50 protein-coding genes (3 of these 50 cut by a window edge) are annotated in these 57,671 nt (G+C 73.9%); 15 read left to right on the top strand and 35 right to left on the bottom strand.

What is annotated here, in order from left to right; translation table 11 throughout:
• Together IF651_RS06045 and IF651_RS06040 are read left to right on the top strand one after the other, a co-directional pair.
• A protein-coding gene (locus IF651_RS06045; protein ID WP_241744141.1) for an asparaginase crosses the window boundary here: on the top strand, window positions 1–931 show its 3' portion. 683 nt of this gene lie to the left of the window's left edge; 931 of the gene's 1,614 nt are visible here — the last part of the coding sequence; its start codon lies beyond the left edge, outside the window; it ends in the stop codon at window positions 929–931.
• Window positions 932–1,052: 121 nt separating this feature from the next.
• Window positions 1,053–1,487, top strand: coding sequence for a YchJ family protein (locus IF651_RS06040; protein ID WP_191828184.1), 435 nt, complete (start codon window positions 1,053–1,055; stop codon window positions 1,485–1,487).
• Between the two features lie 25 nt (window positions 1,488–1,512).
• On the opposite strand, the gene IF651_RS06035 is transcribed toward IF651_RS06040, so the two are convergent.
• From IF651_RS06035 to IF651_RS05950, 18 genes are all read right to left on the bottom strand, one after another.
• Window positions 1,513–3,990, bottom strand: coding sequence for an alpha/beta hydrolase-fold protein (locus IF651_RS06035; protein WP_206715172.1), 2,478 nt, complete (start codon window positions 3,988–3,990; stop codon window positions 1,513–1,515).
• A gap of 76 nt (window positions 3,991–4,066) precedes the next feature.
• Window positions 4,067–4,957: an HpcH/HpaI aldolase/citrate lyase family protein gene (locus tag IF651_RS06030; protein ID WP_191828183.1), complete on the bottom strand. Its 891-nt coding sequence runs from the start codon at window positions 4,955–4,957 to the stop codon at window positions 4,067–4,069.
• Window positions 4,954–6,162 (bottom strand): CaiB/BaiF CoA transferase family protein, encoded by a 1,209-nt coding sequence (locus IF651_RS06025; RefSeq protein WP_191828182.1) that lies wholly within the window; start codon window positions 6,160–6,162, stop codon window positions 4,954–4,956. The genes IF651_RS06030 and IF651_RS06025 overlap by 4 nt, the downstream gene beginning before the upstream one ends.
• Window positions 6,159–8,234, bottom strand: coding sequence for an SUMF1/EgtB/PvdO family nonheme iron enzyme (locus tag IF651_RS06020; protein ID WP_191828181.1), 2,076 nt, complete (start codon window positions 8,232–8,234; stop codon window positions 6,159–6,161). Before IF651_RS06020 ends, IF651_RS06025 begins: the two co-directional genes overlap by 4 nt.
• On the bottom strand, window positions 8,231–9,187 hold the full coding sequence (locus IF651_RS06015) for a ribokinase (protein ID WP_191828180.1): 957 nt from the start codon (window positions 9,185–9,187) through the stop codon (window positions 8,231–8,233). Before IF651_RS06015 ends, IF651_RS06020 begins: the two co-directional genes overlap by 4 nt.
• Window positions 9,184–10,623, bottom strand: coding sequence for an ADP-ribosylglycohydrolase family protein (locus IF651_RS06010; protein ID WP_191828179.1), 1,440 nt, complete (start codon window positions 10,621–10,623; stop codon window positions 9,184–9,186). The genes IF651_RS06015 and IF651_RS06010 overlap by 4 nt, the downstream gene beginning before the upstream one ends.
• Complete coding sequence (locus IF651_RS06005; protein ID WP_338403800.1) at window positions 10,620–11,813, bottom strand: ADP-ribosylglycohydrolase family protein; 1,194 nt, start codon at window positions 11,811–11,813, stop codon at window positions 10,620–10,622. Before IF651_RS06005 ends, IF651_RS06010 begins: the two co-directional genes overlap by 4 nt.
• Before the next feature lie 145 nt (window positions 11,814–11,958).
• Complete coding sequence (locus tag IF651_RS06000) at window positions 11,959–13,233, bottom strand: ABC transporter substrate-binding protein (RefSeq protein ID WP_191828177.1); 1,275 nt, start codon at window positions 13,231–13,233, stop codon at window positions 11,959–11,961.
• A 52-nt stretch (window positions 13,234–13,285) separates the two neighbouring features.
• Window positions 13,286–14,113 (bottom strand): carbohydrate ABC transporter permease, encoded by an 828-nt coding sequence (locus IF651_RS05995; RefSeq protein WP_191828176.1) that lies wholly within the window; start codon window positions 14,111–14,113, stop codon window positions 13,286–13,288.
• A 4-nt stretch (window positions 14,114–14,117) separates the two neighbouring features.
• Window positions 14,118–15,014 carry a carbohydrate ABC transporter permease gene (locus IF651_RS05990; protein ID WP_191828175.1) on the bottom strand — a complete coding sequence of 299 codons (897 nt, stop codon included), beginning with the start codon at window positions 15,012–15,014 and terminating at the stop codon, window positions 14,118–14,120.
• Between the two features lie 59 nt (window positions 15,015–15,073).
• Window positions 15,074–16,114: a substrate-binding domain-containing protein gene (locus IF651_RS05985; RefSeq protein WP_191828174.1), complete on the bottom strand. Its 1,041-nt coding sequence runs from the start codon at window positions 16,112–16,114 to the stop codon at window positions 15,074–15,076.
• A 175-nt stretch (window positions 16,115–16,289) separates the two neighbouring features.
• The gene (locus IF651_RS17395) at window positions 16,290–20,786 is read right to left on the bottom strand and encodes a GDSL-type esterase/lipase family protein (protein ID WP_206715170.1); all 4,497 of its coding nucleotides are present in this window, start codon (window positions 20,784–20,786) and stop codon (window positions 16,290–16,292) included.
• 51 nt (window positions 20,787–20,837) lie between these two features.
• Window positions 20,838–21,695, bottom strand: a complete 858-nt coding sequence (locus IF651_RS05975; protein ID WP_191828172.1) for a dihydrodipicolinate synthase family protein — start codon at window positions 21,693–21,695, stop codon at window positions 20,838–20,840.
• Between the two features lie 81 nt (window positions 21,696–21,776).
• Window positions 21,777–22,889: an exo-alpha-sialidase gene (locus tag IF651_RS05970; protein ID WP_191828171.1), complete on the bottom strand. Its 1,113-nt coding sequence runs from the start codon at window positions 22,887–22,889 to the stop codon at window positions 21,777–21,779.
• Window positions 22,886–24,412 carry a tripartite tricarboxylate transporter permease gene (locus tag IF651_RS05965; RefSeq protein ID WP_191828170.1) on the bottom strand — a complete coding sequence of 509 codons (1,527 nt, stop codon included), beginning with the start codon at window positions 24,410–24,412 and terminating at the stop codon, window positions 22,886–22,888. Before IF651_RS05965 ends, IF651_RS05970 begins: the two co-directional genes overlap by 4 nt.
• Entirely contained in the window at window positions 24,409–25,017 is a 609-nt protein-coding gene (locus tag IF651_RS05960) for a tripartite tricarboxylate transporter TctB family protein (protein ID WP_191828169.1), read from the bottom strand. The genes IF651_RS05965 and IF651_RS05960 overlap by 4 nt, the downstream gene beginning before the upstream one ends.
• On the bottom strand, window positions 25,017–25,997 hold the full coding sequence (locus tag IF651_RS05955; protein WP_191828168.1) for a Bug family tripartite tricarboxylate transporter substrate binding protein: 981 nt from the start codon (window positions 25,995–25,997) through the stop codon (window positions 25,017–25,019). The genes IF651_RS05960 and IF651_RS05955 overlap by 1 nt, the downstream gene beginning before the upstream one ends.
• Window positions 25,998–26,076: 79 nt before the next feature.
• Window positions 26,077–26,784 (bottom strand): FCD domain-containing protein, encoded by a 708-nt coding sequence (locus IF651_RS05950; RefSeq protein WP_206715167.1) that lies wholly within the window; start codon window positions 26,782–26,784, stop codon window positions 26,077–26,079.
• Window positions 26,785–27,001: 217 nt separating this feature from the next.
• Here IF651_RS05950 and IF651_RS05945 point away from each other — a divergent pair, with 217 nt between their 5' ends.
• On the top strand, window positions 27,002–28,018 hold the full coding sequence (locus tag IF651_RS05945) for a substrate-binding domain-containing protein (RefSeq protein ID WP_191828166.1): 1,017 nt from the start codon (window positions 27,002–27,004) through the stop codon (window positions 28,016–28,018).
• 107 nt (window positions 28,019–28,125) lie between these two features.
• Entirely contained in the window at window positions 28,126–29,775 is a 1,650-nt protein-coding gene (locus tag IF651_RS05940; protein WP_191828165.1) for a fucose isomerase, read from the top strand.
• Window positions 29,776–29,790: 15 nt separating this feature from the next.
• On the opposite strand, the gene IF651_RS05935 is transcribed toward IF651_RS05940, so the two are convergent.
• Together IF651_RS05935 and IF651_RS05930 are read right to left on the bottom strand one after the other, a co-directional pair.
• Complete coding sequence (locus tag IF651_RS05935; RefSeq protein WP_191828164.1) at window positions 29,791–30,099, bottom strand: hypothetical protein; 309 nt, start codon at window positions 30,097–30,099, stop codon at window positions 29,791–29,793.
• Between the two features lie 8 nt (window positions 30,100–30,107).
• Window positions 30,108–31,190: a C2 family cysteine protease gene (locus IF651_RS05930; RefSeq protein WP_191828163.1), complete on the bottom strand. Its 1,083-nt coding sequence runs from the start codon at window positions 31,188–31,190 to the stop codon at window positions 30,108–30,110.
• Window positions 31,191–31,367: 177 nt separating this feature from the next.
• Here IF651_RS05930 and IF651_RS05925 point away from each other — a divergent pair, with 177 nt between their 5' ends.
• A complete protein-coding gene (locus IF651_RS05925; protein WP_191828162.1) occupies window positions 31,368–31,889 on the top strand; it encodes a hypothetical protein in 522 nt (173 codons plus the stop codon).
• Here the strand turns inward: IF651_RS05925 and IF651_RS05920 are convergent.
• Entirely contained in the window at window positions 31,837–32,304 is a 468-nt protein-coding gene (locus IF651_RS05920; RefSeq protein WP_191828161.1) for a VanZ family protein, read from the bottom strand. The genes IF651_RS05925 and IF651_RS05920 overlap by 53 nt on opposite strands.
• A 130-nt stretch (window positions 32,305–32,434) precedes the next feature.
• On the opposite strand from IF651_RS05920, the gene IF651_RS05915 reads away from it, so the two are divergent.
• Together IF651_RS05915 and IF651_RS05910 are read left to right on the top strand one after the other, a co-directional pair.
• Entirely contained in the window at window positions 32,435–33,454 is a 1,020-nt protein-coding gene (locus tag IF651_RS05915) for a TIGR03885 family FMN-dependent LLM class oxidoreductase (RefSeq protein ID WP_191828160.1), read from the top strand.
• Window positions 33,451–35,154: an alpha-amylase family protein gene (locus tag IF651_RS05910; protein WP_191828159.1), complete on the top strand. Its 1,704-nt coding sequence runs from the start codon at window positions 33,451–33,453 to the stop codon at window positions 35,152–35,154. The genes IF651_RS05915 and IF651_RS05910 overlap by 4 nt, the downstream gene beginning before the upstream one ends.
• 34 nt (window positions 35,155–35,188) lie before the next feature.
• Here the strand turns inward: IF651_RS05910 and IF651_RS05905 are convergent, their stop codons facing one another.
• Entirely contained in the window at window positions 35,189–35,485 is a 297-nt protein-coding gene (locus IF651_RS05905) for a hypothetical protein (RefSeq protein ID WP_191828158.1), read from the bottom strand.
• An 89-nt stretch (window positions 35,486–35,574) separates the two neighbouring features.
• Between IF651_RS05905 and IF651_RS05900 the strand changes: the two genes are divergently transcribed.
• On the top strand, window positions 35,575–36,732 hold the full coding sequence (locus IF651_RS05900) for a threonine aldolase family protein (protein ID WP_338403799.1): 1,158 nt from the start codon (window positions 35,575–35,577) through the stop codon (window positions 36,730–36,732).
• On the opposite strand, the gene IF651_RS05895 is transcribed toward IF651_RS05900, so the two are convergent.
• Entirely contained in the window at window positions 36,729–37,754 is a 1,026-nt protein-coding gene (locus IF651_RS05895; protein ID WP_191828157.1) for a hypothetical protein, read from the bottom strand. The genes IF651_RS05900 and IF651_RS05895 overlap by 4 nt on opposite strands.
• A gap of 124 nt (window positions 37,755–37,878) precedes the next feature.
• Between IF651_RS05895 and IF651_RS05890 the strand changes: the two genes are divergently transcribed.
• From IF651_RS05890 to IF651_RS05880, 3 genes are all read left to right on the top strand, one after another.
• Window positions 37,879–38,301 carry an SRPBCC family protein gene (locus tag IF651_RS05890; protein ID WP_191828156.1) on the top strand — a complete coding sequence of 141 codons (423 nt, stop codon included), beginning with the start codon at window positions 37,879–37,881 and terminating at the stop codon, window positions 38,299–38,301.
• Window positions 38,302–38,332: 31 nt separating this feature from the next.
• Entirely contained in the window at window positions 38,333–39,568 is a 1,236-nt protein-coding gene (locus IF651_RS05885) for a glycoside hydrolase family 3 N-terminal domain-containing protein (protein ID WP_422110450.1), read from the top strand.
• Between the two features lie 78 nt (window positions 39,569–39,646).
• The gene (locus IF651_RS05880; RefSeq protein ID WP_191828154.1) at window positions 39,647–39,829 is read left to right on the top strand and encodes a hypothetical protein; all 183 of its coding nucleotides are present in this window, start codon (window positions 39,647–39,649) and stop codon (window positions 39,827–39,829) included.
• Window positions 39,830–39,939: 110 nt separating this feature from the next.
• Here the strand turns inward: IF651_RS05880 and IF651_RS05875 are convergent, their stop codons facing one another.
• The 7 genes from IF651_RS05875 to IF651_RS05845 are packed head-to-tail and all read right to left on the bottom strand — an operon-like array spanning window position 39,940 to window position 47,923.
• Complete coding sequence (locus IF651_RS05875) at window positions 39,940–42,714, bottom strand: ABC transporter permease (RefSeq protein WP_191828153.1); 2,775 nt, start codon at window positions 42,712–42,714, stop codon at window positions 39,940–39,942.
• Between the two features lie 8 nt (window positions 42,715–42,722).
• Window positions 42,723–43,217, bottom strand: coding sequence for a S26 family signal peptidase (locus IF651_RS05870; RefSeq protein WP_191828152.1), 495 nt, complete (start codon window positions 43,215–43,217; stop codon window positions 42,723–42,725).
• Complete coding sequence (locus IF651_RS05865; RefSeq protein ID WP_191828151.1) at window positions 43,214–43,975, bottom strand: ABC transporter ATP-binding protein; 762 nt, start codon at window positions 43,973–43,975, stop codon at window positions 43,214–43,216. Before IF651_RS05865 ends, IF651_RS05870 begins: the two co-directional genes overlap by 4 nt.
• 16 nt (window positions 43,976–43,991) lie before the next feature.
• Entirely contained in the window at window positions 43,992–44,759 is a 768-nt protein-coding gene (locus IF651_RS05860) for a BTAD domain-containing putative transcriptional regulator (protein ID WP_191828150.1), read from the bottom strand.
• Window positions 44,756–46,720: an ABC transporter ATP-binding protein gene (locus tag IF651_RS05855; protein ID WP_191828149.1), complete on the bottom strand. Its 1,965-nt coding sequence runs from the start codon at window positions 46,718–46,720 to the stop codon at window positions 44,756–44,758. The genes IF651_RS05860 and IF651_RS05855 overlap by 4 nt, the downstream gene beginning before the upstream one ends.
• Window positions 46,720–47,259 carry a TlpA disulfide reductase family protein gene (locus tag IF651_RS05850; RefSeq protein WP_191828148.1) on the bottom strand — a complete coding sequence of 180 codons (540 nt, stop codon included), beginning with the start codon at window positions 47,257–47,259 and terminating at the stop codon, window positions 46,720–46,722. Before IF651_RS05850 ends, IF651_RS05855 begins: the two co-directional genes overlap by 1 nt.
• A 46-nt stretch (window positions 47,260–47,305) precedes the next feature.
• Window positions 47,306–47,923, bottom strand: coding sequence for a MauE/DoxX family redox-associated membrane protein (locus IF651_RS05845; protein ID WP_191828147.1), 618 nt, complete (start codon window positions 47,921–47,923; stop codon window positions 47,306–47,308).
• A 269-nt stretch (window positions 47,924–48,192) separates the two neighbouring features.
• Between IF651_RS05845 and IF651_RS05840 the strand changes: the two genes are divergently transcribed.
• Window positions 48,193–49,962: a discoidin domain-containing protein gene (locus IF651_RS05840; RefSeq protein WP_191828146.1), complete on the top strand. Its 1,770-nt coding sequence runs from the start codon at window positions 48,193–48,195 to the stop codon at window positions 49,960–49,962.
• A gap of 139 nt (window positions 49,963–50,101) precedes the next feature.
• A complete protein-coding gene (locus IF651_RS05835) occupies window positions 50,102–51,148 on the top strand; it encodes a LacI family DNA-binding transcriptional regulator (protein WP_191828145.1) in 1,047 nt (348 codons plus the stop codon).
• 83 nt (window positions 51,149–51,231) lie between these two features.
• Here the strand turns inward: IF651_RS05835 and IF651_RS05830 are convergent, their stop codons facing one another.
• The 4 genes from IF651_RS05830 to IF651_RS05815 form a co-directional block, all read right to left on the bottom strand.
• Window positions 51,232–51,513 carry a hypothetical protein gene (locus IF651_RS05830; RefSeq protein WP_191828144.1) on the bottom strand — a complete coding sequence of 94 codons (282 nt, stop codon included), beginning with the start codon at window positions 51,511–51,513 and terminating at the stop codon, window positions 51,232–51,234.
• 24 nt (window positions 51,514–51,537) lie between these two features.
• A complete protein-coding gene (locus IF651_RS05825; protein WP_191828143.1) occupies window positions 51,538–52,839 on the bottom strand; it encodes an inorganic phosphate transporter in 1,302 nt (433 codons plus the stop codon).
• Between the two features lie 98 nt (window positions 52,840–52,937).
• Window positions 52,938–54,026 carry a hypothetical protein gene (locus IF651_RS05820; RefSeq protein WP_191828142.1) on the bottom strand — a complete coding sequence of 363 codons (1,089 nt, stop codon included), beginning with the start codon at window positions 54,024–54,026 and terminating at the stop codon, window positions 52,938–52,940.
• Window positions 54,027–54,691: 665 nt separating this feature from the next.
• Window positions 54,692–55,531 (bottom strand): NUDIX hydrolase, encoded by an 840-nt coding sequence (locus IF651_RS05815; RefSeq protein WP_338403797.1) that lies wholly within the window; start codon window positions 55,529–55,531, stop codon window positions 54,692–54,694.
• A gap of 87 nt (window positions 55,532–55,618) precedes the next feature.
• On the opposite strand from IF651_RS05815, the gene IF651_RS05810 reads away from it, so the two are divergent.
• Together IF651_RS05810 and IF651_RS05805 are read left to right on the top strand one after the other, a co-directional pair.
• The gene (locus IF651_RS05810; protein WP_191828141.1) at window positions 55,619–56,674 is read left to right on the top strand and encodes an SPFH domain-containing protein; all 1,056 of its coding nucleotides are present in this window, start codon (window positions 55,619–55,621) and stop codon (window positions 56,672–56,674) included.
• 2 nt (window positions 56,675–56,676) lie between these two features.
• Window positions 56,677–57,671: the 5' portion of a diacylglycerol kinase catalytic domain-containing protein gene (locus IF651_RS05805; RefSeq protein WP_241744139.1), read on the top strand. 37 nt of this gene lie beyond the right edge of the window; 995 of the gene's 1,032 nt are visible here — the first part of the coding sequence; it begins with the start codon at window positions 56,677–56,679; the stop codon falls past the right edge of the window.
• Window positions 57,624–57,671, bottom strand: the final stretch of a protein-coding gene (locus IF651_RS05800) for a S9 family peptidase (protein WP_191828140.1). Its footprint extends 2,319 nt past the window's final position; only the last 48 of its 2,367 coding nucleotides appear in the window; its start codon lies beyond the right edge, outside the window; the stop codon is at window positions 57,624–57,626. The two genes, IF651_RS05805 and IF651_RS05800, sit on opposite strands and share 85 nt — an antisense overlap.

Genomic DNA, 57,671 nt, shown 5'->3' with positions numbered 1-57,671 from the left:
CGCGGCGTCCCAGCAGACCTACTGCTTCGGCACCGTCCTCATGCTGAACGACGAGATCCAGGCCGCGCGCGAGGTGACCAAGACCAACTCGTACCGCATCGACACGTTCCAGACGCGCGAGTACGGCGTCCTGGGCTGGATCGACGGCGAGAACATCACGCTCGGGCGGGCTCCGGCTCGCGTCCTGGCGTGCGACGGCGAGGAGTGGTTCACGCCGTTCGACCTGTCCGACGTCGCCCCGGCCGACCTGCCGCGCACCGAGATCGTCACGTCCTACCAGCAGGCGGGTGGCGAGTCCATCACGGCGTTCGCCGACGCCGGGGTGAAGGGCATCGTGACGGCCGGCACCGGCGCGGGCGGCATCTCGTCCGCGATGAGCCAGGCACGCTCGGCCGCGATCCGGGACAAGGGCATGTGGTTCGTCTCGACCACACGGACCGGCTCCGGGTCGTCCTACGGCTCGGGCAACGGCATCATCGCCGGCGGCGACCTCACCGCGATCAAGGCCCGGCTCCTGCTGCTCCTGACGCGTGCGTTCACCGACGACCTCGACACCGCGAAGACCTGGTTCGCGTCGTTCGGCTCACCGAGCTTCGACCAGTCGGCGACCGCCGCCGCGGTGGGTGCCGAGCCGGGCGCGACCGCCGTCCTCTTCTCCGGCACCGCGACCCCGGCGTGCAAGGCCGACAAGGCCGAGCTCACGGTGTCGATCACCAACAAGGACACGGTCTCGGTCGACGTGCGCGTCGACAGCCCGGCCGGCGGGTACAAGTTCTCGAAGATCCCCGCCGGCAAGACCGTGAAGCACACGATCCCGACGTCCTCGGCGGACCTCGCCGCCGGCGACGCCAAGCTCACGGCCTACAAGAACGTGGACGGCAAGGGCGTCCAGACCATCTCGACCGCGGCCTACCCGGCCACCACCTGCTGACCCCTCGAGTCCGCCGGTAGCCGGACCCGTGGTCCCCCCTCACGCGCGCGTCGTCGTGGGGAGGGACCACGGGTTCGGCTTCTCCGTTCGCCCGGCGTTCTGGGCCCGTAGGGTCGTCCTCATGTCCGACCACGCGGCCCCGCTGCCCGACGACGCGCGCTGCCCGTGCCTGTCCGGCGACACCTACGGCGCGTGCTGCGGCCGCTACCACTCCGACCGGCTCGTCGAGGGTGGCGCCGGAGCGCCGACCGCGGAGACGCTCATGCGCTCGCGGTACAGCGCCTTCGCCGTCGGGGACGACCGGTACCTGCTCGCGACGTGGCACCCGTCGACCCGCCCGGCCGGGCTGGACCTGGACGACGACGTCGAGTGGCGCCGCCTCGACGTCGTGCGCACCGAGGGCGGTGGCCCGTTCGACGCGACCGGGGTGGTGGAGTTCGTCGCGCACCACCGCGCGCGCTCGGACCGGTCTTCGCGGGGCCGGCTGCACGAGACAAGCCGGTTCGTCCGCGAGGACGCGCGCTGGTACTACGTCGACGGCGACGTCGCGCCGTAGCCGGGCGGCACCAGACCGTGCACCGTCAGCCGCACTCGCGCTCCGGATAGCTCGCCATCACCGTGCCCGACGGCGCCCCACCCGCGCGGGCGACCGACACCGACACATCGCCGGCAGGGATCGAGACCGCCCGGGAGGAGAACGACTGATAGGCGTTCGCGCCGGGCTGCACGCCGGGTGCCGAGTGCTCGCCGAGGTCGGTCCGGATCATCAGGTCGACGGGGATCGTCCCTGTGCTCTCCGCCCGCACGGCGACGACGACCCGCCCGGCCAGGCACCGCGACTGCGCGGTGACCGTGACGAGGTCCGCGATCTCCCCGTCGCCGCCAGGCCCGCCCGGTGCGGCCTCCCACGGCACCCGGCTCACGAACACGTCACCCGCGCCGGCGCCGGACGCCAGGTCCGGCGACCCGTAGGTCAGGCCGCTGAGCAGCGCGAACGACGCACCATCACCACCCGACGGCGAAGCACCGACGGCGAAGAGGTTCGCGTCGTCCCACTCGTCGGCGCCGTCACGCTCGCGCGAGCCGAGCTGCGTGACGGCCCCGGCGGAACCGTCCTTGCCGAGCGGGAGCGTGACGACGTCCACGCCTCCGCGCGCGATGCCCATCGCCCCGTACGTGGTCCCGACGAGCAGGACCTGGTCGTCGACGCCGAGGACGCCCGCGACGCCGCGGTCGTCGGTCGCGGTGCCCGTCTGGGTCGTCCACAGCACGTCGCCCGCGCGGTCGAACGCCCGCGCGACGACGTCGTTGTCCCCGGCCGCCTCGACGCCGAGCGTCCCCCGTGTGTGCCCGATCGCGACGGCCGAGCCGTCGGAGCGCGCGACGAGGCCGCTCACCTGGTCGCTCTCGGAGGTCGCGAGGGCCCGTAGCCACTCCCGCTCGCCGCCCGAGGTGTACCGCGCGACCCAGCCGTCGTTCGCGCCCCTGTGCTCGGTGCCGGGCATACCTGCCCCCGAGACCCCGCCGACGTACACCGCGCCGTCCGGCGCGACGGCGACCGCCAGCGCCTTGTCCTCGCCGGCTCCCCCGAGCTGACGCAGCCACCGGAGCGTGCCGTCGGCCGCCACCCTGCCCAGGACGGCGTCCTTGTCCCCGGCGCTCGGCGTGTCTCCGATCGCACCGCTCGTGTAACCGGCGACGTACGCGCCACCCTCGCCGTCCGACGCGACGGCGTAGAAGCGGTCAGCAGCGGCCGGATCGCCCGTCTGCACGGTCCACGCCCGGTCACCGTCCGCCGTCAGCCCGACGACGTACCCGTCGTCGTGCGTCGTGCCACCGTGCTGACCGTCCAGGTCGCCCCGCGTGTAGCCGGCCGCGATCGTGCCTCCGTCAGGACCTGGTACGACGCCGTACGCGCGGTCGTCGGCCGTGGTCGCCACCGCATGCCGCCAGATCTCGTCGCCGTCCGCGTCCCGCCGCACGACCAGGGTGTCCGTCGCCCCCGCGGGCTCGTACCCCTCCCATGCCGCGGCGAGATTCACCGCGAGGGCGGTGCCGCCGTCGGGCAGCGCGGCGATGCCACCGGCCCGGTCGTCCCCGGCGGACCCGACGAGGTCGGCCTCCCACGGCTCGACCGGCTCGGTCCGCAGCCGCCCCGCTACGTCCACGATCGCCTCGCGGAACGCCGGCTGCCACACCTCCCAGTCGTGCCCGCCGTCGAGGACCCGCAGCTCCGCCGTCACACCCGGTACGCGGCGTGCGGTGTTGTAGAGCCGGGCGGACTCGAAGTCGATGTCGTGCGTCGCGTCCGCCGGGTCGGGGTTGGCCCACTCGTCGTCACCGACGACGATGAAGAGGTGCACGGGCAGAGCGGGGTCGAGGTCCGCGAGCGCTGTCGGGTAGGAGAGCTCCGTGTAGCGGTCGGCGTCGAAGAGCGCATCGCCGACGCCGTAGGCGCCGTGGTCGCGGACCGACGAGTCCGCCGGCGGCTGCGGCACGTAGGCGGCAGGGCTCAGCACGATCCCGGCCGAGAACGTGTCCTGGTGCGCGAGCGTGAACCGCAGGGCGCCGGCGCCGCCCATCGAGTAACCGCCGACGGCTCGCGCCGCCCGGTCCGGGACCGTGCGGTACGTGGCGTCGACGTGCGCCACGAGGTCCTGCGTCAAGGCGGTCTCGACCGGCACCCCCGTGCCCGGCGCGTCGTCCCCGGTGTAGAGCGAGTCGGTGTACCAGCTGCCCCGGTCGTTCCAGGGCGCGTCGGGCATGACGACGACGAGCGGCTGGATGTCGCCCGCCACGATGAGCTCGTCGAGGTCGCCCTTCACCTGCTGCCACGCAGCCTGCGTGTCGCCGCGGCCGTGCAGGAGGTAGACGGTCGGGTACGCGCGGTCCGGCTCGTCGTCGTAGCCGGGCGGGAGGTAGACCGTGTAGTCGATCGGACCGGCGGCCGAGTCGGAGACCTGCCCCGCCTCCAGGCTCCCCTGCTCGGCGGCGAGCGCAGGCTGTGCCAGCGCGGCTCCGGCCACGCCCAGCCCCGCCACGAGGGCGGTGGTGGACACCGCAGCGATCATTCGTCGGGGTCGTGCAGCGGTCATGGCTTCTCCTCGTCGAGAATCTTCGGCTGTCGCGCAATGGTCAGAGGCGGTGGGCGGGCTCGTCCGGGGGCGGCTGACGACGTCGGGCGAGCGCGAGCACGGCGCGTGCGTGCTCGACCATCGCGACGTCGAGGAACGTGCCGTCGGCGAGCGTGACGACCCCTGACCCGGACGCCGCGGCGTCCTCGATCCGGCCCACGACCTCGTGCGCCCGCTCGACCTCGGCGTCCGTCGGGGCGAACGCGGCCACGATGGTGTCGAGCTGCGCGGGGTGGATCGCGGTCCGCCCGCAGAACCCGAGGGCTCGGCCGGCACGGCAGGACGCGGCGAGCCCGTCGAGGTCGCGCACGTTCGTGTAGGCGGACATCACCGGTGACGGCAGCCCCGCGGCCCGGGCCGCGACGACGACGCGGCTGCGGGCCCACAGCAGGCCGGCCTCGTCGTCCACGCGCAGGTCGGAGCGCAGGTCGGCCTCGCCGAGGCCGATCGCTGCGACCTGCCACGAGGCCGTGGCGATCTCGAAGGCGCGCTCGATCCCGAGCGCCGACTCGAGGAGCAGGTGCAGCGCGCGACCCGGCAGCGCGGCGGCGAGCGCCGTCACGTCCGCCGCCGACTCGACCTTCGGTACGCGCACCCCGACGGCGAGGGGCAGCCCGGCGAGCGCCGCGACGTCGGCGGCGTGCCACGGCGTGGCTGGGTGGTTGACCCGGACCTGCACGGCCCGCGGAACGGCGGCGACCTCCGGGTCGGACGGAGCGGAGAGCAGCCGGACCGTCGACGCCCGCGCCTCGTCCTTGTGCGCGGGTGCGACGGCATCCTCGAGGTCGACGATCACCGCGTCCGCCGCCGACGCGAGCGCTCTGACGACCCGGTCCGGCCGGTCCCCCGGCACGTACAGGAGCGTGAGCGGCGGCGCGGTCGTCGCGCTCATACCGCGCCGTCCTCGCGGAGAGCGGCGATGCGCTCGGGTGTGAACCCGAGCTCGCCGAGCACCTCGTCGGTGTCCGCGCCGTGGGCACGGCCGGTGAACCGGATGACACCGTCGTTGTCGGAGAGCCGGAAGAGCGGGCCCTGCATGAGCATCGGGCCGAGATCCGGGTCGTCGATCTCGTGGACGGTGCCCAGGGCGCGGAACTGCGGGTCGTCGACGATGTCCTGCGCGTCGTAGATCGGCGCGACGGCGGCTTGCGCCGCCTCGAACGCGACCACGACCTCCTCGCGCGTGCGCTGCGCGATCCAGCCGCCGACGACGGCGTCGAGCTCGTCGGCGTGCCGGGCCCGCTCGACCCCGCTCGCGAACCACGGCTCGTCGATCAGGTCCGGCCGCCCGACGAGACGCATGACGCGTTCGGCGATGGACTGGGCGGACGTCGAGACCGCGACCCACTGCTCGTCGCTCGTGCGGTAGGTGTTGCGCGGCGCGTTGTTCGACGACCGGTTGCCCGTGCGCGGCTGCGTCGTGCGCAGCTGGTCCCAGCGCGTGATCTGCGGCCCGAGCATCGCGAGGATCGGCTCGATGATCGCCGTGTCGACGACCTGGCCGTGCCCGGTCCGTTCTCGCGTCGACAGAGCGACCATGACGGCGAACGCGGTCGCGAGGGACGCGACGCCGTCGGCGAGGCCGAACGGTGGGAGCGTCGGCGGCCCGTCGGGCTCGCCCGTCATCGCCGCGAACCCGCTCATCGCCTCGGCGAGGGTGCCGAAGCCGGGACGGGTGCGGTACGGGCCGAGCTGACCGAACCCGCTGACGCGCGCGAGCACGAGCCGCGGGTTGCGGGCCGAGAGCTCGTCGTACCCGAGACCCCAGCGCTCGAGCGTCCCTGGCCGGAAGTTCTCGATCACGACGTCGGCGTGCTCGACCAGCCCGAGGAACACCTCGCGCCCGCCGTCGCTGCCGAGGTTCACCGCGACGGTGCGCTTGTTGCGGCCGAGCGTCTTCCACCACAGGTTCGTCCCGTCCCTCGCCGCGCCGTGCGTGCGCGAGGGGTCCGGCTTGGTCGGGTGCTCGACCTTGACCACGTCGGCGCCCATGTCCCCGAGGTGCATGGCCGCCATGGGGCCGGCGAAGAGGGTCGAGGCGTCGACGACGCGCAGACCGGAGAGTGCGCCGACGGACGGGTCGCGGGAGACGGTCATGCCGTCACCTCCCCGCCCGTGGACGACGGGGCGCTGCCCGTCAGGTCCCACGCGCAGCGGAAGCCGACGGTCGCGCCGCGGGCGAGCCCGAGCCCGGGGAGCAGGAGCTTCACGGAGTGGTCGGGCGCGTGCCGACCGCCCTCGACGTACCAGTCCGAACCGTCGGCTCGGTAGTCGCTGCCGCCCTTGAGCATCACGTACCGCGTCCGTCCGTCGGAGTGCTCGCTCTCGGTCCAGCTCCACACCGCGGGCGAACGACGCCGCAGCCCGCCCGACTCTCCGGCGAGCTGCCACTCGTCCTCGGTCGGGAGCCGTCCGCCACGCCACGCGCACCACGCGCGCGCGTCGTCGAGGTCCACGAAGGTCACCGGCTCGTCCTCGGTACCGGTGGCCGGGCGCCCGTCGACCCAGTGCGAGAGGAACCGGTGGGGCTGCCTGGGCGTGTAGCCCGTCGCGTCGAGGAAAGCGGCGAACTCGGCGTTCGACACCTCCGAGGCCGCCACCGCCACGGGCGTCGGGAGCTCGCCGTCCCGCTGGAGGGTCCTGGCGTCGTGCAGGCGCGGCGGGAGCGGCTTCCACTCGTCGACGTAGGGCGCGCCCTGGTACATCCCGGTCTCCCGCGCGCGGTACCGGACCGTCAGCGCGTACGGCCCGGCGGGCACGACGACGGCGCCGGGCTCGGGTTCGAGGTCGGCGGCCACGCTCGGGGGCATCGTCGACGACCTGCTGGCTGGCTGCGCGGGGACGGCGCCCACGGCAGGGACCACGCGCCTCGCGACGCGGTGCGGGAACCGCGCGTCGGCGTCGTGCGGCGCGCGCTCGTCGAGCGAGCCCACCGCGTCGCGAAGGCCCGGCAGCCACACGGGCTCCGGGACGTCGTCGTTCACGTGGAGCAGGACAGCGACACCGCGCGCCGGGACCGTACCGGCGTCACCGGACCGGGCCGCCTCGGTCTGCGGGAGCAGCGGGCCGTCGTAGTCCTGCTCGCCACGGTTGACGAGCGTCCAGAGCGTCACGCCGCCGAGCTCCCAGCGTGACGCGTACACGCCTGCGGTCTCCGCCTCGGGCGAGACGTCGGCGAGCGGCGTCCACTCCCCGTCCAGCAGCAGCGGTCGCGCGGCCCGTTGGACCGTGACGAGCCGTCGCAGGGTCGCGGCGTCGCGTCGCGACCACCCGACCCAGACGCCGAACACGACCTCCCACACCATGACGCCCACGCCGTTGAGCCACGCGGACTGCAGCTCCTCGGAGTGGTCGCGGTGCCAGCGCCGCACGTGGTGCTGCATGTGGCGGCGCTCGTACCAGTGCGCGCGCAGCACGCCGGGCACGGGCGAGTCGGCGAAGAACTGCGCCCACGACGACGAGTGGTCCTCGATGCGCTCGACCGCCAGCTTGGACTCGCCCTCGAGGACGATCCCCGGGCGTGCGGCCTCGAGCCGCTCGACGAGCTCGGGCTCGGCCTTCTTCAGCGTGTCGAGGAAGACGCCGTCGGCGCCGAGGTCGCGCACGAGCGCGGCGAGCTCGGTGAGGTCGTCGCCGCCGCGCCGTGTGCCGACGTCCCACGGGTTGTAGTCGACGAAGACGTGGAGCCCGGCGTCGTGGAACGTGCGGACGAGGTCGGCGATCCCGGGGACGTCACGGTAGAAGTCCCACTGGTTGCGGTCGTCGATCCCGATGACCGGGTACGCGTGCCACAGCACGACGGCGTCGAGGCCGCCGAACCGGTCGCGCGCGTCGGCAAGGAACTTCTCGGGCGTGAACCGGTGCTCGTCGAACGAGTAGAGCAGCTCGTCCCACAGCCACACCTGCGCCACGGTCGAGCAGGCGGCGGCCCACGCGGCCTCCGGCCGCTCGTAGGCAGCGCCGCCGTACCCGTGCCGCCGTCGGGCGTCGTCGCGCCACGCCGCGAGCCGCTCGCGCCAGGCCGGGCGGTCCGCCGGGTCGGACGGGCCGACGAAGATCTTCGCCTCGTCGAGCGCGACGAGCTGCTCCGACGTGAGCGCCCCGTCGAGCGGGACCTGCGTCGGGAGGTCGATGGGTCGCGGGACGAGCGGGTCGAACGTGTAGGTCATGGCGCCTTTCCCTCGGAGAGTGCGACGACCTCCGCCGCGGACGGCACGGCGTCCTGAGCGCCAGGGCGGGTGACGGCGAGCGCACCGGCCGCGGAGGCGAGGCGTGCGGCGTCGGGCAGCGTCGCGCCCCGGGACAGCGCGGCGGCGAGCACGCCGCAGAACGTGTCGCCGGCCCCGGTCGTGTCGACGGCGTCGACACGGACCGGCTGGACACGTACGAGAGCCGGCCCGCAGTCCTGCGTGCCGCGCTCCGCGACGAGACACCCGTCGCCGCCCAGCGTGACGACGACGGCAGGGACGCGCGCGAGCAGCGCACCCGCGAGCATCTCGGCGTCCGCACCCGCGCCAGCGAGGTCCGCGGCCTCGTGCTCGTTGACGACGAGCACGTCGATCTCGGTCCACAGCTCGGCCGGCAGGTCGCGCGACGGCGCGGCGTTCAGGATCATCGGCACGCCCCGCGTGCGTGCCCGCGCCGCGGCGAGGACGACGTCGAGCGGGACCTCGAGCTGCGCGAGCACGGCGTCGGCGGCGGCGATGCGCTCGCGCTGCGCCGCGCCGATCGCGACGTCCGAGTTCGCCCCGGGCGCCACGACGATCGCGTTCTCGCCGTCGGGCGAGACCGTGATGAGCGCGGTGCCGGTCGGGGCCGCGGACCGTGCCACGAGGTCGGTCCGCACCCCGCCCCGCTCGAGCGACGCGAGCAGGAGGTCGGCGGAGTCGTCGTGCCCGACCGCGCCGACGAACGTCGTCTCGGCGCCCCCCGCGCGCGCCGCGCCGACGGCCTGGTTCGCGCCCTTGCCGCCGGGCGAGCGACGCAGGTCGCCCCCGAGGATGGTCTCGCCACCACCGGGGTGGCGCGGCACGTCGACGACGAGGTCGACGTTCGCCGACCCGACGACGACCACTCGGCCCTCGGCCGGACGGGCACCGCTGACTGACGCGTTCTCGTTCATCCCTGTGCCTCCTCGTCGGCCCGCACGCCGGCCAGCGCGACCGTGCGCGCCGTGAGGTCGGCGATCTGCTGCTCGCCGCCCGGCAGTGTCGTCGCGATCCGGCCGTCGACAGGGCTCGTCCATCGCGCACCGATGCCGTCGACGCCCTGCAGTGCGCCCACGACCCCGCCGACCGTCGCTCCCGCCGAGTCGGTGTCCCAGCCGGCGGTGACGGCGATCGAGACGCTCGCGCCGAAGTCGCCGCGACCGGTTCCGCCGCGGCCCGCGGTCAGCGCGTAGGCGATGACCGCGGCGTTGTTCAGCACGTGCACCCAGTGCAGGTCGCCGTACGCGGCGTGGATCCGGTCGAGGCCGACGCGGACGCCCGCCTCGGAGGTGTCGCCGGCGCTACCAGCTTCACGCCCGAGTCGGATCGCCTCGGCGAGCCTGCTGCGTGGCGGCACGACGGTCGAGGCGGCGTCGAGCACCTCCTCGACCGTGTCGCACACCGTGGCCGCCGACGCGAGCGCCGCCGCCCACATGGCCCCGTACAGGCCGTTGCGCGTGTGGCTCAGCCGTGCGTCCGTCCACGCGAGCCGCGCCGCCCCGCGGACGTCGCCCGGAGAGACCCAGCCGAGCACGTCGGTGCGGATGAGCGCCCCGATCCACTCGCGGAACGGGTTGCGGTAGGTGGCGGTCTCCGGCACCGGGCGTGCGTCGAGGACGTTCCGGTACGCGGCACGCTCGGCGGTGAAGACACGTCCTGCGGGCATGGCATCGAGCCAGAGCTGCGCCACGTCGTCCGTCGTGAACCCGCGGCCGTGCCGCTCCAGGAGCGCCAGCGCGAGGATCGGGTAGTTGAGATCGTCGTCCTCCGGCATCCCGTCGATGTTCTCCTCGAGCGAAGTGGGCGCGCTGCGACGGTTCCACGGCCACCGTGCCGCGACGTCGGCGGGCAGGTCGACGGCGGTGAACCAGCGGTCGAGCGGCCAGCGGCCGGTCGCCCGCAGGATCTCCTCGATGCCCTGACGCGGAATCTTCTCCACGGGCTTCCCCAGCAGGCAGCCCGCCGCCCGCCCGGTCCAGGCGCCCTCCACACGAGCGGAGTACGCACGATCCTCTCCGCCGCCAGGGACGTGCCCGACGCCGCCCGGCCGGGCGGGCAGATCTGGCTCGGGCGGCAGAAGACGCACGATCTCCTCCCACGCGTCGGGTTCGTCCGGCGCTGCCGCCGCGGGCAGCAGGTCGAGCTCGTCGAGGAGCTCACGCGCGAGCGCGCGCAGCTCGGCCGTGGCGGGAACCGGACCGGCACCGCTCACCGCCGGCACGGGATCGCCGCCGGCCGCGACCCAGCGCTCGGCCACGACGGCGAGCGCGCGGGCGTCGACACCCTCGGCCGCGGCCTGCACGAGCTCGTGCGCGAGCAGGTCCTCGGGCTGGGCCCAGGTCAGTCTCACGCCGAACCCCCGGTCCGTGCGGCGACAGGAGCGCCGGACGAGGTGCCGTCGAGCGACGCACCACCCAGCACGTCGAGCGAGCGCAGCCGCTCGGCCGCGCGCTCTCGGTCGTCGCGCAGGATGTCCGCGGCAGCGGAGGCCATCAGCCGCCCCGTCTCACGGACGTCCATGCGGCTCGCCGTCTCGATCTCGTCGAGCCACGCGTCCGGCACGACCTCGGTACCGCCGATCCCGGCGCAGACCGCACCGGCCATGACGGCGATCGAGTCGGCGTCGCGTCCATAGTTCACCGCCCCGAGGACCGCTCCGCGGAAGTCGCCGCGATGGCCGAGGACGAAGCCCAGCGCCGCCGGCAGCTCCTCGATCGACTTCGTGCGTGACGGGCGACGCGCGTCCATCGACATCTGGCGGTACGCCGGCCCGACCGAGTCGAACGGCGCGACCGTCTCACGGATCAGGCGTCCGAGAGCCCGCTCTTCCTCGTCGGTCGTGGGCACGGTCGTCCAGCCGTCGAACGCCTCGACCACGGCACCCAGCGCAGCGGCGGTGCCGTCGTGGGCGACGTCGAGGGCGGCGTCCACCACGTCGTCGACGGTCGCTCCGGGTGCGACGGACGCCGCCACCATGGCGGCGAAGACACCCGCGGCCTCGCGTCCGTAGCTCGCCTGGTGCGCCCCCGTGAGGTCGATCGCCTCCGCGTACGCCCCGCGCGGGTCACCCGCGTTGGCAAGCCCCACCGGCGCGACGTACATCGCGGCACCGCAGTTCACGACGTTGCCGACGCCCGCCTCGCGCGGGTCGACGTGCCCGTAGTGCAGGCGCGCGACGATCCACTTCTCCGCGAGGAACACGCGCTGCAGCAGCAGCGCGGTGGACTCGAGCTCCGGGATCCAGCGCGGCTCGCCGATCATGAGCGGGACGAGGTCCTCCGCCATCGCGTACGCGTCGAGGTGCTCACGCCGCTTGGCGTAGACCTCGACGAGCGCGCGCGTCATGAGGGTGTCGTCCGTGATGTGCCCGTCACCCTTGTGGTAGGGCGCGATCGGACGCGCGTCCTGCCAGTTCGGGTACCACGGGGCGACGATGCCGGTCACGCGACCGCCGTGGCGCTCCTCGATCTGCTCGGGCGTCCAGCCCTCGGTCGCGCCTCCCAGCGCGTCCCCCACTGCAGCACCGGTGATCACTGCCACCGCTCGATCGTCCAGCCAGGTCACGTCTCTCACTCCTGTCGTTCTCCGAGCGGCACCAGGGGCCGCTCGGCGCGACCCGTCCGTCGGGCCGCGGGGTACCGGTGCGGGGCCGCCGTGGTCCTCGGCCGCCCCGCACCGTTCGCTGCTACTTGGTGATCTCGTCCCAGCCGTTCTCCAGCTCGGTCGCGAGCTGGTCGGCGTCTGTCTCCTGCGCGAGGAACTTCTGGTACGCGGGCGTGGCCACCGTGTCCTTCCACTGCGCGTACGCGTCGACGAACAGGTACGGGGCCGAGGTGAGGTACTGCCCGGACGAGAGGATCGTCGACCAGCCGTTCTCGTCACCGAGCGACGCGGTCATCTCCTCCTGCGCCGAGGTGGTGGCCGGGATGAGCGCGTCGGCCTCGTTCAGCGCGGCGAGGTTGTCGGTGTCCGTGAAGAAGTCGATGAACTCCGCCGACTCCTCCACGTGCTCGGAGTCGATGTTGACCGACAGCGTCTGAGGGTTCGCGGCCTGCTCGGCTCCGTCAGGACCTGCCAGCGGGGGCAGGACCACCCAGTCGAAGCCTTCCGGTGCGTCCTTCGCGATGTTGGCGGCCTGGTAGGAGCCCTGGACCGTCATGGCCACGTCGCCCGCGTAGAACGACGCGAGGGTCTCGGAACCGGACTGCGTCATCGTGACCGGCAGGATCGTCTCGTCCTCGTAGGCCATCGTGTTGACGAGCTCGGGCAGCGCCATCTCGCCCTCCCCGACCGTCAGGCTCGCGTCGGCGCCCGTGCCCTCGAAGTAGGTCCCGCCGAAGCCCGGTGCCATCGACATGAACGTGGCCGTCGGGCTGGCGAGTCCCCAGCCGAGCCCATACGTGCCACCTGTCGTGGTGGCCTGCGCGATCTCCCGCAGCTCGTCCCAGGACATGGTGTCCCCGGTCGGGACCTCGACACCGGCGTCCTCGAGCTGGGTCTTGTTGGCGAACACCATGTAGGACTGCAGCTCGGTCGGGTAGGCGATGATCTGGTCGTCGACGGTGACCGAGTCGAGGATGCCCTCGGGGATGTCCGCCTTCTTCTCGTCGGGCATGTACTCGGACAGGTCGGCGAGGTAGCCGTCCACCGCGAACGGGACGATGCTCGCCGCCTCGTAGTGGACGATGTCGGGTGCCGCCCCGCCGTTGAACTGGGTGATCAGCTTGTCGTAGACGCCGTCCCAGCCGGTGGGGACGATCTCGACCTGGACGTCGGGGTGGTCCTCGTTCCACTCGGCGACGATCGACTCGGTCGCCTCGATGGCTGCCGGCTGGTCCGACAGCGACTGGAACGTGAGGGTCACGGGGCCGTCGTCGTCTCCGCTGCCCGCGCCGCACGAGGCGACGAGGAGAGTGGTGATCGTGAGGCATGCAGCGATGGACGCGCCACGAGTCTTCATGGGTCTGACCTTTCGATGGTGGTGGGGAAGAGGGTTGGTCGAGCCACGCCGATCAGCCCTTCACGGCGCCGGAGAGGAGCCCGCCGGTGAGCTTCTTCTGCATGATCGAGAAGAAGACGATGCTGGGGATGGCGGCCAGGACGGAACCTGCCGCGAGAGGCCCCAGGGCGACCTTGCCCTCACCGCCGATGAACATCGTCAAGGTGATGGGCAACGTGTAGTTCTCCGGGGACTGGAGCAGGACGAGAGCGAAGAAGAACTCGTTCCACGAGGAGACGAAGCTGAACATCGCGGTCGCGACGACCCCAGGGGCCAGCAGCGGCACGACGATCCTGCGGAGCACGGTGAACCGGGTCGCCCCGTCCATCGACCCGGCCTCCTCGAGGTCGAGGGGGATCGCCGCGACGTAGCCCTGGAGCATCCAGAGCGCGAAGGGCAGCGTGTATGTCGTGTGGACGAGGGTGAGCCCGACGAGGCTGTCCGTGAGGCCGATGGTCCGCAGGATGAGGAACAGCGGGAGGATGACCAGGATCACCGGGAACACCTGGCTCACCAGGATCCAGCCGACTCCGGCGGCACGGATCTTGCCCTTGAGCCTGGCCAGGACGTACGCCGCGGGCAGCGCGATGAGGATGACCAGCGCGGTCGACGCGAGGGCGACGACGAGGCTGTTCCAGGCCGAGTGCACGAGTCCCTGGCGAGCGAGGGACTGCGCGTAGTTCTCCCAGTGCCAGGCCTGGGGGATCAGGCTGACGGTGAGCGAGTTGAGCTCGGCCGACGACTTCACCGAGGCGGAGATGAGCCAGAGCAGCGGGAAGCCGAGGAAGACGATGTAGAGGGCCAGGGCCGCGTACTGGGCCGGGCGGACGAGTGTGCGCATCGGTTCAGCCCTTCTTCTCGTCGCGGAACTGCGAGCGCAGGTAGAGGGTCAGCAGCAGCACGACGACGACGACCAGGACGACGCCCATCGCGGCGGCGTAGCCGATGTTGCGGTTCTTGAAGGCCTCGAGATAGGTGAAGAGCATCGGCAGCATGGTCCGACCGCCCGGTCCGCCCTCGGTGAGGATGTAGACCAGGGAGAACGAGTTGAAGTTCCAGATGAAGTTCAGCGACGTGATCGACGTGATGATCGGCCGCAGGCTGGGGAGCGTGACGGCGCGGAACCGTCGCCACGCGCCGGCGCCGTCCATGGCCGCGGCCTCGTGCAGCTCGCCCGGGATCTGCTGGAGACCGGCAAGCAGGGTGACCGTGGTCTGCGGCATGCCGATCCAGACGCCGACGACGATCACCGCGGGCAGGGCGGTCGAGAAGTCCGCGAGCCAGTTGGTGTCGTCAGGCAGCCCGAGGGCACCGAGGAATGCGTTCAGCGGCCCCGCGTTCGGCGAGTAGATCATCTTCCACATGATCGCCACGACGACGGGTGGCATGGCCCACGGGATGAGGGCGAGGACACGCGTGAGTCCCTGCAGTCGCAGGCCCGAGTTGAGCAGGAGCGCCAGGCCCATCCCGGCGGCGAGCTGGAGCAGGGTCACGGAGACCGCCCAGATCATGCCGATGCGGAACGAGTCCCAGAAGAAGCTGTTGTCGGCGAGCCGCACGAAGTTGTCGACGCCCACGAAGTCGTAGTCGGGGTTCCGCACGAGGCGCGCGTCGGTGAAGGCCAGGGCGACGCCCATCACGAGGGGCGCGACGCTCAGCACGAGGATCGGCAGGAGCGAGGGCATCACGAGACCGATCGCCTCGCGGCGCTTGGCCCGCTCCATCCCCCCGAGGCGGGGCATGGGGCTCCTCCCCTTCTTCGGTGCCGGCGGCTGCACGCTCGTAGCCAGCGTCGGTGTCGTCATCGTGCACCTCCCGTTCCCTCGACCGCGGCGGTCGACTCACGCACGCGGAGCGACGGTCCGACGAGCGACTGCGCGGCGCCCGGTTCGGCACCGTCCATGAGGTCCAGGACGATCTGGGCGGCAACCCGACCTCGTTGTGCCGATCCGAGCGAGACGCTGGTGATGCTGGGCTCGAAGAACTGCCCGAACTCGGTGTCGTCCATCCCCGTCACGGCCACGTCGCCCGGCACGGTCAGCCCGAGCTCGCGCACGGCGCGGATCGCTCCGATCGCGAGCAGGTCGTTGGCGGCGACGATCGCGTCCAGTCGCGTCCCGTCGGCGGGGACGCGCGCCAGGAGGGTGCGCGCCGCCGCCGTGCCGGCGGCCACCGTGAAGTCCTCGGCGACCTCGGCGTCGGCCCTGTCACCGTCGAACGCGGCGGCCGTGGCGTCGTCGAAACCACGCTGGCGCGCCTCGCCGGGGGTGGTGTCGAGCGGGCCGTTGAGGAACCCGATCCGGCGCCGCCCGGTCTCGAGCAGGTGGGCCACGGCGGAGCCGATCCCTCCGGCGGAATCGGTCGAGACCGAGTCGATCCCGTACGCCGCGAGCGAGCGGCCGATCACGACGACCGGGACCGGGGAGTCCTGGATCGCTCGAACCAGCTCGTCGTCGGTCCGCAGCGGGCTCACGACGAGCGCGTCGACGAATCCGCTGCTCAGGCTGCGCACCAGGTCGGCCGTCGAGCGCGGCGTGTCCCCCGTCGTCATGACGACGACCCGGTACCCGTGGGGGTCCAGCACCTCGTGGATCGCGGCCATCATCTCGACGTAGACAGGGTTGCCGATGTCGGCCACCGCGAACGCGACCTGGAAGGTCTTCTTCATGCGGAGCGAACGCCCGATGACGTCCGGGCTGTAGCCGAGCTCGGTCGCTGCCGCGCGGACGCGCTCGACCATCGCGGCACTTGCTCCGCTTCCGTGCAGCGCGCGCGAGGTCGACGCGAGAGAGACCCCTGCCCGCTCGGCCACCTGGTTCAGCGTGGCGCGTGATGACGTCACTGTCGCTCCACCTCGTCGTCGGTTCGGAAACGTTTCCAAGACGTCGTCGACGATCAACTGGAAACGTTTCCGATTTCTGGACACTCTGGCACCGCGCGATGCGTCCGTCAAGTCACACCTCGCCGGGAGCGCGTGGCCGGTGGTGTCGGACCCCGACCGACCACGCGCAACCGACCTAGTCGCAGCTCACCGCCGCGAGCTCCACCTCGACCGGCTCCCCTCCGGGGACCACCGCCGAGACCGTACCTGTCGGGACGGACGCCGCCCGAGCGCTGAACGACTGGTATGCCGACGCACCCGGCTCCACCGACTCGACCACGTGCGTGCCGAACTCGGTCCGCAGCGCCACGTCGACCGGCTCGTCACCGTCGTTGACGGCGCGCACGGCGACGTACGCGGTGCCCGCGAGACAGCGTGCCTCCGCCTCGACGCTCAACGCGCCGGGCTCGCCGAGGAGCACGTCGAGGTCGAACGCCTCGCTCATCGCCCGGTGACCGGCATCGTTGAGGTGCAGGCCCTCGCCGAGGTCGTAGCGGCGGTCGATGCGCCGCGGTGCGTCCGCGTCCCGCACGGCCGCGTCCAGGTCCACCACGGCGTCGAACGCGCCGCTCGACCGGATCCACTCGTTGGCCTCCTGTCGGACCGCCTCGCCGGCCTCCGTGAAGTTGCGCGACCCTCCGTAGGGCGTGAGCGTCGCCCCGACGACCCGCACCCCGCGCGCGTGCGCCTCTTCGACATACTCCTCGTACCCGGCGACGAGATCGTCCGCGCTCACCGGGTCCTCCCCCTGCTGCCCCTGGATGATGTCGTTGATCCCGATGAGCAGCACGGCCGTCGACGCGTCGTCGAGGTCACGGTCCAGCCGTGAGATCGCACCCGGGAGCGACGCGGGGTCGCTCTCCGAGCCGGCGGCGTCGCGCAGGAGCCGCCCGGCGGACATGCCGCGGTTGACCACCGACGCGGCTCCCGACTGCTCGACGAGGAACCTGTCGCCGAGCTGGTCCGGCCAGGTCTTCTCCGCCCCGAGGGACGTGCCGAGCCCGTCCGTGAGCGAGTCGCCCACGGCCACGACCGTCGGCGTCGGGTCTGCCCGCACGACGTCGATCCCCGAGAGGAACATCCACGACGTCGTCGCGGGCAGGAACCCGTCGCCGCCGGCGTCGTCGGCGTGGTCGCCCGGAGCGACGAACCCGGTCTCACGCGCGAGGTTGTGCGTGGTCGCCGGTCCGGTCGCGCCGGACGTGTAGGCGGACACGGCCAGCTCCGCACGATCGCCGACCGGGAGGTCGACGACGTCCGAGACCGCCTCCTCCCCCGGCGGGATGGTGATGGTCCGCCCGGAGTCGAAGGTCACCGGCACCAGCGTGTCCTGGTCGACGAGCGGCCCGTCGGACCGCTCGCCGACCGACACCTTGTCGAACGTGACGGGCTCGGTGCCGAACTCGTTCGACAGTCGCACCCGCACGCCGCACCCACCGACGTCGGCCCGGGCGACCATGCGGATCGTCTCGTCCGCGAACCCCTGCTGCGCGACCTCGTTCGCGTCGCGCGGGGCGGCAGGCGCCGAGCGCCACGTGGGGACGGGCTCGCCGTCCGCCGTCGAGCACTGCGCCGACGGCGGGTCGGCGCGCAGCAGGTACTCGTCCGCCGACGCGACGAGCGCAGCGACGGGTGCCGTGACGCCCGCGGCGTCGGGACCCGCGGCGAGCTCGTCCCGCAGCTGCGCGACACGTTCCCGCGCCGCCGCATCGTCGCCCGCCGCCAGCGACGCACGCGCGTCGCCGGTGGCCGCCACCACCTGGTCGCCGAGATCCTGCGGGAGGTCGCCGGTCGCGACCCACCGGGACGACTCGTCGGCGACCAGGTCGAGCAGCACGTCGCGCTGGTCCCGTGCGACGCGGTAGACCTGCACGTCGTCGACGGTCCCCCGCAGGTAGCTCGACCCGTCGGGGCTGCGCCCGATGGTGTCGGGCTGGCTCGGGGTCCCGAGGTCGTAGGCGTCGGCACCGAAGACGGCCTGCGGGTCCGAGGACGCCGAGACCTCGACGCCGTCGACGTAGAGGCGGACGAGGTCCTTCTCGAAGTCGGCGACGGCGGTCACCTGGTGCCACTCGCCCGCGTGGATGCTCGGCGTGTCGAACCGGAGCTTGCGGTAGGAGTCGCCGCTCTCGCTCCGTGCGGCCACCGCGATCCGCGCGCGGGCGTTCGCGTTCTCGAACGTGACCTCGAACCCGGCCCTGCCCCCGTCGATCCGAGACCCGAAGATGCGCTGGGCACCGCTGTCCAAGGAGTCCGGACGCACCCACGCCGACGCGGTGATCCCCGGCGCGTCCGCGAGGAACGGGGCGACGGTGTGGCTGAGGTCCACGTAGTCGTTGAAGGCGTCGAGCCGGAGCCCCGTGCCGGTGTGCCCCTCGACCCACGTGGCACCGTCGACGACGCCGTGGTTGCCGTTGCCGGAGCCGTCCTGGGCGACATGGCCCTCCCCCTCGTCGAACGACCAGCTGCCGACGAGGTCGGCGGGGTCGTCGGACGGGGTGCCCCAGCGGTCGTCCGGACGATCTCCGCCGTTCCAGGGCTGGAGGTAGAGCACGCCGTCCTCGGCGCCCAGCAGCAGGTCGTCGGGCCCCTCACCGTCCCAGTTCACGAGCGCGGGCGACGTGGTGTGACCCGCCAGGGTCCCGTTCGAGATGTCCCCGGCGAGGCGGAAGAGCCAGGGCTCGTCGTCGTCGCCGACGTTCTCCAGGAGCTGGGCGTTGGTGCCGTTGATGATGAGGTCCGTACGCCCGTCGCCGGTCCAGTCGCCCATCGCGATCTTGCGCCGGCCCGACGCCCCGTCCTCGCTCTGGTTCATCCGGATCGGGCCCTCGGGTGCGTCGACCGCGTCGCCGCGACCCTCCTCGAACACCGACGAGCCCTCCTCGCCGATGAAGATCCGCTCACCCGGTCTCAGCGCGAGGCCGTCGTCGGTCTCGACGCGCTCGTAGAACGCGAGGTACCCCTCGTGGTCGGTCATGACGAGGTCGGTCAGACCGTCGCCGTCGATGTCCCGCACCACCGGTGTGGTCCGCCACTGCACGACGAGCTCGTCGCCCTGCGGGTCCCACCAGTTCCACGCCGGCTTCGGCGTCGCACCGTCCCACTGCACCGTGACCGGCTGCGCCGCGGCGAGCTCGGGCTCGGTCCTCGTGCCGACGTTCTCGTACCAGACGACGCGGCCCCAGATGTCGTTGACGATCACGTCGGGCAGTCCGTCGCCGTTCCAGTCGGCCGCGGTGGGTGACGTGTAGCCCCACTTCTCCTCGGCGGGCCCCTGGACGGAGCCGTTCGGACCGGCCTGGTGGTGGATCACGGTGCCGTCCGCCTCCAGGCGCACGGGTGCGGCCCAGCTCGGCGTCGCGTCGTCCCCGCCGAGGTTCTCGACGTAGCTGACGAACCCGGCCGAGTCCCCGACCAGGAGGTCCTGGCGGCCGTCGCCGTTCCAGTCGACGCCGCTCGGCGTCGAGAGCGCCCCGACCTTGACGTGCGTCGCCTCCTGCTGGAAGTAGACCGGGGGCTCGAACACGGGCGCCCCGTCGTCCAGGTCGCCGGTGTTCTCGACGAGCGACACGCGACCGTCCTCCTCGCCGATCACGAGATCGGTGTCGCCGTCGCCGTCCCAGTCGATCGCCGAGACCACGATCATCTCGAGCTCGAGCGCGAGCGTGCCGCCGTCGGTGAGCTGCACCGGCTTCCCGGCCGCGTACTGCGGGTCGGCCCGCGTCCCGACGTTCTCGAAGAACGTGGGCTCGTCCCGGAACTCGCCCGTGACGAGGTCGAGGTCGCCGTCACCGGTGAAGTCGGCGACGACCGGGCTCGGCGTCCCGTAGACGTCGACGGCGTCCCCGGCGGCCTCGATCTTCACCGGGTCCTCGTAGCGCGGGACGTCCGTCGTGCCGGCATTGCGCAGGAGGTAGACGTACCCGTGCAGGGGCCCGTTGGTCCAGTTCCCCTCGTCGTCGAAGGCGGCGTCCCAGCCGTACTCGCTCCAGTCGCCGACGCCGACGACGACGTCGAGCGCGCCGTCGTCGTCGTAGTCGACCATGTACCACTGGTCGCCGCGCAGCCGCCCGTCCGGCAGGTCCGGCTCGTGCACGGTCCCGTCGAAACCGATCGCCTCTCCGGCGAGGAAGCCGGTCTCCGCGACGTCGGGGTAGACCCGGTTCGGCGTCGTCACGACCGGCTCACCGTCGACGTACGAGATGTGGCTGTCGGCACGACCCGCACTGAGACGATCCGGCGCCTCGAACAGCGGTTCCTCGTTCGTACCGACGTTGCGGTACGACCACAGCCCGTTCGAGGGCTTGCCCGTGGAGTTGACCAGGAGGTCGTTCACCCCGTCCCCGTCGATGTCCATCGGCAGCGGCGCGCCCCACAGGCCGGGGGCCAGGTCCACCGTCAGACCGGGGTTGTCGTAGTCGAGGGGCGCCAACGGCGGTGAGGGCTCCGGCAGGTCCGGTGTCGGCGAGTCCTGTGCTGCCGGCGTCGGGCCGGCCAGGTCGGTGTGCCCGGACCGCCCCGCCGGGTCGGCCGATGCGGGTGCCGCCAGAGGGGCGGCGAGGACGCCTGCGAGCAGCAGGGCGAGTGAGGTGCGGCTGGTGCGGTGATTCGTACGGCTCGTGCGGTCAGACATGCGGACTCCTTGCTCGTCGTCGAGTGAGTCGTCGGCTCGGGACCTTCCGGGTCATCGGTGGGCGGCGACCACCTCCGTGATCCGGGTGCGCGTCGCGGCATCGACGGCCGGCAAGGACATGCGCGACGCCCAGGGCGCACCGTCCCGTGCGGCCATCGCGGCCTTCAGCCTCGGAACGGTCGGCCCGACCAGGGGGACGATCTCCTGGACCGTGCGCTGCAGGGAATCCGCCGCCGGGTCCTCGGCGTCGAGAGCGCGCGCGAGCGCGGCGAAGGTCTGCGGGAACGCGCTCGACACACCGGAGACGACGCCGGTGCCACCGGCCGCCAGGACGGCGGGCAAGGTCGCGTCGTCTCCCGAGTAGAGCTCCTGGCCGGGCTGCAGCACGGCCGCGTACTCGCTCAGCCGCGCCGCGGCACCGCCCGACAGCTTGACCCCGACCATCCCCGGCAGCGCGAGGACCCGGGCGAGGACGGCGGGCGAGACCTCGGACCCCGTCCGCTCCGGGAAGAGGTAGGCGTAGACGTCCGCCTGCGGGTGGGCCTCGGTGAGCGCACGGAAGAAGTCGACGACGCCGTCGTCGTCCGTCGGCAGGTAGTACGGCGTGAGCAGCGCGAACCGGGAGATGCCCAGCTCCGCCGTCGCGGCGGCGAGCCGCAGGACCTGGTGCGCGCTGCCGTGCCCGAGGTGCGCGATCACACGGTCGGTGCCGAGCACGCGCGCGGCGCGGCGGAACAGCTCGACGCGTTCGGCGTCGTCGAGCGCGGGGAACTCCCCGGTCGTGCCCGCGACCAGGGCACCACCGACGTGGGCGGAGATCGCGACGAGCGACTTCTCGAACGTCTCGGGGTCCAGCGTCCCGTCCGTGGTGAACGGGACGGGGACGGCGCTGACGATGCGTGCGGTCATGGAGGGTCCTTCCGGAGTGGCGCCCGGGTCTCGCCGGGTGCGGTCGTGTGCGGTCGTGTCGGTGGGGTGGAGGTGGGTGGTTCAGCGAGCGCGCAGCAGGTCGACCGGCACGTGCGCCTCGACGATGCCGCGGCGCTGCCAGGTGTAGGTGACGAGGAGCGCGTCCTGCGTGAGAGCGGCCGCGGGATAGGAGTACTCGCCGACGCCGCTGGTCATGACGCCGTCGTCCGCGGGTGCGAAGCCGCCTCCGGTCGGGAGCGGGGACGACGGCGTGAGGCCCGGCCGGTCGTCGACCGCCGTCCGGCCGTCCTCGACCGTGACGGCGTACCGCCACGTGGCCCCGTCGTCCTCCGAGACCGAGACGACCAACGGGCAGCGGGCACCCCAGTCGGCGGACACCGGGTTGTGGACGCACGCGACGCGGCCGTCGCCGAGGGCGACGACCGTGAGCCCCGAGTTGTTGTTGGGCAGGTCGACCGGCTCGGCCACCGACCACGTGCGCCCGGCATCGGACGACGAGGACCGCAACGCGTGGCCCTCGGTGCTGCGCAGCAGCGCGTGCACCGCGCCGTCGCGCCCCTCCCAGAGCGCCGGCTGGATCGCCCCGGCACCGCGCAGGCGCGACCGGTCGAGCGGGATCGGTGCCGCCTGCCAGGTCGCACCACCGTCCACGGAACGGTCCACGAACGGCGACCATCGGGGGTCCTCCCCCCAGGCCTCCGTGGAGCCGGGGGCCAGCCACGCGCCGTCGGGCAGCAGGAGCGGCGGGTTCTTCACGGGGCCGCGTCCGCCGACGTCGCCCGGGACGAGCTCCACGGCGACGGACCACGTGCGGCCGGCGTCGACCGACCGGGACACCCACGTCGACCACGTGGAGATGCGGGGACCGCGCCGGACGAAGAGCCGGACCGCCCCGTCCGGCCCGGTCGCCAGCACGGGGTTCCAGTGCGCGACGGGCGCCGGCAGCACGATCTCGGGCTCGTGCCAGGCGCGGCCGTCCGGGCCGCGGCCACGGCGCGCGAGCCAGACGCGGTTGTCGTCCGAGCCCTCCCGGGTGCCGGCGAACCAGGCGACGAGCACCTCGTCGCCGACCACGAGCACGCTCGACGCGTGCGCCTGGACCCAGCCCGGGTGGTCGACGGCGACGAACGACCGTCGGACCCCCGCGGTCACGGCCAGGGCGGTCCCGGTCACCGGACGCTCCCGCTCGACTCCTTCTCGCGCGCCTCCGCCTCACCGGAACCCTGCCGGCGGGACGCGCGGGCACGAGCGATGATGGGCGTGCCGAGCCCGATCAGGGCGAGCACGAGCAGCACCGCGGAGATCGGCTGCGTGACGAGCGAGGACGGCCCGTCGATGAGCAGCGCCCGGCGCAGGTTGGCCTCCGCGAGCGGGCCGAGGAGCAGCCCGAGCACGACCGGCCCGGCAGGGAAGCCGGTGCGCTTCATGAGGACGCCGAGGACCCCGGACCCGAGCATGACCCAGACCGTGTACATGTTGTTGGTCGTCGTGTAGGTGCCGACGACGCAGAAGATGAGGATGCCGGCCCACAGGTAGTGCCGCGGGAGGTCGAGCAGCCTCACCATGCCGCGCATGCGCACGAGGCTGATCCCGAGGGACAGGACGGTCGCGAGGATCATGATCGTCGCGATGGTCACGACGAGGTCGGGGTTGTCGGTGAAGAGCGACGGTCCGGGCTGCAGGCCCCAGATCACCATCGAGCCGACCATCACGGCCATGACCGAGTCGCCCGGGATGCCGAGCGCCATGGTCGTCGTGAGGGACCCGCCGAGCGTCGCGCTCGACGACGTGTCCGCGGCGGCGAGACCCTCCAGGGATCCCTTGCCGAACTTCTCCGGCTGCTTGGACAGCCGCTTGGCACGGTCCCACCCGATGAGTCCCGCGATGTCGCCACCGGCCGCGGGGACCACGCCGACCACCGTCCCGATGACCGAGCCGAGCGCGAACGGCTTGCGCATCTGCTTGAGCTCGCCGCGGGTCGGCCACCACCGGCCGAGCGCCGAGATCGGCCGTACCGACTGCTCGCGGTGCGTGAGCAGCTGGTCGAACAGCTCGGCGATCCCGAACAGGCCGATGATGACGGCGATGAACGGCAGGCCCGAGTTCAGGTCGTTGACCCCGTAGACGAAGCGCTCGTCCCCCGTGATCGGGTCCCGGCCCACGGTCGCGATCGCGAGGCCGACGATCCCGGCGATGACGCCCTTGAGGATCGACTTCGAGGAGATCGAGATCATGACGGTGAGGCCGAACACGACGAGCGCGAACATCTCCGCGGGCCCGAACTCGAGCGCGATCTGCGCGATCGGTCGTGCGGCGACGAGGAACACCGCCATCGACACGAGGATGCCGCCCGTCGTCACGAACGACGACGCGACCAGCGCGAGGCCCGCCTTGCCCTGCTTCGCGAGCGGATAGCCGTCGAGGGTCGTCGCGATCGCGGCCGGCGTGCCGGGGGTGTTGACGAGGATCGAGGGGATGCGGTCGCCGTAGTTGGCACCGACGTAGATCGTCAGCAGCACCGCCAGGCCCTGCACCGGCTCGAGCGTGAGCGTGAACCCGGAGGCCAGGGCGACGGCCATCGAGCCCGTCACACCCGGGAAGGCACCGACGAGCGTGCCCACCAGCAGACCGGCGAGGAGGCAGACCAGCACCGTCGGGTCGAGCAGCGGGGAGAGTCCGTCGACGAGGACGTTCACAGCGGCACCTCGAGAAGCGTGTGGAAGAGGAGGTAGATGAAGGCGGTCGTCAGGACCGGGAAGCCGATCAGCGTGCGCCAGCCGCGTCCCCCGAACAGGAGGATCAGGGCGAGCAGGTAGATCGGCGTGGCGACCAGGAAGCCGACGAGCGGCCAGAGCAGGAGGTACCCCACCGTGAGGGCGACCGACGCGCCCAGACGGACGTAGCCGGTGCGGGTCGTCGCCTCGAGATCACCGCGGTCCGACGGACGGACGAGGGCGACGACGAGGAGCGCGACCGCGAGCACGGCGCCGACGGTGCCGAGCAGCTCGGGCCACCAGCGCGGGTCGATGCCGCCCGTCTCGGTCCGCAGCTCGATGCGCCGGGCCAGGAACGCCAGCCCTGCCAGCAGGACGAGCGAGACCAGGGCGGAGGCGACCTCGAGCCGGCGCGACGGCGGCGCCGGCGGTGCGGGGTCCGGGTCGGTGGGCGCGCCTGCCCCGAGATCGGGCCGGGCGGTCGCGTCGGACGCGGGGCCCGCGGTGGGCTCCGGGTCGGCGAGGGGCACCGCCCCGTCCTGCTCGGACGGGGCGGCACCGCCGTGTGCGCTGCGTGCGGAGGTCATCAGCCGTTACCGAGCAGCGTCCCGAACCGGTCGTACTCCGAGTTCACGAAGTCGGTGAACTCGTCGGCGGACTTGTAGACGACGAGGTTGCCCGACTTGGTGACGGTGTCCTCGAAGCCCTCGGACGTCGCCGCCTCCTCGATGCCGGACTCGAGCGTCGAGCGCACGTCGTCCGGCAGACCGGCCGGCGCGTAGATGCCGCCCCAGCCGCCGAACTCGAGGTCCTCGTACCCTGCGTCCGCCGCGGTCGGGACGTCGGGCAGGTCCGGGTACGGCTCGTCGTGGAAGACGGCCAGAGCCTTCACCTGGCCGTCGTCCACCGCGGCGGACACCTCGCCGGCGCCGGCGACGGCCGCGTCGACCTGACCACCCACGGCCGCGGCGAGCGCCGGGGCGCCGCCGTCGAAGGGCACGGGGTCGAGCTGGGCGCCCGTCGCGTCCGCGAGCCCGAACGCCGCGATCTCCCAGATGGAGCCGGCGCCCGAGTTCGCGACCGAGAGGGACTGGTCCTGGCCCGCCTCGACGAAGTCCTCGAGGGTGTCGTACGGGCTGTCGGCGGGGACGACCAGCACGCCCGGGGCGAGCATGATCTGACCCAGGAAGTCGTAGTCGGCCGGGTCCACGTCGTAGCCCTCGTGCCCGAGCATCGAGATCTCGACGGGTGAGAAGCCGATGGTGTAGCCGTCGGGCTCTTCCCCGGCGACGTACTGCATCGCCGTCGAGCCGGACGCTCCCGGTCGGTTCTCGACCACGATCGACACGCCCAGGACGGGCTCGAGCTCGGTGGCGAGCGCGCGCGACGTGAGGTCGGAGCCGCCACCGGCGTCGGCCTGGACGATCAGCGTCACGTCGTCCTCCGGGAAGTCCGCGGAGTCGCCTCCGCCTCCCGATCCGGTGCTGTCCGAGCAGGCGGCGAGCGCGAGGCCGGAGACGGCGAGCGCCGCGCCGACCGTGAACGTGCGGGTGGTACGTCGGGTCATGTCGTGTCAACTCCCTTGTCGGTACTGCAGAACGTCTGGTGGTGCTGCGTGCGCGCTGCCCTGCGCGACGCGGGACGGGTCAGACGCCGGCGTCGGCGTCGGCGACGAAGCGCGAGTAGGCCGCGAGCATGCGTCGGTGCGACCCGTCGAGGTGCTCCTCGAGGAGCGCGATGGCCGGGGACGGTTCACCGGCCCGGATCACCCGGAGCAGATCGACGTGGTCGTCGTAGGTCGGCACCAGGTCGCGGTCCTCGGCGTTCGTCACGGCCAGCATCCCGGCGAACGTCGGCCGGTACTGCTGCCAGATCGCCTCGAGGCGGCGATGCCCCGAGGCGGAGTAGAACGCCGAGTGGAAATCGAGGTCCGCGGTCGCGAACGCCTCCGGGTCCTGCTGCTGCGCGCACGCCGCCATCCGCTCCAGCGCCGAGGTCGCCGCCACGTAGTCGACCACGGGCTCGGCCATGCACAGACGCACGGCCTCGAGCTCGAGCAGGCGGCGCAGCAGGTAGAGCTCCTCGATGTCGTCGAGCGCGAGCCCGATGACGAAGACCCCGCGCCGGCGGGACCCGACGAGGCCCTCGGTCTCGAGCTGGCGCAGCGCGTCCCGGACAGGTCCTCGGCTCACGTCGAACGTCTCGGACAGCTGGGCCTCGACGAGGTGGGTGCCGGCACGCAGCTCGCCCGTGATGATGAGCCGACGGAGGTGGTCGACCACGTGCTGACCGAGCGCGGGCGTCGGTCGGACGCTGAGCGCCGTGCGGCGCCACTGGTCGTCGGTGATGCTCACTCGGACCTCCTCGTCCATGTGTAATCGATTACTGCTAACGGTTAACCGTCAACATAGGCCATCACCCCGCAGGACGCAAGACCCCCTCGAGCCGGCCCCGGGAGCCCGTGACCCGCCGCGGCGCCATCGGTGCGATCGGTGCCATCGGCGGCCCCGCCGCCCGCGTGCGCCACACTGGTCCCGCACCCCGACCGCCGGAACCCCGAGGAGGCCGCCAGTGACCCGCATCGTCGACGTCGCCCGCCGTGCCGGCGTGTCCACCGCCACCGTCTCGCGCGTGCTCAACGGCAAGAGCGTCCGACCCGAGCTCGTCGCCGCGGTACGCGCCGCCGTCGACGAGCTCGACTACGTCCCGGACCGCACGGCGCGCTCGCTGCGGCGGCGGTCGAGCGACGTCGTCGCGCTCGTGCTGCCCGACGTCGAGAACCCGTTCTTCACCGCCGTCGCGCGCGGAGTCGAGGACGTCGCGCAGGAGGCCGGGTTCTCCGTCGTGCTGTGCAACACCGACGACGACCCGGCCAAGGAGGCGCGCTACCTCGCCGTCGCGGAGCACGAGAACATGGCGGGGGTCGTCATCGCGGCCGCGTCCGCGAGCCCGGCGCTCGCGGGCCTGCTGGCGCGCCGTCGTGCCGTCGTCGCGGTCGACCGGGCCGTTCCCGACGCCGTCGACCAGGTGACGTTCGACAACGTCGCCCTGGGCCGGCGTGCGGCCGGCCTGCTGGTCGAGCGGGGCTTCCGGCGCATCGCCTGCGTCACGGGCCCGCGCGCGACGACGACCGCCGTCGACCGCGCGACGGGCTGGCGGCTCGCGCTCGACGACGCCGGCCTCGTGCCGAGCGACGACCTGCTCGTGCACGCGAACTTCCGCGTCGACGGCGGGTACGCCGCGACCTCGGAGCTGCTCGCGCGCCCGACCGCGCCGGACGCGGTGCTCGCGACCAACAACCTCGTGGGCGTGGGGGCGCTGCGCGCCGTCGCCGACCGGCACCTCGACCTCGCGGCGTCGGGCGCCGCAGGGGGGACCTCCGTCGGCGTGGGGATCGTGGGCGACCTGCCGTTCGCGACGTCACGGACCGACGACGTCGCGCTCGTCCCGCTCAGTCCGCGCGGGCTCGGCACCACGGCGGCGCGCATGCTGCTGGAACGCCTCGACGGCCTGGACGTCGCGCCGCGCCGCGTCGTCCAGGACGGTGCCGCGCCTCCCGGCGGGACATCCGCGGGCTTGCACCTGTAATCGATTACTGCCACGCTGACCGGACGGGCGCCCTCGGCCCCCGACGACCTGTCAGCACCCCCTCGCCGGAGCGGACCGCGGTGCTGACGACCGGAGAAGGAGCAGACATGTCCACCGCCGCGTACACCGTCCCCGAGCTCGCGCCCGAGCCGCAGGCACCCGAGCGCACCGTCTACCTGATCGCGTCCGGCGACCTGCGCGAGTCCGCGAACGTCGCGGGCTGGCCGACGCAGGTCGCGCTCGAACGCGTCCTGACCGACGCGTTCGCGGCGAACGGCTGGAAGGTGGTCCGCGCCAACGAGGTCGACCCCGCCACGGGCCACGGGTTCATCAGCTCCCAGCGCATGGGTCTCGACGTCTTCGCCACCATCCCGCCCGACGCACCGCTCGTCGTCGCCGAGGCCGTCTGGCAGTACAGCCACCACGTGCTCGCCGGGCTGCGCACGCACCGCGGTCCGGTCCTGACCGCGGCGAACTTCGCGGGCGACTGGCCCGGCCTCGTCGGGCTCCTCGGTCTCAACGCCGGCATGACGAAGATGGGCCGGGACTACTCGACCGTGTGGACCGTCGACGGGACCGACTCCTGGTTCCAGGACGCCGTCCGTTCGTGGGTCACCACGGGCACGATCGAGCACGACGCGTCGCACGTCCACCCGCTCCCCGCGCTGCCCGCGTCCCCCGAGCAGCAGCTCGGCGAGGCGCTCGCCGCCCAGCTCCGGCGCGAGAAGGCGATCATCGGCGTCTTCGACGAGGGCTGCATGGGCATGTACAACGCGATCTTCGACGACGAGCTGCTCAACGGGCTCGGCATCTACAAGGAGCGGCTGTCCCAGTCGGCGCTGTGGGCGGAGATGCAGCGCGTGAGCGACGCCGAGGCCGACGACGTGCAGCGGTGGCTCGAGGACGCGGGGATGACGTTCCGCCTCGGGACGGACGACGCGACCGAGCTCACCGGCGCGCAGCTGCGCTGGCAGCACAAGATGTACGTCGCGGCGCTGCGCATCGCGGACGACTTCGGCCTCGACGCCGTCGGCATCCAGTACCAGCAGGGCCTCAAGGACCTCTCCCCCGCGTCCGACCTCGCCGAGGGACTGCTCAACAACGTGCAGCGCCCGCCGGTCCGGTCCCGCGACGGCGAGCGCGTGCTCTGGGACGGGCAGGCGTTCCCGCACTTCAACGAGGCCGACGAGGGCGTCGCCGTCGACGCCCTCGTGACGAACCGCCTGTGGACCGCGATGGGGCTCGACCCCGCCACCACGCTGCACGACGTGCGCTGGGGCGAGGAGTACGACGGGCAGTTCGTCTGGGTCCTCGAGATCTCCGGCTCGGTCCCCGCCTCGCACCTGGAGGGCGGCTACGCGGGCGCCGAGGGCTGGCGGCAGGACCCCGTGTTCTTCCCGGCAGGCGGCTCGACCATCAACGGCGTCTGCCGACCGGGCGAGATCGTGTGGTCCCGCGTCTACATCGCCGACGGCGTCCTGCAGGTCGACCTCGGTCGCGCCTCGGTCGTCTCCCTGCCAGCCGAGGAGACGCAGCGCCGCAAGCAGGCCACCAACCCCGAGTGGCCCATCATGCACGCCGTCCTGCACGGCGTGAGCCGCGACCAGTTCATGGCCCGCCACAAGGCGAACCACCTGAACGTCGCCTACGCGCCCGACGCGGAGACGGCGGACCGTGCGCTCACGGCGAAGGCCGCGCTCTTCGCCGGCCTCGGGATGCCCGTCCACGTGTGCGGCGAGACCACGCTGACGCGCTGAGCCGGGGCAGAGCGCTCACGACACGTCGCGCCCGGCGGGGTGGAACGAGAGGACCACCTCGCCGGTCGTGCTCCCCTCGACCCCGTGGACCTCGTCGAGGTGCAGCAGCCCCGCGCCGTGCAGGTCGATCGCCTCGCCCTCGTCCACGACGACGACGTCCTCCCCGCGGGGCGACCGCAGGGCGAGCTGCACGAGCGCCCGTCCCTCCCGGACACCGATGCGCATGATGCCGACCCTGACGTCGGCGAACCGCGGCTGGGACCCCTGGCTCGCGCGCACGGCGCGCAGCTCCTCGGCGTCCTGCCGGTCGTCCTGCTCGTGCATGCGTGCTCCTATCGTGTGGACGGGACCGAGTAGACGGAGTCGAAGTTCTCGTCGTACTCCTGCTGGGTCAGCCAGAGGTCACCGATCTTGTTGCTGCCGTCCGCCTGTGCGTGGTCGCCCGGACCCCACGGGTTGATGACGTGGACCATGAGCTCGCCGTCGTGCTCCTCCACCCGGTCGACGATGTAGGCGTGGTTCGGCACGATCCGGTCGTCGTCGGTCTCGTCGTCGAACGGCCACCAGGTGTCGTCGCCCTCGGTCCCGAGGGCGACGGGGCCGTCCGCGAGCCTGTCGCGGAGGTCCTCGAGGTCGCTCTCGCCCGTGCTGGACGCCTCGGCCCCGGTGATGGCCTCGAACGCGTCGCTCGAGTAGCCGCCGTCGAGGTCCTCGTACTCGCCGCCCCAGTACTCGGCGGCGGCCTTCTCGTAGATCGACACCCAGCTCGGGTCGCCGTCCGGGTCCATCGCCCCCTGGGAGGCGACCTCCGGTTCGACCGTGATCTCGACGGGCTCGCCGTCCTTGTACATCGTCACGGTCCAGGTGCCGTCGTCGTTGCGACGCATGTGGTCGCGGATCCACTGCGGGTCGTGCAGCGCGACGGCGCCGAGCCCTGCGAGCAGCCAGCAGTCGCCGAGCGTCTGCTGGTTGATCTGGTTCGGGTCGAGAGCCTCGTCGTCGAGCGGCACGTCGTCGGGGACGTCCACCCACGGCCCGTAGTCGCCGACGTCCGGGTTCCCAGGGAGGTCCTCCCCGCCCCGGTCGCCGCCGTGCCCTGGGCCTCCGGGTCCGCCCGGTCCGCCGGGTCCTCCTCCCGAGGACGTGGAGTCGGTGCTCGTGCGGTCCTGCGCGTCGGCGTTCGTGCGCACGGTCGTGGCGGTGTCCGTCAGGAGGTCGGCGCACCGGGCCAGCAGCCCCGCGTGCTGCCCCGACCAGACGGAGCGGAACCCCTCGCCGTCGGGCCCGGTCCAGCCCACCGCCGAGACCGCGCCGTCGACCGCGGCCCGCGCCTCGTGGAGCCGCGCCGCGGCCGCGGAGATCGTGGCCGCGAGACGTCGCAGCTCGGCGACGTCGGCGCCGTACATCCCGTTCATCCGTCCCCGTCTCCTGCCGTCCGGCGGGCCCGGCCGGTCGTCCTCGACCGGTCCGCGGGCCGTCCCGAGAGTAGCGAGCACGGTCGACGGCGACCATGGGGAGTTGTCTCCGTCCGCGCACGGGCGCCGGCTGCTAGGTTCGGTCTCGCACCCACGACGACGACGACCGGGGACCACGTGCCGCACCGACACCGCGCCCGCCGCGGCCCCGCCCTGCTCCTCGCCGTGCCGCTCGCCGTGCCGTTCGTCCTGTCCGTCGCGGCCTGCGACGACGACGAACCGGCGACCCTCGACCCGGTCGTCGCGCTCGAGACCTACACGCCCGTCCAGGACGAGCTCGTCGCCGCGCTCGACGGAGAGGCGGCCTGGGAGTCCGACGACGACGCGCACCTGTCCGGCGAGGCCGGCACCTGCACGCTCGTCCTGCCGCGCGCGACGTCCGCGCAGCACCTCGCGTCGTCGGGCGCGGACCTCGCGGAGGTCGCCGCAGCGCTCGACCCCGTCCTCGACGAGCACGGGTTCTCCGCGCTCGGGGACGCCGAGGCGGTCGACGGCGGCGCCGTCGAGGCGGTCGCGACGGACGACGCCGGCGCCGTCGTCACGGTGTCGGCCGAGCAGACGTCGGCGCTGCGCCTCACCGTCCCGGTCACGCCCGACGCGTGCGACGGCGAGGGGACGTCCCCCGTCCCGACGTCCTGACCGCCCCGGCGACGACGAGCGCACCCAGCAGGGCCCCGGCGGTGTTCAGCACGACGTCCTGGACCGTGGGCACCCGGCCCGGCAGCAGGTTCTGCGCCAGCTCGATCACCGCGGACAGCGCGGCGCCGGCGAGCGTCACGAGCCCGACGGCACGCCACGCCCCGAGGGCCGGCGTGCCCCGCCGGGCGGCGGACCCCAGCAGCAGCGGGAGGCCCAGCAGACCGAACGGCCCGAACATCACGACGTTCGCCGACGCCTCGAGCACGGGCAGCGTCAGCGGAATCCCCAGACCCTGCAGGACGTCGAGCGTCGCCGTCGCCCAGCCCGGTGCGTCGGTCGACTGCGGCGACGGCCACAGCGTGACGACGAGGACTGCCGCGAGGTAGACGGCGAAGATCCAGGTCAGTGGGCGCACGCGCACAGCGTACGGGCGTGCCCTGCGGCCCGGGCCGCCACGAGCCGCACGACCACGAGGCCTGCACGCATCCCACTCCGTTCGCCGCCCCCGCGCGCGTGGTCGGGCGGTCCTGTGTTGGATGATCGCCATGGTCACCCTCGGATTCCACGCGTCCCACGAGCAGGTCCCACCCGGACCCCTGCTCGCCGCAGCACGCCGAGCGCAGGAGGTCGGCTTCGACGCCGCGATGTGCTCCGACCACCTCGCGCCGTGGAGCGAGCGGCAGGGCGAGTCCGGCTTCGCGTGGTCGTGGCTCGGCGCCGCGCTCGCCACGACGGACCTCCCGTTCGGCGTCGTCACCGCGCCCGGTCAGCGCTACCACCCCGCCATCACCGCGCAGGCGATCGCGACGCTCGGCTCGATGTTCCCGGGCCGGTTCTGGGCCGCGCTCGGCTCGGGCGAGGCGATGAACGAGCACGTCACGGGAGACCCGTGGCCGCACAAGGCGGACCGCGACGACCGGCTGCGCGAGTGCGTCGAGATCATCCGCGCGCTGCTCGCGGGCGAGGAGGTCTCCCACCGCGGGCACGTCACCGTGGACCGGGCGCGCGTGTGGTCGCTGCCCGACGTCGCGCCCCGCCTCGTCGGGCCGGCGGTCACGCCGGCGACGGCCCGCCGCCACGCCGAGTGGGCCGACGGGCTCGTCACGGTGAACCAGCCGGTCGAGTCGCTGCGCCGCGTCGTCGGCGAGTACCGCGACGCGGGCGGGCGCGGAGCGCTGGCGCTGCAGGTGCACGTCGCGTGGGGCGCGGACGACGAGGCGGCGTTCGCCGTCGCGCACGACCAGTGGCGCTCCAACCTCCTGCCGCCGAGCGTGAGCTGGCACCTGGAGACGCCCGAGCAGTTCGACGCCGTCGCCGCGCTCGTGCGGCCCGACGAGGTGCGCGGGACGGTCCTGGTCGAGCACGACGCGCAGCGCCTCGCCGACCGCGTGGCGCAGCTGGCCGCGTGCGGCTTCGACGAGGTGTACGTCCACCACGTCGGCCGCGAGCAGGACGCGTTCCTCGACGCCGCGGGCGACGCGCTGCTGCCCGCGCTGCGCGAGGCGTGCGGCGGCACGGACGACGACACGGCCACGGCGGACGCGCGGACCGAGGTGCCCGCATGAACGTCCGCGACACGGGCGACCTGTGGTGGAAGAACGCGGTCGTGTACTGCCTGGATGTCGAGACCTACATGGACTGGGACGACGACGGCGTGGGCGACTTCCCCGGTCTCCTCCAGCGGCTCGACCACCTCGCCGACCTCGGCGTCACGTGCCTGTGGCTCATGCCGTTCTACCCGACGGCAGAGCGCGACGACGGCTACGACGTGACCGACTTCCTCGGCGTCGACCAGCGCCTGGGCGACCTGGGCGACGTCGTCGAGCTCGTGCGCACGGCCCGCGACCGCGGCATCCGCGTGATCATCGACCTCGTCATCAACCACACCTCGGACCAGCACCCGTGGTTCCGTTCGGCCCGCCGCTCGACGAGCAGCCCGTACCGGGACTTCTACGTGTGGCGCTCCGACGAGCCGCCGCCCACGAAGGACCAGGTGGTGTTCCCCGACCAGGAGGACGCGATCTGGACCCTGGAGGAGAAGACGGGCGAGTGGTACCGCCACCGCTTCTACTCCACCCAGCCGGACCTCAACACCGCGAACCCGCAGGTGCGCGACGCGATCGCGAAGACCATCGGCTTCTGGCTCGAGTTGGGGGTCTCGGGATTCCGCGTGGACGCCGTGCCGTTCGCGCTCGCGGACGCGGCGGCGACCCCCGGCGACGCGATCGAGGACCCGCACGACATGCTGCGCGCCCTGCGGGCGTTCCTCGGCCGCCGGTCCGGCGACGCGATCCTCATGGGCGAGGTGAACCTGCCGTACCTCGACCAGGCGCGGTTCTTCGGCGACGGCGACCCCGGCGACGACGACCCGGGCGGGAGCACCAGCACCGAGCTCACCATGCAGTTCGACTTCAACGGCATGCAGGCGCTGTACCTGGCGCTCGCCCGGCAGGACGCCGGCCCGGTCGCCGCCGCGCTGCGCGAGCGCCCGCCCGTCCCGCACGACACCCAGTGGGCGACGTTCGTGCGCAACCACGACGAGCTGACCCTCGACAAGCTGTCGGACGACGAGCGCGCCGAGGTCTTCGCGGCGTTCGGGCCCGACGAGGCCATGCAGCTCTACGGGCGCGGGCTGCGGCGTCGGCTCCCCCCGATGCTCGACGGCGACCCTCGCCGCGTCCGCATGGTCTACTCGCTGCTGTTCTCCCTGCCGGGCACGCCCGTGCTGTTCTACGGCGAGGAGATCGGCATGGGCGAGAACCTCGACGCACCGGGGCGGATGGCCGTCCGCACGCCGATGCAGTGGTCGGCGGGGAAGAACGGCGGGTTCTCGGCGGCGCCGGCCCGGCGGCTCGCGGGCCCCGTGCCCGACGGGGGGTACGCGCCCGAGCACGTGAACGTCGCCGACCAGCGCCGCGACCCGGACTCGCTGCTGTCGTTCGTCCGCCTGCTCGCGCACCGCTACCGCGCGTGCCCCGAGCTGGGCTGGGGCGACGCGCAGGTCCTCGACCAGCCGGAGGCGTCGGTGCTCGCGCTGCGCACCACGTGGCAGGACGCGTCGATGGTCTCGCTGCACAACCTGTCCGCCGAGCCCGCGGTGGTGCCGCTGTCCCTCGGCGACCTGCCCGACGGCGCACGGCTCGTCGACCTGCTCGACGGCGACGACGTCGAGCCGGCGCGGGACGGGTCGGCCGAGGTGCGGCTCGACGGCTACGGGTACCGGTGGCTGCGGATCACCGACCCGTCCTCACGACGTCTGCTCTGAGACCGCTCTGCGACCGCTCTGCGGCCGGAACGGCTCAGCGACGCTCGCCGGTCGGCTCGTCGGGGCCGACCGGCGGGCCGGGCGAGGCGGGCTCGCCCGGGACCGGGTCGCTCGGACGCGGCTCGGCGGGGGACGGCTCGCGGGGCGTCGACGGGTCGGGCGGGGGGCCCGGCGACGTCGGCTCCAGCGGCGCGCCCGGCTCCGTGGGTCCGGCCGGGCCGGCCGGGTCCGCCGGGTCGCTCTGGTCGGCGAACGTGCTCCGCTCGTCCGCGGGCAGACCGGTGAAGTTCGGCTCGTCCGGGGCAGTTCCCGGATCGGGGATCGTGGTCATGCGGCACCTCCCTGTGTTCCTTCGACAGTAGGCTCCCGGGCGCCCGCTCGCCCGACCGGCACGGACGTGCGCAGTCCTACGCTGTTCCCGTGACCTCGTTCGCCTCGGACAACTACTCGCCCGCCCATCCCGACGTCCTGGTCGCGCTCGCCGCCGCGAGCGCCGGCCACGAGCCCTCCTACGGGGCGGACCCGTGGACGGCCCGCCTGCAGGAGGTGGTCCGCGAGCAGCTCGGGCCCGACGCCGCCGCCTACCCCGTCCTCACCGGTACGGGCGCGAACGTGGTGGCGCTCATGGCGATGCTGCCGCGCTGGGGCGCGGTCGTCGCGAGCGAGCACGCGCACCTGAACACGGACGAGAACGGCGCGCCGGAGCGAGTCGGCGGGATCAAGGTGCTCCCGGTCCCGGCACCGGACGGCCTGCTCACCCCTGCCGCGGTCGAGCGCTACGCCGACGACCTGGGCGACCCGCACCGCGCGCAGCCGCTCGTCGTCTCGCTCACGCAGTCGACAGAGCTGGGCACGGTGTACGGACCGGACGAGATCCGCGCGGTCGCGGCCGCCGCGCACGCCCGCGGCCTGCGCGTGCACCTCGACGGGTCGCGCCTCGCGAACGCGGCCGCGGCGCTCGACGTGCCGCTGCGCGCGCTGACGACCGACGCCGGCGTGGACGTGCTGTCGTTCGGCGGGACCAAGAACGGCATCGCCCTCGGTGAGGCCGTCGTGGTGCTCGACCCGTCCGCGGTCGACGGCGTCGAGTTCGTCCGCAAGGCGACGATGCAGCTCGCGTCGAAGATGCGCTACGTGTCCGCGCAGCTCCTCGCGCTGTTCGAGCCGGTCGGCGAGCCGGTCGGCGAGCCGGTCGCCGAGACGGGCGAGGGCGCGGACGGCGACCCGCTGTGGCTGCGCAACGCGCGGCACGCCAACGCGATGGCGGCCCGGCTCCGGTCGGGGCTCGCGGCGTCGGGCGTCGCGTTCACGCAGCCCACCCAGGTGAACGCGGTGTTCGCGACCCTGCCCCGCGACGTCGCGGCGACGCTGCGCGCACGGCACCGGTTCTACGACTGGGGGCCGGGCGAGACCTCGGACCGCGTCGAGGTGCGCTGGATGTGCGCGTGGGACACGACCCCCACGGACGTGGACGCCTTCGTCGCCGACGTCCGCGCCGAGCTCGCGACCGCGGACCCGGCCCCCACGACGCAGGCCCCGGCCGCGCCGGCGTCCCCTCTCGGCGGACCGGTGTCCTAGCCCGGCGGGAGGGCCGCGGCCAGCGCACGGGCGACGGCGGGGGTCGCCAGGTAGCCCGCGGGGTGGTCGCCGTCCAGCAGGACCGCGGCGGCGTGGTGGCCCGGTGCGTCGTTCGCCACGACGAGGTCCTCGACCGGGTACGAGCCCGGCGCGAGCGGGAACGCGTCCGGGCCCAGGTCGTGCACTGCGAGCGCGTCGCGGGGGTCGCGCGCCGCGACCCAGCGACGCACCGGCGCGGGCACGCGCAGGGGTGCCCGCGCCGCGAGGACGTCGCGGATCGCCCGGATCGCGAGGGGCGACCCGAGGGTGAGGAACAGCGGCACGTCCCAGGCGTCAGCGCCGGCGTGCTCGCGCAGGACCGAGTACGCCACGACCGATCCCAACGAGTGCCCGACGACGACGGCCGGCTCGTCCGTCGGCATCGCCGCGGCCACCGCGTCGTCGATCACGGACCGCACGTCGTCGTCGTGGACGTAGGCCCACACGTCGCGCACGAGCAGCACGAGGACGCCCGCGCTCAGACCGGGGACGTGGTCGAGGGCGGCCAGCAGCGCGTTGACCCACGCGCCGAGGTCGAGACCGCCGGGTCGCAGGTCGGTCCCCAGCTCCTGCACGTCCACCCCGCCTGCCATCGGGTCGGCCGTCGTGCCGGTCGTCGCGCCGGCCACCGCGAGCGCCCGCGCACGGTCGTCGTCCGGGCCGAGGGCGCCGAGGACCTCCGCGGCGACGGCGCCGAGGAACGCGAGCTCGTCGGCGGGCAGGTCGGTGGCCCGGTGGTGGCCCGGCACGACGTCCGCAGCCGGCAGGGCGTGGACCGTCACGGGCGGCGCCGCGCCGCCACCGCGCGCGAGCGCCGCGAGCGTGTCGCCGTAGTAGACGAACGTCGCGTCGTCGTCGGTCAGCCCGCGCGGCTCCCCCACGCCCGCGAGGCCCGCGGCGAGGACCGTGCGCCACGTCCGCTCCAGCCCCTCGGGGTCGAGCCCCTGGTTGTCGCGTCCGTGGAGCAGAACGAGGCGGGTCACGCGGACGAACCTACCCGTGCCCGCCGCCGCGTGCCCGGCCCGGCGGGCGTGCTCGGGTTCGCCCGGCGCGCGCCGACGGTCTACGGTCGGCGCAGGACCGCCGCCGCACCACCCAGGAGCTCGCATGACATCGACGACCGGCCACAGCACCACCTGCAGCGTCCACGTCGCCCGGCCGCCGCAGGTCGTGTGGGCGCAGATGGTCCACCCGGGAGCGCGCTGGATGCTGGGCATGAACGTCGAGACCGACTACCTGGCGGGGAGCCAGGTGACGTTCGAGGGCCACTACATGGGTCGCGAGTTCGCGGACTGGGGAACCGTGGTCGAGGTCGACCGACCGCGCCTGCTGCACTTCACGCACTTCTCCCCGAGCATGGACCTGCCCGACGTCCCCGAGAACTACCACGACATCCGGATCACGCTCGAGCCGGACGACGCCGGCACGGTCGTGCGCGTCGAGGAGCAGAACATCGAGACCGCCGAGCGTGCCGCCCGGGCACAGGCCCTGTGGACGAAGGCGCTGGGAACGCTCGCCGGTCACGACTGACCCGGCACCGCGGCTACGGTAGGCCCGGGAGGTGGTCCGATTGTCGAGTCGCGCCCGGACCGCGTGGATCGTCGTCGCCGTCGTGGCGGCACTCGTCGCGGTCGGCAGCGTCGCCTGGTACCTGACGCGTCCGGCCCCCGGGCCGGTCGACGTGCAGTCGTCGGACGAGGCCGACCCCACGCCGTCGGGCACGACGACGCCGCCCGAGCCGCTCGACCCACCCGCGGACCCGCTGGCCGGCTGGACCCTCGAGCAGAAGGTGGGTCAGCTCCTCATGGTCGGCGTCGACGTGGGCGACCCCCAGCAGGTGAGCTACGACGCCGTCAGCGAGCTGCACGTCGGCAACGTGTTCCTCGCGGGCCGCACCCAGGCGGGGGTGGACCCGACGGCGGACCTGAGCGCGTCGTTCACCGAGCTCGTCGCGGACACCACCACGCACGGGGCCCCGATGTTCGTCGCCACCGACCAGGAGGGCGGCAACGTGCAGGTGCTGCGCGGCCCGGGGTTCTCCGACATCCCCGCGGCGGTGGACCAGGCCACCGCCGACCCCGCCGACCTGCGGGACGACGCCGCGACGTGGGGTGCGGAGCTCGCCGCGGCGGGAGTGAACCTCAACCTCGCCCCGGTGATGGACCTCGTGCCCGAGGGCACCGCGGCGCAGAACCCGCCGATCGGGTACTACGGGCGCCAGTACGGGTCGACGCCCGACTCCGTCACGTCCCACGCGAACGCGTTCAGCGCGGGCATGGAGTCCGCCGGGGTGGACGTGACGGTCAAGCACTTCCCGGGGCTCGGGCGGGTCACCGCCAACACCGACACGGACGCGGGAGTCACGGACGACGTGACGACGCGCGACGACCCGTCGGTGGCGGTGTTCGCGTCGGGCATCGACGCGGGAGCGGCGTTCGTCATGACGTCCACGGCCGTGTACACGCAGATCGACGCGGACCGGCCGGCCGCCTTCTCCCCCGTCGTGGTGGACGGCATGCTGCGCGAGGACCTCGGGTTCGACGGCGTCGTGATCACCGACGACGTGTCCGCCGCCGCCCAGGTCCAGCGGTGGACGCCCGCCCAGCGGGCGATCCTGACGATCGAGGCGGGCGGGGACATGGTGCTCGCGTCGGCCGACCCGGGCGTCGTGCCGCAGATGGCGGACGCGCTCGTGGAGCGGGCGACGACCGACCCCGCGTTCGCCGCCAAGGTGGACACCGCCGTCGAACGCGTCCTGGCCGCGAAGGACCGCCTCGGCCCGGCTGCGCAGGAGTAGCGCATCGGCAGCGGACCGTGAGGACGACCCGCGACGCTCCTTCCGTGCGGCGGCTCCCGCCGGCGTACGAACCGACCCATGGAAGGACACGCGATGAAGCGCATCAACGTGCTCGGAGACCGCCTCCTCGGCGCCCTGCTCCCCTCGGCCCGCGCGGAGGCCAAGGACTACTACTGCTGGTACAACTACTTCTCCGGCGGGCGGATCGAGAAGTGCTGCCGCATCATCCCGATCAACACGACGTACTGCAACTGGCTCTGAGCCCGCGCACGATGCTCCCGTAGCGGGCCCGTCGCGGGCACCTCGCGGGCACCTTGCCGGCGCGTGGCCAGCGCGGAGCGGCCCCGGACCTCCACGGTCCGGGGCCGTTCTCATTCCGCGGCGAGCAGCCGTGCGACCGGCAGCCTCCGCAGGGAGCGCACGGGCCACCACGCGGCAGCGAGGGCCAGCACGACACCGCCCGCTGCCGCCGCCGAGGCGGCGGTCCAGACGGCGCGCGGCACGTCGTCCGCGAGGACGGCCGCGACACCGAGCGCCGCACCCGCACCGACCAGGGCTCCGAGCACCCCCACGACGCCGGCCTCGACGAGGACCATCCGCCCCACGGTCCGCGAGCGCCAGCCCACCGCCCCGAGCAGCGCGAGCTCGGACGCCCGCTCGCGGACCGCGACGTAGAGGACGTCCGCGACGGTGACGGCGCCGAGGAGCGCGACGAGCCCCGCCGCGACGTAGTCCGCTGCCCGCACCTGCAGGGTGACCGCGTCACCCAGCACGGTCCCGGTGACGGCGCCCCGGAACGCGACGGACACCGCCGCCAGGACTCCGACGGACCCGACGCCGAGCGCCAGCGCGAGCGCCCCTACGAGGGAGCGGCCCGGTGCCCGCGCCACGTTCAGGACGGCGAGCGTCGCGACCCGCCGCGGGGACCACGCACGGCCCACGTGCGACACGGGGGCACGCGTCGCCGAGCCCGGGTCCGCGCGCGAGGCACGCCAGGCCGGCGCGAGGGCCGACACCGCGCCGAGCGCGATCGCGGCGGGGACCGCGAGGACGACGAACGACGGCACGAGCGTGACACCCAGCAGCGGTGCACCGAGCAGCGCCACGAGCGCACCGCACAGACCCGCGACCGCGCTCACCACGAGCGACTCGAGCAGCACGAGACCGAAGAGGCGCCCGCGCGGCCACCCCACGCAGGCCAGGACCGCGAGCTCCGTGGACCGGACGCGCACGGCCGAGCTCGTCGCGTTCCCGACGGCGAGCGCGCACGCGACGAGCACCAGGACGGCGAGCACGAGGCTCTTCGAGTCGACCGCGGTGACGATCGCGGTCGCCACACCGGACCGCAGCCACGCGTCGCCGACGACGAGCGGTGGCCGGCCGAACGAGCCCGCGGGGACCTGCGCCGGGAGCTGCGCCGTGGAGGAACCCACGAGGAGGTCGACGTGCAGCCCGGTCGTCTCCTGGATGCGGTCGGCGACCGCGCGCACCCGCTCCTGGGACCGTGCGTCGAGACCGACGTCGCCCTCGACGCGCACGCGCAGCGTGGCGATGGGGGCGGCGGTGCCGACCGGCAGCGGCTCGCCGCTGCGCGTGTACCCCGCGAGGGACCCGACGGCGTCGAGCGACGTCACGAGCGTCGGCCGCTGCGCCACCCAGCCGCCGATCGCCGACCCCGGCAGGAGCGGCCGGTCGCCGAGCGCGGCGGTGCTCGCGTCGTCGGCCCCGGACGCACCCGCCGGTGCGGACGGCTCGAAGGGGAGGGTCGCGAGCTCCGGGCCGGCGTCGACCAGGGCGGGATCGAACGTCCCGACGGCGCGCAGCGTGACGCTCGCGCCCGGGTCCTCGGGGGCGTGACGGGCGACCGGCCGGGTCAGGACGTCCGCCGCGGTGACGGGCACCGGGTCCCGTCCGGCGTCGTCACGGGTCGCGGTCCCCCACTCGTCCCCGGAGACCTCGACCGGGCCGGGCGTCGCGCTCCCGACGGTGCGGACCGCGTCCACGACGGTGCTCGGGTCGGGGCCGGCGACCGTCGACGGCACGTCCAGCCACGGCGGCCCGCCCGGGCCCGGCGGTGCGGCGAGGGTCGCGAGCAGACGCGCGTGGACGTCGTCGGCGTCGATCTCGAGCCGGTCGAGGTCCGTCCCCCGGACCGGGGTGATCCCGTCGAACGTGTCGAGCGCCCCGCTCACGGTGCGCGACGACAGCACGGTCCGCGCCGCGTCGGCCGGCAGCCGCTGCACGGCGAGCTCCACCTGCTGGTCGAGCTCGCCGCGTGTCGCCGCGAGCACCGGCAGCTCACCGGGCGTCGAGCCGTCACCCGCGGCGAGGTACTGCCCCGACACGACCGCCGCGTCGAGCCCGCCGAGCGCCGCCTCCTGGTCCGGGTCGACGGCGGCCACGAGAAGCGGGACCGTCACGCCGACCCACGCCGTCGCGCCGTCGGGCATCCCCTCGATCACCCCGCCGATCGGCGCGGCGGACGACCAGCACGCGAAGGACTCGCGATCGCGGGGGGCGAACCTGTCGACGTCGTGCCCGGTCCGGTCGCCCCACACGCAGTCCTCGTGCGTCCCGTCCGCGTCGTGCTCGACGATCTTCGGGGCCTCAGGGACCTCGCCCTGGTCGTACACGACCCCGGCCTCCCACGGTTGCCCGGGGACGAGCTCGAACGAGTGGGTCGTCGCGTAGAGGTACGTGTCGCCGTCGGGCACGGTCGTCGTGCCGCGGTCCGAGACGACCGTCGGACGCACGCGCAGGACCTGGCGCTCCGCCGTCGGGTCGAGGTAGGGCGAGAGGTCGACCGGCACGGCGACGTGCTGCATCACGTACCCGACGGTCGCGAGCGGTGCCGCGACGTCGACGCCGGGGAGCGCGCGGACCTCGTCCCACTGCGCGGTCGTGATCCCGTCGGGTGCGGAGGCGACGTCGTCGGCGCGGACGCCGTCCGTGGTCGCGTCGGGCGTGTCGGCGGGCCGGACGAGGATGTCGTACAGCGGCCGAGCGTTCGCCTCGACCGTGCCCGACGCCTCGAGCCGGGAGACCTCCGCGGTCGAGGCGAGGAGGGCGAAGCTCGCGACCGCGACGGCGATGGCGAGGACCGTCGCGGTGGCCCGCCCGAGACCGTGCCGCAGCTGGGACGTCACCAGCGAGATCACTCCTGCACCGCCCCTCGACGGAGCACGGTGACGACGCGGCCGACGACGGCGTCGGCGCGGACGTACCCCCAGAGCCGCGAGTCCACGCTCGCCGCGGGCGCGTCCCCGAGGACGACGACCCGGCCCGTCGGGACCACGTCGCCCGGCCCGGCCTGCACGACGTCGTGGACCTGCGCAGGGACCGGATGACCCGGGCCCGCCGCGACGCGCTTGACGACCAGCCCGCCCGGTCGTGCCGGGATCCCGGGCGGTGCCGGCGAGACCCGCTCGGCGTCCAGCACGACGACGTCGCCCGGGCAGGCACGTCGGCCCCGCACGACGAGCACCCGTGTCCCCGGGGCGTAGGTCGGACCCATGCTGGCACCGGAGACGGTGACGACCAGGAGGCGACGCCGCGCCACGACGGGCGGGACCACGGCGAGCGCCACGAGCGCGAGGACGACGGCGGAGCGTCGCACCGGGGCTGCGGGACGACGTCGGACCGGCCTCATGCCGCGACCGTCCGGCCGTCGAGGATGTGCACGGTGCGTTCGCACGCGGCGGCGACGAGCGGGTCGTGCGTCGAGAGCACGACCGTCATGGGGTGCGTCGCGCGCAGGCCCAGCAGCAGGTCCAGGACGGAGCGCCCGGTACGGGAGTCGAGGTTGCCGGTGGGCTCGTCCGCGACGAGCAGCCGCGGCCGGACGACGAGCGCCCGCGCGATCGCGACGCGCTGCTGCTGCCCGCCCGAGAGCGTCGCCGGCAGGGCGTCCTCGCGTGCGGCCAGCCCGACGGCGTCGAGCAGCTCGCGCGCCCGCTCCACCGCACCGGCCCGCTCCGCCCGCTCCGGCAGCAACGGCACGAGCACGTTGTCGAGGACGCTGAGCGACGGGAGGAGGTGGAACCGCTGGAAGACGAACCCGACGCTGCGCCGGTAGCGGGTGAGGCGCGCGCGCGAGGCGCCGACGAGCTCGTGCCCGTCGACGCGCACCGAGCCGGAGTCGGCCCGCTCGATCGCGCCCACGAGGTGCAGGAGCGTCGACTTGCCCGACCCCGACGGGCCGGTCAGCGCCGTGAGGCTGCCGGGCTCGAGCTCGAGGTCGACGTGGTCGACAGCGACGAGGCGCTCGCGCTGCCCGAGCGGGAACGACTTGAGCACGCCCTCGAGCCGGACGTGCGCACCCGTCGGGTAGCCGGTCCGGTCGCCCGACGACGTCGCGGCCCGTGCGGTCCCGGCGCTCGCGCGCGCCGTGGATCCCTTGGTCACCATGCTGGTCGGTCCTCTCCTACGACGGGTAGCCGATGGACGCCGCGATGCGGCGCAGCCGCGAGCTCGGCTCGATGCCGAGCTCGCGGCCGTACACCTCGCGGCAGCGGCGGTAGGTGGCGATGGCCTCGGACGGACGGTCCGTGCGGATCAGCGCGACCATGAACAGCTCGTTCAGACGGTCCCGGAACGGGTGCACCGCCAGGAGCGGGCCGAGCGCGTCGAGCACGTCCCGCGACCGCCCGAGGGCGAGGCCCACCTCGGCGTGGTCCTCCAGCACGCGCAGCCGCCGGTCGTCGAGACCCTCGGCGACCGCGCGCACGGTGGACGCGCCGACGTCCGCCATCGCAGGCCCGCGCCACCGCTCGAGCGCACCGGCGAGCAGCCTCTCGGCCGCCGCGAGGTCGTCGGCGCGCCGGGCGACCTGCGCCGCGGTCACGTCCGCCTCGAACCGCGCCAGGTCGGTCGCCGCGGGCTCGAGCCGGAGCACGTACCCGGGAGCCACGGTCCCGAGCACCGCGGTGGGATCGGGATGACCCGCGACCGCGAGCGCCTTGCGCAGCTCCGACACGTGTCCCTGCACCTTCGTCACGGCGCTCGCCGGCGGGTCCTCGTCCCACAGGGTGTCGACGATGCTGCCGGTCGACACGACGTGCCCCTTGCCCAGCACGAGCGCGGCGAGCAGGGCGCGGCGGCCAGGCCCGCCGAGCGACACCTCGCAGCCCCCGACACGGGCCCGGAGCGGACCGAGGACGTCGATCTCCAGGCTGTCGGCCCCCGGGCTCACGACGCACCGCCTGCCGTGGCCCGCTCGCGGTAGCCCTCGGCCTGGAGCCGGAACAGCGCGGCGTACTCGCCGTCGAGGTCCATCAGGGCGTCGTGGTCGCCGGACTCGAGCACGGTCCCGTCGTCCAGCACGACGATCCGGTCCGCGTCGCGCACCGTGCTCAGCCGGTGGGCGACGAGCAACGTGGAGCGTCCGCGACCCACCGCGCGCAGCATCGCCTGCAGCTCCGCCTCCGCACGGGGGTCCAGGCCGGAGGAGGGTTCGTCGAGCACGAGCAGCCCGGCGTCCTCGCGCAGGAGCGAGCGCGCCACGGCGACGCGCTGCCACTGCCCGCCCGAGAGGACGACTCCGGCGGGCTCGTGCGCCGGCAGGTCGCCGGGGGCGTCGTCGTCCGCGGCCTCGTCGACCGGGTCTCCCGGCAGACCCGCGAACGCGCGCGTGAGCATCGTGTCGTAGCCCCGCGGCAGCGCGGCCAGCACGTCGCCGACGCCGGCGTGCTCCGCCGCGCTCTCGACGGCACCGGGCTGCTCGGCACGACGGAGGTCGCCCAGCGCCACGTTCTCCCGCGCCGTGAGCTCATAGCAGACGAAGTCCTGGAAGACCGTCGCGATCCGCGATCGCAGGACCGCCGGGTCGAGCGTCGCCACGTCGGTCCCGTCCCAGGTGATCCGGCCGCGCGTCGGTTCGTAGAGCCGGCACAGGAGCTTGACCACGGTCGACTTGCCGGCGCCGTTCGCCCCGACGAGCGCGACCCACGAGCCGGGCCGGATGTCGAGGTCGAGGTCCCGCAGGACCCAGGGTGCGTCGTCGGCGTACCGGAACCAGACGCCTTCGAACCGGATGCCGGTGGTCGCGGACGGCACCGGCGGCGGCCCGGGTCTCGCGGGACCGGCGGGACCGGCGGGACCGGCGACGGCGGCCGGACCCGACCCCGGCGCGTGAGGCGACGGCGCCGCGTCGTCGACGATCTCGACGTACCGGCCGATGAGGACGAGCGCCTCGTCGATCACGGCGACCTGCCCGACGATCGCGGCCACCGAGCCCTGGACGGCACCGAGCGCCGCGACGAGCAGGGTGAGGTCCCCGACGGTGCCGACCCCGGCACCGATGCGGAGCACCGTCATGACGAGCACCGCGCCGGCCACGAACGCGGTGAGGAGCGCGAGCCAGGTCTCGGTGCGCACCGTGACGCGGTCGACGTTCCGTTCGGCGGCGTGCACCGAACCCACCTCGTCGAGCATGCGGTCGCGGAAGTGGTTCCCCAGGCCGAAGAGCCGGATCTCCTTGGCCGTGCGCAGATCGGTGAGGAGGGTGGCGTAGAACAGCCGGCGACGGGCCCGGGGGCTGACGAGCGCGGTCGTCGAGCTGCGGAGCCGCCCGAGGCGCAGCTGCGCCACCAGTGCCGGGACCGCCGAGGCCAGGACGAGACCGGCCGCGAGCGGCGACAGGACGACGAGCGACACGGTGAAGGCGCTCACGGTGACGAGCGACTGGACGACCGAGACGAGGGCGGCCGTGAGCAGCACGGGGCCGGACTCCCCCGCGAGCCGCGCCAGCTGCAGCCGGTCGTGGTACTCGGGGTCCTCGAGCTGTGCGATCCCGGTCGGCCGGACGACGGCGCCGAACAGGGTCGCCTGCATGTGCAGGCTGACCCGCCGCGCGATCTCCTGGTCGAGGTACCTGGCGACGTGCGCGAGGACGGCGCCGAGCGCACCGGTCACCGCGAGCCCGATCGCGAGGAGCACGGTCGTGCGCACGGTGAGCCCGGTCCCGAGCCCGTCCACGAGCGCCTTGGTGAGCCAGGCGGCCGCGACGGGGACGAGCCCGGCGGCGGCGATCGTCGCGGCCCGCGCGACCACGGTCGCAGGGGCCGCCCGGTGGTACAGCCTGGTCGCGACGACGAGCGCGCCGACCCGGCCCCGCCACCCGGCGCCCCGGGCGGCGCCGGTGCGTGCGCCCATCACCGCACCGTCGCTGCGGACGACACGACGTCCTGCAGGACGAGACCGGCGGCGGCGACCCGCGTGTCGGCCCCGAGCAGGACGTAGGACGGCGTGCCGCGGACGCCGAACGCCGTGCTGACCTCGCCCCCGTGCTCCTCGCGCACGAGCGGGCCGGCGTGGCGGAGCGCGGGGGCGAGCTCGAGGGGGTCGCCGTCGCCGACCAGGACGGGCACGACGACGATCCCCGCCGCCGCGAGGCGCGGCACCTCGGCCACGAGCGCGGGTGCGTGCTCGACGCACGCCTCGCACGTGGTCGAGAAGAACGCGAGGAGCGTCGGCGTGCCGGCGAGGTCGGCCGCGACGAGCTCGACGCCGTCCTCCCCCGACGCGGTGAAGTGCGGGGTGGGCGAACCGACCCGGGTCCCGACGAGCTCGGGCACCGGCGTGGCGGTGGGTCGCGCCCCCGCGCGCAGGTGGCGGACCACGGCGAGCGTGAGCGCGAGGTCGACGAGCACGAGGACGGTCAGGACGACGACCGCGGCGGTGAGCAGGGGCATGCGGAACCTCGATGGTGGGTGGGTGCGACGGGTGGGCGAACGGAGCTCAGCTCCGCGGGGGGGCCAGCGCGGCCAGGTCGTCGAGGTGCGCGACGAGCGCCACGACGACGGCCGCGACGACCGCCCCCAGGAGGACTCCCGCCGGGTCCGGGGACGGGGCGGTGGAACCGCCGGGCGGGTCGCCCCGGACGGTCCACGGGACGACCCCGGCGACGACCGCGACACCGACGAGCACGACGTTGCGCGCGAGGTGGCGGGACGCGACGGGCGCCGTGCTCGGCCCGAGGCAGTGGCACGCGGTGCCCGGGCTCGTGCTGCGGGCGCGCGCCAGGACGACGGTGAAGACCACGAGAAGGGCACCCACCCCGGTGGCGCTCGCGCTCGCGAGGACCAGGGCGGGTGGGGCGACCCGGCTCGTGCCGGCCGGGCCGGCTCGACCGAGGACCAGGACGAGGACGGGCGCGAGGAGCCCGACGATCCCGGCCGTCTCGAGCGTCACGGCGAGCCGGGCGAGCGGGCGAGCCGTCGGTTCGTCGCGGCCGGTCAGGTGGGCGGCCGACGCGACGAAGCCCCGCCAGGCGTCGCGGGTGGTGACCGCCCCGGCGACGGACACGAGCAGGACCCCCGCGAGGACGAGGGACGCGACGATCCACACGTACGGCATGGTCCCCCCTCGGACATGCTGAGTGACGTCGTGACCTGCGGCGCCGCCGGGTCTCGGTGCGTTCCGCGGCCCCAGCGTCGTCCTCGACGGGCTCGGTGTCAATACTGACTCACCGGTTAGTAAGAAGACTCCGGAAACTCTTGACCTCCGGCGGCACACGAGGCATCCTGGTCGTGAGAGAGCGCTCTATCGCGACGAAACGGACAGCATCGTGGCTCGTCCGCCGACCGTGAGGCCCTCGTGACACCGACGTCCGAAGGAGCACGCCCATGCAGACCCGTACCCCCTACCCACCACGAGGCCCGGTCACCGGCACCCGTCGAGACCCGCGGCCCGCCCGTCGTCGTCTCGCCGCGGCGACCGCCGCCACCGCGCTCGTCACGCTCGGCGCGCTGTCCCAGGGCGCCGCGGTGGCCGCACCCGAGGACCCCCTCTCCCAGGACCGGCCCGCGACGTCGTCCGGCGACGAGTTCGGCTGGAGCGGCCCGGCCGCGGCCGTCGACGGCGACCGCGGCACCCGCTGGTCCAGCACCGCCGCCGACGGCCAGTGGATCCAGGTGGACCTCGGCAGCGTCCACGACATCGACCGCGTCGACCTCGACTGGGAGACGGCGTACGCGTCCGGCTACCGGATCGAGGTCTCGTCCGACGGGTCGTCCTGGTCGACCGCGTACAGCACGACGACCGGCGAGGGCGGGGACGAGAGCCTCGACCTCGACACGAGCGGACGCTACGTGCGGCTCGCCGCCACGCGCCGCGCCACGCAGTGGGGCGTGTCCCTGTGGGAGCTGCAGGTGTTCGGGAGCGACGGTGCCGGCGACCCGGACCCCGACCCCGACCCCGACCCGACGACGGACGGGCTGCTGTCGTACGGCAGGCCCGGCACGGCCTCGTCCTCGCAGGAGCAGGACCCGAGCTGCTGGGACTGCACCCCGGACAAGGCGCTCGACCTCGACCCTGCCTCGCGCTGGGCGACGTCGCCGGCGACCGGCTGGGTCGACGAGGGCTGGATCGCCGTCGACCTGGGCGCCCCCGCGCACGTCAGCAGCGTCGTCCTGCAGTGGGACCCCGCGTACGCGACGGGCTATGACGTCGAGGTGTCCGACGACGGCTCGTCGTGGCGCAGCGTCTACTCCACGACCACGGGGTCGGGGTTCAAGGAGACCATCCCGCTCGACGCCGACGGTCGGCACGTGCGCGTGCACATGAACGACCGCAGCAGCGCCTACGGGTACTCGCTGTGGGAGTTCCAGGTGTACGGCACGGGCGGGTCCGCGACCACGCCGCCCGCCGATCCGGCGGACCCCGACTTCGACGACCTCGAGCTCGTGTGGAACGACGAGTTCGACGCCCCCGCCGGCAGCCCCGCGGACTCCTCGAGGTGGCACATCGACTCCGGCTTCCCGCAGAACGGCGAGCAGCAGGTGTACACCGAGTCGGGCAACGGCTTCCACGACGGGCAGGGGAACTTCGTCATCGAGGCGCGCCGCGAGAGCGTCGAGGGCCGTGAGTTCACGTCCCACCGGATGAACACCTCGACCGCGCTCAACACGCAGTACGGCCGGTTCGAGGCGCGGATCAAGATCCCCGAGGGGCAGGGCTTCTGGCCCGCGTTCTGGATGATGGGGTCCGACTTCCTCGAGGGACGTCCGTGGCCGTACAACGGCGAGATCGACATCATGGAGAACGTCGGCCTCGACCCGTACACGTCGCACTCGACCCTGCACGCGCCGTCGTACTGGGGCGCCGGGGGCCACGGCGGCCCGGCCACGCTGCCGAGCGGCGCGAAGCTGACCGAGGACTTCCACGTCTGGGCGGCCGAGTGGGACAGCGACGGCATCCAGTTCTCCCTCGACGGCGTCGACACGTTCTACGCGTCGAAGGAGGTCGTGGAGTCCACCCGCGGGCCGTGGGTCTACGACCACGACTTCTACCTGATCCTCAACCTCGCGGTCGGGGGCGACTGGCCCGGACCGCCCGACGCGAGCACGCCGTTCCCGGCACGGATGCTCGTGGACTACGTGCGGGTCTACGAGTGACGACCCGCCGCTGAGTCGCCCGCCCCACCGGGGCGGCCCACCCGGTGCCCGACGACGCGGAGGCTGCTCCCGCGCCGTCGGGCTCCGGCGTCCCGGCGGGGGGCCGACGATGCGCGGCCGAACCGGTATAACTGAGGGCATGGCCCCGCGTACGCACGGTCCCCAGCCCACGCTCGAGGCGGTGGCCGCGGTCGCCGGTGTCTCCCGGGCCACGGTCTCCCGGGTGATCAACCTGGTACCGACGGTGGACCCGCAGATCGTCGCCGCGGTCGAGCGCGCGATCGAGGAGACCGGGTACGTGCCCAACCTCGCGGCGCGCTCGCTCGTCACCCGGCGCACGGGGTCCGTCGCGCTCGTCGTGTCCGAGCCCACGGAGCGGCACTCCGACAGCCCGTTCCTCGAGCGTCTGTTCACCGACCCGTACATCGGGCGGGTGACCGCGGGCGCGCAGCGGGTCCTGCGCCCGCGCGGCATCCACCTGACGATCCTCCCGGCGGACGGCCCCGCGCACGACCAGGTCGTCGGCTACGTCCGCCAGGGTCACGTCGACGGGGTCCTGCTCGTCTCGTCGAGCAACGCGGACCCGCTGCCCGCGCGGCTCGCTGCCCTGCCCCTGCCCGTCGTGCTGTCCACCCGGATCGGGGACCTGCCCGACGACGTCCCGACCGTCGACCTCGACCAGGCCGCCGGGGGGCGGCTGGCCGCGCAGCACCTCCTGGGTACCGGCCGCACGCGGCTCGCGTCCGTCGCCGGACCGTCCGACGTCCCGTTCGCGCGCGAGCGGCTCGCCGGCTTCCTCGACGCGGTGCGCGCGGCCGGGCTGGACGACCCGGTCGTCGTCGAGGGCGACCTCACCCGGGCGAGCGGGGAGCTGGCCGCTCGCCGGCTGCTCGCAGCGCTGCCCGAGGTCGACGGCGTGTTCGCGGCGAGCGACCTCATGGCCGACGGCGCGTCGACCGCGTTCCAGGCGGCCGGTCGGCGTGTCCCGGAGGACGTGGCGATCGTCGGGTTCGACGACTCGACGGTGGCGCGCGGCGCGCACCCTCCCCTGACGACGATCCACCAGCCGGTCGAGGACATGGCCAGCGAGATGGCGCGCCTGCTGCTCGCGGACCTGGACGGCACGAGCTCTCCCGTCGGCACCGCGATGTTCACACCGAGCCTCGTGGTCCGCGACTCCGCCTGACGCCCCCGGCCGGACGGATACCCCTCCGTGCCTCGGGCGCCGCTGTCATCGCGACACGACGACACGTCCGCCGACGTGCTCGGTCAGTGGCCGCCGCTGGCTACGAACGTGATGCCGGCCGCTACGGCGAGCACCACGACGGCGAAGCACAGGACCGCGCCGGCGCGACGCCAGCGCGTCGGGCGTTCGACGCGGACGATCGCACCGTCGGTCGTGAGTCGCGCACCGTCGGCCTCGACGCCGACGGGAACGGTGCGCCCGGCCGCGAGCCGGACGCCCAGCGCGAAGAGCGCGGGCAGCCCGGCACCGAGGACGAGGCCGGCGACGACCACCTTGAGCAGCGAGTCGAGCTCGATGAACGGCATGGCGGACCTTTCGAGGCGATCGGGTCAGACGCCGGCGCGCTGACGGCGCCGACGACGAGCGGTGGAGGCAGCGCCGTGGGTGCCGGGGACACCGGGGGCACCGCCCGAGGGCACGGAGACCGTGACGGGGCCGGAGGCCTGCACGGGACGGGCGGCCGTGGCGTCGTCGGACGCGGTCTCCGGAAGCGTCCCGGCCGCCACCTGATCGCCGTCCCACTCGTCGTTCACGTTGTTCGCGTCGACCGGCTTGCGGCGCGAGGCGACCCAGATCGCGGCGGACGTGGCGACGAGGACACCGAACACGACGACGGTGCCGGCCGCTCCGCCGATCAGGTGCTGGAGGCCGTAGCACGCGGCGCCGACGATCCCGGCGGCGGGGAGCGTGAGCCCCCAGGCCGCGAGCATGCGGCCGGCGAGTCCCCAGCGGACCGTGGCGCCCGGCATGCCGACGCCGGAGCCGAGGATGGACCCGGTCGCGACGTGCGTCGTGGACAGCGAGTAGCCGAAGAGGCCGGACATGAGGATGACGGCCGCGGACGACGTCTCGGCGGCCATGCCCTGGCGCGTGTCGATCTCGACGAGGCCCTTGCCGAGCGTGCGGATGATCCGCCAGCCGCCGAGGTACGTGCCGAGCGCCATGAACGAGGCGCACGCGAGGATCACCCAGAACGGGACGCCGGAGTCGGCGGGTACGGCACCGGCCGCGATGAGCGCGAGCAGGATGATGCCCATCGACTTCTGCGCGTCGTTGGTGCCGTGCGCGAGCGAGACGAGCGACGCGGAGCCGACCTGGCCCCAGCGGAACGCACGCGTGGACGTGCCCTCGGGGACGCCGCGGGTGAGGCGCGCGACCGCCCACGTGCCCACGCTCGCGACACCGATCGCGACGACCGGGGCGAACAGCGCGGGCAGCAGGACCTTGGCGATCACACCGGTCCACAGGACCCCGCTGGTCCCGACGGCCGCCAGCACCGAGCCGACGACACCGCCGATGAGCGCGTGCGACGAGCTGGACGGGAGGCCGAGCAGCCACGTGATCAGGTTCCACGTGATGCCGCCGACGAGTCCGGCGAGGATCACCTCGAGCGTGATGACGTTGGCGTCCACCAGGCCCTTCGCGATCGTCGCCGCCACGGCGAGCGACAGGAAGGCCCCGACCATGTTGAGGACGGCCGACAGCGCGACGGCGGTCTTGGGCTTGAGGGCGCGGGTGGCGATGGAGGTGGCCATCGCGTTGCCCGTGTCGTGGAACCCGTTCGTGAAGTCGAAGGCGAGTGCGGTCACGACGACGAGCACGAGGAGGAGCGTCTCGGTCACGGTGTCCATGGTGAGGTCGCCAGGACCCCCTGCGCGACCATCCTGTGGACTCTTCGACCAGAGTTCATCGTCCGTTCACCCAGCGTTCGAGGCCCTCGTTCGAACATCTAGGCGGCGACGGCCGCCAACGCGTCGTCGAGCTCGGCGACGACCGTCGCGACGTCCTCGCGCAGCGTCTGCGCGGCGGCGGCCTCCGTGCTGACGGCGGTGCGCGCGTCGGCGACCTTCGCGTCGAACTCCTGCGCCGTGCGCTCCGCGTCGGCGCGCTGGTCGGCGGCTCGCCGGTTCCCGGCGAACCACTGCCAGCCCGCGACGGCACCGCCGACGACGGCGACCACGGCGAACGCCGGGCTGACGACGACGCCCAGGACCACGGACAGCAGAGCGACGGCGCCGGCGACCCCGACGACGGCCCACGACGGGCCGTCGACCGGTCGCGCGAGGTAGGCCGCGCGAGCGGTGCCGGCTGTGGTCGCGCCGTCGTCGGTCGGGGTCACCGTCACGGTGTGCCCGGCGAGGCGCAGCGTGCGGACGGGTGCCGGGGCGTCGACGAGACGGCCCGCACCGGCGTGGACGCCCGCGCGGAGGTCCGCCACGAGCAACGGCGCGACGAGGGCGGCACGACCCGGGTCGTCCCCGCGCGCGTCGTCGACGAGGAGGTCGACGAGGTTCCCCGCCGTGGCGTCCCAGGAAGGACCGCCGTCCTCGGGCTCGCGCCCGACGCGGTCGTTGAGCACCTCGGCCCGCGCGAGCAGGTCGCGCTCGACGGGCGCGCCCTCGTCCGCCAGGCTGTCGACCACGGTCCGCAGCGCGGTGCTCACCGGGATCCCAGCTCCGTCACCCGGCCCGTCCGCCGCACCCGGACCTGGACCTGGATTCTCCGAGTCCGACCCCGCCGTGCCCACGGGTCCCGGTGCGGCGCTGCCCGGACCCGCGCCGAGGGCCTGCGCCCAGCCGTGCCAGGCGCGCAGCACGCCCAGCTCGTCGACGGTGCCCGCGGGGGTGCCCCAGCCCGAGCCGTCGCTGCCGGTGATGCGCGGCGCGGTCTCCAGGAGCTTCGCGCGCAGACGATCCTGCGCGCCGCCGTCGAGCAGGCCTACCCGTTCCGCGACCGCGGACCCCACGGCGGCACGGGCCGCCGGGTCGAGGAGCCCGGCCGCGGCCGCCCGCCACAGCGAGCGCTCGGCGACGGTCACCGCGACCTCGTCGGGCGCGTCGTCCCCTCGCGCGGACGTCCCGTCGCCGGTCGCGTCCCCCCCATCCGGAGGCGGGAAGGACGGGGGCCTCGAGCACGACGGAGACCCACGGGGCCGCGAGCTCAGGATGCCCGACGAGGGTGCACACCGCCACGAGGTACGTCGACGCGCGCCGGCGGTCACGTGCGACCGCGTCGTCCGCGGCCTCCCGGTCGAGGCGTCCGGCGCGCGCCTCCGCGACCGCGAAGACGGCGGGCATGAGCCAGTATCCCGGCACGTCCGCGAGGTCCGGGGACTGCCGCAGGTGCGAGACGTCGCCCGCGCCGTCGAGCACCGCCCGGGTCAGAGCACGGGCGGCGTCGCGCGCGCGGCGGGCGGGGGTGAAGAGCGTGAGCTCGTCGCGCACCTCGCCGAGCTCGATCAGCGCGTTGACCAGCCGCGACAGGACCTCGACCTGGTTGGACAGGTTCCCTTCGAGCGAGTGCAGCCGTCGGTTCAGGGACGCCTCGCGGGCCCGTGCCCGAGCCGACTGCGCCGCGAGCGCATCGTTGAGCGCGCGGATGTTCCCGTCCTCGGAACGCCAGTAGCTGTAGGTCGTCATGCAGGGAGAGTAGCGACGCCGGAGCCACCGTCCAGGGGGAGCTCTCCCCGTGGACCCGGCGGCCTCACCGCGAGGGGCGCATGAGGGGCGGGTCCAGCACCGCGGGCACGCTCGCGGGCGCGTCGTCCGGGTCCTGGCCGTGGGGACGGCCGGGCACAGGACCTGGCACGGGACGGGCGGCGCGGTAGAGCGCGGCGGGTCGACCCGTCCCGCCCGACGTCGTCGCGCCCGTCGGCTCCAGGAACCCGACCGCGCCCGTCGCCTTGCGGGAGAAGTTGCGGGGGTCGAGGCGCACGCCCCACACCGCCTCGTAGACACGCCGCAGGTCCGCGATCGTGAACTCCGGAGCGCAGAACGCGGCGGCGAGCGCCGAGTACTCGAGCTTGGCGCGCGCGCGCTCGACGCCGTCGGCGAGGATCCGCTCGTGGTCGAACGCGAGCCGCCGCCCGGCGACCGTCGCGCCCGTGCGCTCGTCCGGACCCGGGTGGCCGGCCGCGTCGCGCAGCAGGTGCTCGACGGGGTGCCACGCCGCTCCCCCGGCATCCGAGCCGGCGTGCACGACGCCGAACTCGGGGGCGAGCAGCAGGTGCGCCACGGACAGCACGGGACCGCGCGGGTCGCGGCCCAGCGGGCCGTAGGTCCGCAGCTGCTCGAGGTGTCCCGGCGTCCGGACGCCGGTCTCCTCGGCGAGCTCGCGCCGGGCCGCCTCGCCGAGCCGCTCGTCGGGCAGGACGAACCCGCCCGGCAGCGCGAGCGCACCGCGGAAGGGCTCGACGCCGCGCTCGACGAGCAGGACGTGGAGCGCGTCGTCGCGCACGGTGAGCGCGACGACGTCGACGGTCACGGGCAGCAGCGCGGCACCGGGCGGGACGTCGCCGGGGCGCGGCTCGCGGTTCGTCGTCACGAACCCACCGTACCTTCCTGGTGTCACCTTGACGATAACTGCGGATCGCTTTATCGTCAGTGTGACAACAAAGGGACGGAGACCACGATGACCACCATCCGCAGGTACCCCGGGGCACGGCACTTCCTCGGCAGCCCGACAGGCCACGTGGTGCACCTGCGCCGCGGCCGGGTCGCGCACCAGGGCGTCGGGCAGGCGTTCTGGTTCCGCCCGTCGACGACCGTCCTCAGCGAGGTCCCCGTCGACGACCAGGAGCTGCCGATCTTCTTCCACGCCGTGACGGCCGACCACCAGGACGTCACCGTCCAGGCCAACGTCACCTACCGGTTCACCGATCCGGTGACGGTCGCGCAGCGCCTCGACTTCGCGGTGGACGCCCGCAGCGGCGAGACGAGCACCGCGGGCCGGGACCAGGTCGCCGGCATCGTCGGGCAGCTCGCCCAGAGCCACGCGGCCGACACGGTGGCGGCCATGTCGCTCGCCGACGCCATGACCGCGGGCGTCCCGCGCGTGCGGGGTCTGCTCACCCAGGTCCTGCCCGCCGACCCGCGCCTCGCCGCGACCGGTATCGCGGTCATCGGCGTCCAGGTGCTCGCCGTACGGCCGGAGAAGGACGTCGAGCGCGCGCTGCAGACTCCTGCCCGCGAGCACGTCCAGGCCGAGGCCGACCGTGCGACGTACGAGCGGCGGGCGCTCGCCGTGGAGCGCGAGCGCGTCATCGCGGAGAACGAGCTCGCGAGCCAGATCGAGCTCGCGACGCGGCGTGAGCACCTCGTCGCCCAGGAGGGGGCCAACGCGCGCCGCACGGCGCGGGAGAAGGCCGCGGCGGGCATGATCGACGCGCGCGGCTCGGCCGAGCGCGCGACGCTCGCCACCGAGGCGCAGGCCGAGCAGGTACGAGCGGTCGGGGCGGCGGAGGCAGCGGCCGAGCAGGCCCGCATGGAGGTCTACGGCGACGTCGGCCGGAGCACCCTGGTCGCGCTCGCGCTGCGCGACGCCGCCCGGTCGCTGCCGACCGTGCAGAACCTGACCATCACGCCGGACCTGCTCACGGGGACCCTGGGCGCCCTGCTGACCGGAGCGCTCGCGGGAGACGGCGCGCCCGACGGCCCGGGCACCGCGCCCACCGGGAAGGCGGCCTGACGATGCTGCGGCGACGCGCCGTCGTCGTGCACCGGCGGACCGAGCTGGACGAGCTCGTCGACCGGCACGGCACGCGCGGCCAGGCCGAGTTCTTCCTGCGCACGCGCGGGCGGACGCTCGCACAGGTCCAGTCGCGCCACGACGCGCTCACGGCGGTTCGTGAGCAGGTCGTGGCGGCGCTGCCGCCGGACTGGGCACGGGCCGACGTCGAGCGGTCGGACCTGTCGCGGTTCCTCGTCGCGCCCGAGGACCTGGTCGTGGTCGTCGGGCAGGACGGGCTGGTCGCCAACGTCGCGAAGTACCTCGACGGCCAGCCCGTCCTCGGCGTCGACCCCGAGCCGGGCGTGAACGCGGGCGTGCTCGTGCGGCACGGCGTGGATGCCGCGGTGGCCGTGCTGCGCGGGCTGGGTGTCCCTGCCCGTCCCGTGCCCGACGGCGCCGTGTCCGGGCCGGCCCCCGACCGGGTCGCCCTCCTGCCGGTGGACGCCCTCACCACCGTGCGCGCGGACCTCGACGACGGGCAGTCCCTCACCGCGCTGAACGAGGTGTTCGTCGGTCACCCGACCCACCAGAGCGCGCGCTACACGCTGCGGTGCGAGGACGGCGAGGAGCGGCAGTCGTCGTCGGGCGTGCTCGTCGCCACGGGGACGGGCGCGACCGGCTGGTGGGCGTCGCTCGCGCACGACCGCGGCGGGCGCCGCGCACCCGGTCGCACCGAGGCTCGCCTCGGCTGGTTCGTGCGCGAGGCGTGGCCGTCACCGGCGACCGGCACGCGGCTCACCGAGGGGTACGTCGAGGACGGGCGCGACGTCGAGCTCACCGTCGCGTCCGACCGGCTCGTCGTGTTCGGGGACGGGATGGAGGACGACCGGCTCGTCGCGTCCTGGGGCCAGACGGTGACGGTGCGGACCGCCGGCGCACCGCTCCGGCTCGTGCGTCCCGGCGTGCCTCAGTCGTCCGCCGCCGGGCCCGCGAGACCGAGGACGTCGAGCACCCA

Origin of the sequence: Cellulosimicrobium arenosum, assembly GCF_014837295.1 — a bacterium.
Taxonomy (GTDB): Bacteria; Actinomycetota; Actinomycetes; order Actinomycetales; family Cellulomonadaceae; genus Cellulosimicrobium; species Cellulosimicrobium arenosum.
The sequence above is the reverse complement of the archived record's forward strand: the minus strand, read 5'-3'. Positions and strand labels throughout refer to the sequence as shown.

Bases quoted from the DNA above. Each gene is read 5' to 3' on its own strand.
- IF651_RS06040 (WP_191828184.1), top strand. From the start codon at position 1,053: ATGTCCGACCACGCGGCCCCGCTGCCCGACGACGCGCGCTGCCCGTGC.
- IF651_RS06030 (WP_191828183.1), bottom strand. From the start codon at position 4,957: ATGAGCGCGACGACCGCGCCGCCGCTCACGCTCCTGTACGTGCCGGGG.
- IF651_RS06025 (WP_191828182.1), bottom strand. From the start codon at position 6,162: ATGACCGTCTCCCGCGACCCGTCCGTCGGCGCACTCTCCGGTCTGCGC.
- IF651_RS06020 (WP_191828181.1), bottom strand. From the start codon at position 8,234: ATGACCTACACGTTCGACCCGCTCGTCCCGCGACCCATCGACCTCCCG.
- IF651_RS06015 (WP_191828180.1), bottom strand. From the start codon at position 9,187: ATGAACGAGAACGCGTCAGTCAGCGGTGCCCGTCCGGCCGAGGGCCGA.
- IF651_RS06000 (WP_191828177.1), bottom strand. From the start codon at position 13,233: ATGAAGACTCGTGGCGCGTCCATCGCTGCATGCCTCACGATCACCACT.
- IF651_RS05995 (WP_191828176.1), bottom strand. From the start codon at position 14,113: ATGCGCACACTCGTCCGCCCGGCCCAGTACGCGGCCCTGGCCCTCTAC.
- IF651_RS05990 (WP_191828175.1), bottom strand. From the start codon at position 15,014: ATGCCCCGCCTCGGGGGGATGGAGCGGGCCAAGCGCCGCGAGGCGATC.
- IF651_RS17395 (WP_206715170.1), bottom strand. From the start codon at position 20,786: ATGTCTGACCGCACGAGCCGTACGAATCACCGCACCAGCCGCACCTCA.
- IF651_RS05975 (WP_191828172.1), bottom strand. From the start codon at position 21,695: ATGACCGCACGCATCGTCAGCGCCGTCCCCGTCCCGTTCACCACGGAC.
- IF651_RS05960 (WP_191828169.1), bottom strand. From the start codon at position 25,017: ATGACCTCCGCACGCAGCGCACACGGCGGTGCCGCCCCGTCCGAGCAG.
- IF651_RS05955 (WP_191828168.1), bottom strand. From the start codon at position 25,997: ATGACCCGACGTACCACCCGCACGTTCACGGTCGGCGCGGCGCTCGCC.
- IF651_RS05940 (WP_191828165.1), top strand. From the start codon at position 28,126: ATGTCCACCGCCGCGTACACCGTCCCCGAGCTCGCGCCCGAGCCGCAG.
- IF651_RS05935 (WP_191828164.1), bottom strand. From the start codon at position 30,099: ATGCACGAGCAGGACGACCGGCAGGACGCCGAGGAGCTGCGCGCCGTG.
- IF651_RS05930 (WP_191828163.1), bottom strand. From the start codon at position 31,190: ATGAACGGGATGTACGGCGCCGACGTCGCCGAGCTGCGACGTCTCGCG.
- IF651_RS05915 (WP_191828160.1), top strand. From the start codon at position 32,435: ATGGTCACCCTCGGATTCCACGCGTCCCACGAGCAGGTCCCACCCGGA.
- IF651_RS05910 (WP_191828159.1), top strand. From the start codon at position 33,451: ATGAACGTCCGCGACACGGGCGACCTGTGGTGGAAGAACGCGGTCGTG.
- IF651_RS05905 (WP_191828158.1), bottom strand. From the start codon at position 35,485: ATGACCACGATCCCCGATCCGGGAACTGCCCCGGACGAGCCGAACTTC.
- IF651_RS05890 (WP_191828156.1), top strand. From the start codon at position 37,879: ATGACATCGACGACCGGCCACAGCACCACCTGCAGCGTCCACGTCGCC.
- IF651_RS05880 (WP_191828154.1), top strand. From the start codon at position 39,647: ATGGAAGGACACGCGATGAAGCGCATCAACGTGCTCGGAGACCGCCTC.
- IF651_RS05870 (WP_191828152.1), bottom strand. From the start codon at position 43,217: ATGAGGCCGGTCCGACGTCGTCCCGCAGCCCCGGTGCGACGCTCCGCC.
- IF651_RS05865 (WP_191828151.1), bottom strand. From the start codon at position 43,975: ATGGTGACCAAGGGATCCACGGCGCGCGCGAGCGCCGGGACCGCACGG.
- IF651_RS05855 (WP_191828149.1), bottom strand. From the start codon at position 46,720: ATGGGCGCACGCACCGGCGCCGCCCGGGGCGCCGGGTGGCGGGGCCGG.
- IF651_RS05850 (WP_191828148.1), bottom strand. From the start codon at position 47,259: ATGCCCCTGCTCACCGCCGCGGTCGTCGTCCTGACCGTCCTCGTGCTC.
- IF651_RS05845 (WP_191828147.1), bottom strand. From the start codon at position 47,923: ATGCCGTACGTGTGGATCGTCGCGTCCCTCGTCCTCGCGGGGGTCCTG.
- IF651_RS05840 (WP_191828146.1), top strand. From the start codon at position 48,193: ATGCAGACCCGTACCCCCTACCCACCACGAGGCCCGGTCACCGGCACC.
- IF651_RS05835 (WP_191828145.1), top strand. From the start codon at position 50,102: ATGGCCCCGCGTACGCACGGTCCCCAGCCCACGCTCGAGGCGGTGGCC.
- IF651_RS05830 (WP_191828144.1), bottom strand. From the start codon at position 51,513: ATGCCGTTCATCGAGCTCGACTCGCTGCTCAAGGTGGTCGTCGCCGGC.
- IF651_RS05825 (WP_191828143.1), bottom strand. From the start codon at position 52,839: ATGGACACCGTGACCGAGACGCTCCTCCTCGTGCTCGTCGTCGTGACC.
- IF651_RS05810 (WP_191828141.1), top strand. From the start codon at position 55,619: ATGACCACCATCCGCAGGTACCCCGGGGCACGGCACTTCCTCGGCAGC.